General features: G+C 48.2%; 48 protein-coding genes and 1 riboswitch. Of the genes, 39 read left to right on the forward strand and 9 right to left on the reverse strand.

Going from position 1 to position 57,671, the window contains the following annotated elements:
• From rbr to DWX32_RS10665, 16 genes are all read left to right on the forward strand, one after another.
• A partial coding sequence (rbr, locus tag DWX32_RS10590) for a rubrerythrin (RefSeq protein WP_147398486.1) occupies positions 1-480 on the forward strand: 480 nt, incomplete at its 5' end.
• A gap of 13 nt (positions 481-493) precedes the next feature.
• Positions 494-763, forward strand: a complete 270-nt coding sequence (locus DWX32_RS10595) for a hypothetical protein (protein WP_055221876.1) — start codon at positions 494-496, stop codon at positions 761-763.
• 606 nt (positions 764-1,369) lie between these two features.
• Entirely contained in the window at positions 1,370-2,743 is a 1,374-nt protein-coding gene (locus DWX32_RS10600) for an MATE family efflux transporter (protein WP_118659974.1), read from the forward strand.
• 88 nt (positions 2,744-2,831) lie between these two features.
• Positions 2,832-3,866 carry a 2-hydroxyacid dehydrogenase gene (locus DWX32_RS10605; protein WP_118659976.1) on the forward strand — a complete coding sequence of 345 codons (1,035 nt, stop codon included), beginning with the start codon at positions 2,832-2,834 and terminating at the stop codon, positions 3,864-3,866.
• A 249-nt stretch (positions 3,867-4,115) separates the two neighbouring features.
• Positions 4,116-4,454 (forward strand): P-II family nitrogen regulator, encoded by a 339-nt coding sequence (locus tag DWX32_RS10610; RefSeq protein WP_055221847.1) that lies wholly within the window; start codon positions 4,116-4,118, stop codon positions 4,452-4,454.
• 75 nt (positions 4,455-4,529) lie between these two features.
• Positions 4,530-5,744, forward strand: a complete 1,215-nt coding sequence (locus tag DWX32_RS10615; RefSeq protein WP_055227847.1) for an ammonium transporter — start codon at positions 4,530-4,532, stop codon at positions 5,742-5,744.
• A 42-nt stretch (positions 5,745-5,786) separates the two neighbouring features.
• Positions 5,787-6,125, forward strand: a complete 339-nt coding sequence (locus tag DWX32_RS10620; RefSeq protein ID WP_022462439.1) for a P-II family nitrogen regulator — start codon at positions 5,787-5,789, stop codon at positions 6,123-6,125.
• A 96-nt stretch (positions 6,126-6,221) separates the two neighbouring features.
• Positions 6,222-7,136 carry an ABC transporter permease gene (locus DWX32_RS10625; RefSeq protein WP_117801249.1) on the forward strand — a complete coding sequence of 305 codons (915 nt, stop codon included), beginning with the start codon at positions 6,222-6,224 and terminating at the stop codon, positions 7,134-7,136.
• 12 nt (positions 7,137-7,148) lie between these two features.
• On the forward strand, positions 7,149-8,054 hold the full coding sequence (locus DWX32_RS10630) for an ABC transporter permease (RefSeq protein WP_117801251.1): 906 nt from the start codon (positions 7,149-7,151) through the stop codon (positions 8,052-8,054).
• A 5-nt stretch (positions 8,055-8,059) separates the two neighbouring features.
• Positions 8,060-9,103 (forward strand): ABC transporter ATP-binding protein, encoded by a 1,044-nt coding sequence (locus tag DWX32_RS10635; protein WP_118640585.1) that lies wholly within the window; start codon positions 8,060-8,062, stop codon positions 9,101-9,103.
• On the forward strand, positions 9,096-10,121 hold the full coding sequence (locus tag DWX32_RS10640) for an ABC transporter ATP-binding protein (protein ID WP_118659978.1): 1,026 nt from the start codon (positions 9,096-9,098) through the stop codon (positions 10,119-10,121). Before DWX32_RS10635 ends, DWX32_RS10640 begins: the two co-directional genes overlap by 8 nt.
• 92 nt (positions 10,122-10,213) lie before the next feature.
• Positions 10,214-11,878, forward strand: a complete 1,665-nt coding sequence (locus tag DWX32_RS10645; RefSeq protein ID WP_118659980.1) for a peptide ABC transporter substrate-binding protein — start codon at positions 10,214-10,216, stop codon at positions 11,876-11,878.
• Positions 11,879-11,999: 121 nt separating this feature from the next.
• Entirely contained in the window at positions 12,000-13,079 is a 1,080-nt protein-coding gene (gene hisC / locus DWX32_RS10650) for a histidinol-phosphate transaminase (RefSeq protein WP_158579573.1), read from the forward strand.
• Positions 13,080-13,395: 316 nt separating this feature from the next.
• The gene (locus DWX32_RS10655) at positions 13,396-14,001 is read left to right on the forward strand and encodes a type IV toxin-antitoxin system AbiEi family antitoxin domain-containing protein (RefSeq protein WP_022462444.1); all 606 of its coding nucleotides are present in this window, start codon (positions 13,396-13,398) and stop codon (positions 13,999-14,001) included.
• 199 nt (positions 14,002-14,200) lie between these two features.
• A complete protein-coding gene (locus DWX32_RS10660) occupies positions 14,201-16,378 on the forward strand; it encodes a glycoside hydrolase family 3 C-terminal domain-containing protein (RefSeq protein ID WP_416388388.1) in 2,178 nt (725 codons plus the stop codon).
• A 97-nt stretch (positions 16,379-16,475) separates the two neighbouring features.
• A complete protein-coding gene (locus DWX32_RS10665) occupies positions 16,476-17,027 on the forward strand; it encodes a glycoside hydrolase family 95-like protein (RefSeq protein WP_270491997.1) in 552 nt (183 codons plus the stop codon).
• 63 nt (positions 17,028-17,090) lie between these two features.
• Here DWX32_RS10665 and DWX32_RS10670 read toward each other — a convergent pair whose 3' ends face one another.
• From DWX32_RS10670 to DWX32_RS10680, 3 genes are all read right to left on the reverse strand, one after another.
• Positions 17,091-18,212 carry a radical SAM protein gene (locus DWX32_RS10670; RefSeq protein ID WP_118659988.1) on the reverse strand — a complete coding sequence of 374 codons (1,122 nt, stop codon included), beginning with the start codon at positions 18,210-18,212 and terminating at the stop codon, positions 17,091-17,093.
• 120 nt (positions 18,213-18,332) lie between these two features.
• Positions 18,333-18,740, reverse strand: a complete 408-nt coding sequence (locus DWX32_RS10675; protein WP_022462365.1) for a hypothetical protein — start codon at positions 18,738-18,740, stop codon at positions 18,333-18,335.
• Complete coding sequence (locus DWX32_RS10680) at positions 18,737-19,075, reverse strand: PqqD family protein (RefSeq protein ID WP_118659990.1); 339 nt, start codon at positions 19,073-19,075, stop codon at positions 18,737-18,739. The genes DWX32_RS10675 and DWX32_RS10680 overlap by 4 nt, the downstream gene beginning before the upstream one ends.
• Positions 19,076-19,280: 205 nt before the next feature.
• On the opposite strand from DWX32_RS10680, the gene DWX32_RS10685 reads away from it, so the two are divergent.
• The 15 genes from DWX32_RS10685 to DWX32_RS10760 all read left to right on the forward strand — a co-directional run bounded on the left by DWX32_RS10685 (position 19,281) and on the right by DWX32_RS10760 (position 40,004).
• Positions 19,281-19,775, forward strand: a complete 495-nt coding sequence (locus DWX32_RS10685; protein WP_270491988.1) for an AAA family ATPase — start codon at positions 19,281-19,283, stop codon at positions 19,773-19,775.
• A gap of 278 nt (positions 19,776-20,053) precedes the next feature.
• Positions 20,054-20,977, forward strand: a complete 924-nt coding sequence (locus tag DWX32_RS10695; RefSeq protein WP_118659994.1) for a hypothetical protein — start codon at positions 20,054-20,056, stop codon at positions 20,975-20,977.
• A complete protein-coding gene (locus DWX32_RS10700; RefSeq protein ID WP_118659996.1) occupies positions 20,974-21,465 on the forward strand; it encodes a S24/S26 family peptidase in 492 nt (163 codons plus the stop codon). The genes DWX32_RS10695 and DWX32_RS10700 overlap by 4 nt, the downstream gene beginning before the upstream one ends.
• On the forward strand, positions 21,462-22,778 hold the full coding sequence (locus DWX32_RS10705) for a nucleotidyltransferase domain-containing protein (RefSeq protein ID WP_118659998.1): 1,317 nt from the start codon (positions 21,462-21,464) through the stop codon (positions 22,776-22,778). Before DWX32_RS10700 ends, DWX32_RS10705 begins: the two co-directional genes overlap by 4 nt.
• Positions 22,750-24,540 (forward strand): ABC transporter ATP-binding protein, encoded by a 1,791-nt coding sequence (locus tag DWX32_RS10710; protein WP_117761463.1) that lies wholly within the window; start codon positions 22,750-22,752, stop codon positions 24,538-24,540. Before DWX32_RS10705 ends, DWX32_RS10710 begins: the two co-directional genes overlap by 29 nt.
• Positions 24,541-24,682: 142 nt before the next feature.
• Complete coding sequence (locus DWX32_RS10715; protein ID WP_117804656.1) at positions 24,683-26,206, forward strand: ABC transporter substrate-binding protein; 1,524 nt, start codon at positions 24,683-24,685, stop codon at positions 26,204-26,206.
• 150 nt (positions 26,207-26,356) lie between these two features.
• The gene (locus DWX32_RS10720) at positions 26,357-27,295 is read left to right on the forward strand and encodes an ABC transporter permease (protein ID WP_118660000.1); all 939 of its coding nucleotides are present in this window, start codon (positions 26,357-26,359) and stop codon (positions 27,293-27,295) included.
• A gap of 12 nt (positions 27,296-27,307) precedes the next feature.
• A complete protein-coding gene (locus tag DWX32_RS10725) occupies positions 27,308-28,210 on the forward strand; it encodes a carbohydrate ABC transporter permease (RefSeq protein WP_117804654.1) in 903 nt (300 codons plus the stop codon).
• Between the two features lie 191 nt (positions 28,211-28,401).
• Entirely contained in the window at positions 28,402-30,144 is a 1,743-nt protein-coding gene (locus DWX32_RS10730) for a cache domain-containing sensor histidine kinase (RefSeq protein ID WP_118660054.1), read from the forward strand.
• Positions 30,122-31,717, forward strand: coding sequence for a response regulator transcription factor (locus tag DWX32_RS10735; RefSeq protein ID WP_118660002.1), 1,596 nt, complete (start codon positions 30,122-30,124; stop codon positions 31,715-31,717). The genes DWX32_RS10730 and DWX32_RS10735 overlap by 23 nt, the downstream gene beginning before the upstream one ends.
• A gap of 247 nt (positions 31,718-31,964) precedes the next feature.
• Positions 31,965-34,184, forward strand: coding sequence for a beta-glucosidase BglX (gene bglX / locus DWX32_RS10740; RefSeq protein WP_118660004.1), 2,220 nt, complete (start codon positions 31,965-31,967; stop codon positions 34,182-34,184).
• Between the two features lie 200 nt (positions 34,185-34,384).
• On the forward strand, positions 34,385-35,755 hold the full coding sequence (locus DWX32_RS10745) for an MATE family efflux transporter (RefSeq protein ID WP_117804651.1): 1,371 nt from the start codon (positions 34,385-34,387) through the stop codon (positions 35,753-35,755).
• A gap of 121 nt (positions 35,756-35,876) precedes the next feature.
• Positions 35,877-37,184: an alpha-L-fucosidase gene (locus DWX32_RS10750; protein ID WP_117801282.1), complete on the forward strand. Its 1,308-nt coding sequence runs from the start codon at positions 35,877-35,879 to the stop codon at positions 37,182-37,184.
• A 380-nt stretch (positions 37,185-37,564) separates the two neighbouring features.
• The gene (locus tag DWX32_RS10755; protein WP_055221955.1) at positions 37,565-38,290 is read left to right on the forward strand and encodes an ABC transporter ATP-binding protein; all 726 of its coding nucleotides are present in this window, start codon (positions 37,565-37,567) and stop codon (positions 38,288-38,290) included.
• Entirely contained in the window at positions 38,283-40,004 is a 1,722-nt protein-coding gene (locus DWX32_RS10760) for a putative ABC transporter permease subunit (RefSeq protein WP_118660006.1), read from the forward strand. The genes DWX32_RS10755 and DWX32_RS10760 overlap by 8 nt, the downstream gene beginning before the upstream one ends.
• A gap of 288 nt (positions 40,005-40,292) precedes the next feature.
• On the opposite strand, the gene DWX32_RS10770 is transcribed toward DWX32_RS10760, so the two are convergent.
• The 5 genes from DWX32_RS10770 to DWX32_RS10790 all read right to left on the reverse strand — a co-directional run bounded on the left by DWX32_RS10770 (position 40,293) and on the right by DWX32_RS10790 (position 48,147).
• Entirely contained in the window at positions 40,293-40,934 is a 642-nt protein-coding gene (locus tag DWX32_RS10770) for an ECF transporter S component (RefSeq protein WP_022461231.1), read from the reverse strand.
• A 214-nt stretch (positions 40,935-41,148) separates the two neighbouring features.
• Positions 41,149-41,277: riboswitch (FMN riboswitch) on the reverse strand.
• A gap of 78 nt (positions 41,278-41,355) precedes the next feature.
• Complete coding sequence (locus DWX32_RS10775) at positions 41,356-44,319, reverse strand: glycoside hydrolase family 3 C-terminal domain-containing protein (RefSeq protein ID WP_118660008.1); 2,964 nt, start codon at positions 44,317-44,319, stop codon at positions 41,356-41,358.
• Between the two features lie 195 nt (positions 44,320-44,514).
• Positions 44,515-46,233 carry an extracellular solute-binding protein gene (locus tag DWX32_RS10780; RefSeq protein WP_117510367.1) on the reverse strand — a complete coding sequence of 573 codons (1,719 nt, stop codon included), beginning with the start codon at positions 46,231-46,233 and terminating at the stop codon, positions 44,515-44,517.
• Between the two features lie 102 nt (positions 46,234-46,335).
• Positions 46,336-47,199: a carbohydrate ABC transporter permease gene (locus DWX32_RS10785; RefSeq protein WP_117510366.1), complete on the reverse strand. Its 864-nt coding sequence runs from the start codon at positions 47,197-47,199 to the stop codon at positions 46,336-46,338.
• 12 nt (positions 47,200-47,211) lie between these two features.
• Positions 47,212-48,147, reverse strand: coding sequence for an ABC transporter permease (locus DWX32_RS10790; RefSeq protein ID WP_173841824.1), 936 nt, complete (start codon positions 48,145-48,147; stop codon positions 47,212-47,214).
• Between the two features lie 363 nt (positions 48,148-48,510).
• Between DWX32_RS10790 and DWX32_RS10795 the strand changes: the two genes are divergently transcribed.
• The 4 genes from DWX32_RS10795 (at position 48,511) to DWX32_RS10810 (ending at position 55,149) form a co-directional block, all read left to right on the forward strand.
• A complete protein-coding gene (locus tag DWX32_RS10795) occupies positions 48,511-49,224 on the forward strand; it encodes a response regulator transcription factor (protein WP_055266899.1) in 714 nt (237 codons plus the stop codon).
• Positions 49,190-50,950: a sensor histidine kinase gene (locus tag DWX32_RS10800; protein ID WP_118660010.1), complete on the forward strand. Its 1,761-nt coding sequence runs from the start codon at positions 49,190-49,192 to the stop codon at positions 50,948-50,950. Before DWX32_RS10795 ends, DWX32_RS10800 begins: the two co-directional genes overlap by 35 nt.
• A 90-nt stretch (positions 50,951-51,040) precedes the next feature.
• Positions 51,041-52,132, forward strand: coding sequence for a glycosyltransferase family 2 protein (locus DWX32_RS10805; protein WP_070103713.1), 1,092 nt, complete (start codon positions 51,041-51,043; stop codon positions 52,130-52,132).
• Positions 52,129-55,149: a YfhO family protein gene (locus tag DWX32_RS10810; RefSeq protein ID WP_118660012.1), complete on the forward strand. Its 3,021-nt coding sequence runs from the start codon at positions 52,129-52,131 to the stop codon at positions 55,147-55,149. The genes DWX32_RS10805 and DWX32_RS10810 overlap by 4 nt, the downstream gene beginning before the upstream one ends.
• Before the next feature lie 39 nt (positions 55,150-55,188).
• Here the strand turns inward: DWX32_RS10810 and DWX32_RS20735 are convergent, their stop codons facing one another.
• Positions 55,189-55,401, reverse strand: coding sequence for a DUF6783 domain-containing protein (locus tag DWX32_RS20735; RefSeq protein ID WP_334294805.1), 213 nt, complete (start codon positions 55,399-55,401; stop codon positions 55,189-55,191).
• Here DWX32_RS20735 and DWX32_RS20740 point away from each other — a divergent pair.
• From DWX32_RS20740 to DWX32_RS10830, 4 genes are all read left to right on the forward strand, one after another.
• Positions 55,321-55,494 (forward strand): DUF6783 domain-containing protein, encoded by a 174-nt coding sequence (locus DWX32_RS20740; protein WP_334294893.1) that lies wholly within the window; start codon positions 55,321-55,323, stop codon positions 55,492-55,494. The two genes, DWX32_RS20735 and DWX32_RS20740, sit on opposite strands and share 81 nt — an antisense overlap.
• A complete protein-coding gene (locus tag DWX32_RS10820; protein ID WP_055227805.1) occupies positions 55,485-55,877 on the forward strand; it encodes a VOC family protein in 393 nt (130 codons plus the stop codon). Before DWX32_RS20740 ends, DWX32_RS10820 begins: the two co-directional genes overlap by 10 nt.
• A 358-nt stretch (positions 55,878-56,235) precedes the next feature.
• On the forward strand, positions 56,236-56,514 hold the full coding sequence (locus DWX32_RS10825; protein WP_055227803.1) for a helix-turn-helix domain-containing protein: 279 nt from the start codon (positions 56,236-56,238) through the stop codon (positions 56,512-56,514).
• Positions 56,501-57,640 (forward strand): type II toxin-antitoxin system HipA family toxin, encoded by a 1,140-nt coding sequence (locus DWX32_RS10830; RefSeq protein ID WP_055227801.1) that lies wholly within the window; start codon positions 56,501-56,503, stop codon positions 57,638-57,640. Before DWX32_RS10825 ends, DWX32_RS10830 begins: the two co-directional genes overlap by 14 nt.
• The last annotated feature ends 31 nt before the right edge of the window (positions 57,641-57,671 follow it).

A 57,671-nucleotide genomic window follows, 5' to 3' on the forward strand; every position in this document is an offset into this window, starting at 1 on the left:
GAATCACAGGCAAGAAATAAGTATACCTATTTTGCTTCTGTAGCGAAAAAGGAAGGTTACGAGCAGATGTCAGCATTGTTTTTAAAGACTGCAGATAATGAGAAAGAACATGCAAAGATGTGGTTCAAGGAATTAGCAGGAATTGGTGATACAAAGGAAAACCTGGCAGCAGCGGCAGAAGGCGAAAATTATGAGTGGACAGATATGTATGATGGCTTTGCTAAAACAGCTGAGGAAGAAGGATTCCCTGAGCTTGCAGCAAAATTCAGGGCAGTAGGTGAGATTGAGAAGCACCATGAGGAAAGATATCGTGCACTTCTTAAGAATATTGAAACTTCACAGGTATTTGAAAAGAGCGAAATTAAGGTATGGGAATGCCGTAACTGCGGACATATCGTGGTAGGAACAAAGGCTCCTGAGGTATGTCCGGTATGTAATCATCCACAGAGTTATTTTGAAGTACATGAAGAGAATTATTAAGGAGTATGAAAAGATGTATTACGTACCAGACGGAACCAAAACATGTGGTTATTATGAATGCAAGAAATGCGGCAACCGCTTTTTATCCCTTCAGACGATGGAAAAAATCCCATGCCCGGACTGCGAGGCGGAGGTGGATTATGAAATCGGACCTGGCGAATCTTTGGAGGATGTGCTGGACACCGCAGTGCTGCTGCAAAAAATCGAGGGCGAAGAGGAAGTGGAAAAGATGGATGCACTCTTAAGTCTTGCGATTACCGGCGGAGATTTTGACTGGATCTGACATACCAGAGCGTGTTTGAAAAGGCTTTTCGTGAGTTGCGAGTCCCGGTTTTTAGTCCGGTGTTCGCTCTGAATTTTCACAGAATTTTGCCGGAGTTTTTCCGCGATTTTAAAAGAAAACAAAGAAATTTCAAAGGTTCATGAGAAAAATGTTCAGAAACAACCGAAAAAGCATCGGTGAAATTGTGTAAAATTGACAGAACTGATGCAAAAGACAGGAAATCATCGAAAAATTTAAGGATTGACAAAAAGTGGGAATTCCGCTAGAATATGCCTATGTTGAAAAACAGCAGAGAAAAAGAATAGAGTAAAGATAACGCAACGGAGCGGTTCTGGGAATAGAATCGCTCCGTTTGTAATTTTCTCCCTTTCTCCAAGGTTTTATTTCTCCCCAAAAACACTCTCAGAAAACCAGAAAACGCTCTGTCTGTTTTTCAAGATAAACTCCATATAAGTAATGGATTCGCGAAGGCGCGGTACGAAGGGAAAGCTTCGTGCCGCGTTTTTCAATCCAAAGGAGAAACGTCAGTAAAGAGTTCGCAACGGGGCGATCTGGAAGGAAGATTTCCAGGTCGCCTTTTGATTTTACCGGAAAGGAGAAAGTCCGATGGAAAACACAAACGTCTTATTTGACAGAAAGCGTCTGGTCCGGCTGATCGTACCATTGATTGTGGAACAGGTGCTGGCCGTTACCGTCGGCATGGCGGACATGGTGATGGTATCCGGGGCCGGTGAAACGGCTGTTTCCGGAATCTCACTTGTCAATACGATCTGTGTACTGCTGATCGTGATTTTCACATCGATGGCAAGCGGAGGTTCCGTTGTCGGAGCACAGTTCCTCGGAAGCGGGGATAAGAAAACAGCGTGTCACGCAGCCGAACAGCTCGTTATGATCTGCGGACTGATTGCACTTGTTATCTGCGGCATTTCCTTTTTCGGAAACCGTTGGATTCTCCGGGTAGTCTACGGATCGGTGGAAGAGCAGGTTATGGCCTACGCGGTGGAATACTTCTTCATTACATCGCTTTCGTTTCCGTTTCTTGGAATCTACAATGCGGGGGCGGCGCTTTTCCGGGTTATGGGAAACTCAAATATTTCAATGGTTACTTCCATCGTGATGAATGCGCTGAATATCATCGGAAATGCCGTTTTTGTTTTCGGCTTTGACATGGGAGTTGCAGGCGTGGCACTTTCCACTCTGATTTCCAGAGCATTTGCCAGTGTTGTGATTCTTGTACTGCTGCATCAGGAAAAATACGAGATCCACTGTACGAAATGGTTCCTGGTCGAATGGGACAAGGAGATGCTGAAAAAGATCTTTTCCATCGGTGTTCCGCAGGCGTTGGAAAACAGTATGTTCCAGATCGGAAAGCTGTTGACCCAGAGCATGATTGCCGGATTTGGAACAGCATCGATTGCAGCAAATGCCTGTGCAATGACCGTGGAACAGCTCGCTTTTATGCCGGGATCGGCGATGGGACTTGCCATGACAACCGTGGTTGGCCAGTGTGTCGGAGCGGGAGATTATAAGCAGGCGAGAAGCTATACAAAGAAGCTGATCACAGGAGCCTACGCATTCCTTTGGATTCTGAATATCCTGCTTCTGGCAGCAGCACCACTGTTCGCCGGAGCATATAACCTTTCCGATGGCGCTTACCGGATGGCAGTGATCGTGATCCGATACCACAGCATCTGCTGTATGATGATCTGGCCGCTGGCCTTTACCCTTCCAAACACGATGCGTTCTGCCGGCGATGCCAAGTTTACGATGACGGTCAGCATCCTGTCCATGTGGTTCGTTCGAATTGCACTGGCGTATCTGATCGGTGTTTCCCTCCATGTGGGACTCCTTGGTGTCTGGATTGCACAGACCCTCGACTGGGTAGTCCGTGCAGGATTTTACATTGTCCGGTATCTCGGTCATAAATGGGAAAATAAATCCGTTGTAAGGCAACAGGAAAAGGAAATTCTTACAGAATAAAAACCGAAGAATCAACTTGTCGGCATACTGGAAATCCATCTTGAAATCGGAACATAAAAAGACAGAAGTACAACAGGAGGCGAGGCGTATGAAAGAAGAAAACTATGAGGTAGTCGTTTTTCAGGGAGACCCGGGAACCATCGATCTGACGTACGAAGAAATAGAAGCAGAGTGGAACAAAATGCTGCAGAGTGTACCACAGATCGGAAAGTTCCGTATCATCCATCAGGAGAAAAAGAGGTACACCTTCGAAGATTACAGCAGTCAGATCGGGAACGCCGACGCAGCACTTGGTATCTGGGTCCACAAAGGAGTGATCAACGAAAAGCTCTTTGAAGCGCATCCGAATCTGAAATATATCGCAACGCTGGGACATGGATTTGAAGACTTCGATGTGGAAATGACAAGACGCCGGGGCTTGACCATAACGAATACGATTTACGGCGATGTCACGATTGCCCAGTATGCGATGGCACTGCTCATGAACATCTGTCATAACGTGACGGTACAGAGCGATTACACCAAAACAGGGTACTGGAAAGAAAAAGAAACGAATCCGCAGGCAAGCTACAATCAACTGTTCGTGCCGCAGATTGAGCTCTACCAGAAAACGGTGGGAATCATCGGACTTGGCGCAATCGGCCTCTGGACGGCAAGAATGGCAAAGGGCTTTGGCATGAAGGTCATCGCAAACAGCCGTCACAAAAAGACGGGGCCGCAGTATGACAGCATCGAGCAGGTCAGCATGGAAGAAATTTTCGAACGGTCGGATGTGATCTCCATTCACTGTCCGCATACGAAGGAAACAGAAAACCTGCTGAACCGTGAAGCATTTGCCAAAATGAAGGACGGTGTCATCATTATCAACACCGCACGGGGAATCATCATCGATGAGGAGGCGCTTCTTGAGGCGCTGGAATCGAGAAAGGTTTATATGGCAGGACTCGATGTTGTCGCAAATGAGCCGCCGCAGTATCAGATTCCGCTGATGCAGTCGCCGTACATCTTTATTACTTCCCATATCGCCTGGCAGCCGAAGGCAGCAAGACTCCGCGCAGTCGATCTGGCGGTGAAAAACTTCCGGTCTTACCTGGAGGGAATGCCGACGAGTGTGATTAATTAAAAACAGTGGATTGTGAAAACAGCTGCAAAAAAACGACTGTAAAAACAACTGTAAAAACAGCAGAGCTGCGGAACAGTCCAGGCATGAAAGAAGAGGTTAGAAAATCTGTCAGAAAACAGATTTCTATATAGAAGCAGCAGAGCCGGTAAATGAATGGAAGAGAAAACCGGGAAAGCGGATAAAAAAGAAATCCGCAGCCGGAAAAATCAGAAGCTGTACAGGAGCCGGTTCGGAAAGGGAGGGAAAATCATGAAAAAGCTGGAAATTGTAATTCGTCCGGAGAGTCTCGAAAATCTGGAGCTACTCCTCGAGGAACAGAAGGCAAACGGTATGATGATCACGAATATCCTTGGATATGGAAACCAGAAGGGATATCGTCAGATGTACCGCGGAGCGGAAATCGTGGCCAAAATGCTTCCGAAGGTTAAAGTGGAAACCGTTGTGGAGGATGACAAGGTTCCGAAAATCGTTGATTTTGTTGTAAAAAACCTGTCAACCGGAAACTACGGCGATGGAAAAATTTTCGTTTACGATGTCGAAGATGCAGTGCGGATCCGGACGGGTGAGCACGGCGAACAGGCACTTTAAAAAATCTTAAAGTTACCGTTTCAGAAGATCTGCAGACGGGAACAGGTAAGAGATGAGAATGAGGAGGAACTTATTATGGAAAACACACAGGTATTACTCAATATCGTATGGACCATGGTCGGAGCCTTTCTGGTGTATTTTATGCAGGCCGGATTTGCCATGGTGGAGACAGGATTTACAAGAGCGAAAAACTCCGGAAACATTCTGATGAAGAACATGATGGATTTCGTGCTCGGCTCTATTTTCTTCTTTATCATCGGATTTGCGCTGATGTTCGGAGGAAGCAATGCCTTTATCGGAACAGCAGGTTTCTTTCATCCGAAATCGCTGGCAGATGCAGATGGCATGTTCAACGGACTGCCGATCGGCGTATTTATGATTTTCCAGACTGTGTTCTGTGCAACATCGGCCACGATTGTATCAGGTGCTATGGCAGAGAGAACCAAATTCATCTCTTATTTGATTTACTCCGCAGCCATCAGCGTTTTCATTTATCCGATCACCGGACACTGGATCTGGGGCGGCGGCTGGTTAAGCCAGATCGGGTTCCATGATTTTGCAGGATCTACGGCAGTTCATATGGTCGGCGGTCTGTGTGCCCTTGCCGGTGCAAAAATGGTCGGACCTCGTATCGGAAAATACACAAAAGAGGGAAAACCGGTTGCTATTCCTGGTCATAACCTTCCGCTTGGAGCACTTGGCGTCTTTATCCTCTGGTTCTGCTGGTTCGGATTTAACTGTGGATCGACCACAGCAGCAACCTACAATCTTGGCGACATTGCCATGACCACAAACCTCGCAGCAGCAGCAGCAACACTGGTTACCCTGATTGTTACCTGGGTACGTTATGGAAAACCGGATATCAGTATGACAATGAACGGCGCACTGGCCGGACTGGTAGCTATCACAGCAAGCTGTGATGTAGTCAATGATTACGAGGCACTGTTCATTGGAGCAGTTGCAGGTGTTGTCGTTGTATTTGCAGTTGAATTCTTTGATAAAGTCGTAAAAATCGATGACCCGGTTGGTGCAATCAGTGTACACGGTGTCTGTGGAGCACTCGGAACCTTATTTACCGGTATTTTCGGCGAGGGATGCAGCTTTATCACCCAGCTGATCGGTTTTGTAGCAGTTGCGGCATATACCCTGATCCTGGCGTTCATTCTGTTCTTCGTCCTGAAAAAGACCATCGGACTTCGCGTAACCGAGAAGGAAGAGATCGACGGACTGGATATGCACGAGCACGGATGCAGCGCTTATGCAAACTTCCACTTCCACAATGATAAATAAAAAGAATTGATGAAAAAGGATCAATAAAAAGGTGGTGCGGATATGAAAAAGCTGACAGTTATTGTCAAACCCGCGAACCGGGAGGATGTCATCGACATCATGGAATCGTGTGCCGTGTACGGCGTGATGGAAACGGATATCACCGGATATGGAAACCAGAAGGGTTACCGGGTGATGTACCGTGGAACCATGAGCGGGCCGAATGTACTGATGAAATGCAAATTCGAGACCGTGGGTGACGATAAGACAATTGAAGTGCTAAAAGGCTTCCTGGAAAAGAAGCTGTGTACCGGAAATATCGGAGACGGAAAGATTTTTGTCGAGAAAGTGGCAGATGTCATCCGGGTTCGTACCGGCCAGCGTGGCGAGGAAGCATTATAAAAACAAAAGACAGTAAAAAGGTGCAAAGAGGCAGCCAGAACAGATCGTTCAGCTGCCTCTTCTGAGCTAAAAAAGCCGGAACGGGAGGAATGCTGCATGGTAAGATACATCATAAAACGTTTATTCATCGGAGTGGTGACGATCTGGGCACTGATCACCATTACCTTTTTCCTGATTCGGATTATGCCGGGCAGCCCGTTCGAGGCAGACAATCTTTCCCAGAGCGCCATTGAGCAGCTTGAATCGACCTACGGGCTGGATGAACCCATGTGGAAACAGTATATTCTTTACATGGAAAATCTGATGCACGGAGATCTCGGCATTTCCTATAAAAAGAACGTTTCTGTTAATACACTGATTGCAAGAGGATTTCCGTACACGCTAAGCATCGGACTTCTCTCTATCGCAGTATCCGCTTTCATCGGTATTCTGATGGGTATCTGGATGGCGACGAGCAAGCGGCTGGCAGTGAAAAACACCTTGCTTGGAATTGCGACGCTGGGAGTCAGTATCCCGGGATTCGTCACAGCGATCCTGCTGATGATGATTTTCGGTGTCTGGTGGCCGGTGCTCCCGATCGTCGGTCTTGGTTCTCCGGCCAACTACATTCTTCCGGTGGCAGCACAGTCATTCGGACAGATCGCTTCGATTGCCAGACTGACCAAGAGTACGTATTCCGAGGCGATTCAGATGGATTACGTAACGATGGCAAGAGCGAAGGGACTTAGCAATCTGTACATCACCGCGCGTCACGTCCTTAAAAATGCACTGATCCCGGTTGTCACCTATTTCGGACCGGCTATCGCATTTCTGATCACAGGAAGCTTCGTCGTAGAATCTATTTTTTCCATTCCCGGAATCGGACGTGAATTTACGAATGCCATCACAAACCGTGATTACACCGTAGTCCTTGGCTTCAGTGTTTTCATCGGTGTGATTATCACCGTTGCCAACCTGGCGGTGGATATCATTTGTTCCCTCATTGACCCGAGAATCAAACTGACAAACTAGGAGGTGACTGTTATGGACTGGTTTTCACCGATTGATCCATCCAAAAAGAACAGCGAGTTTATTGCCGTGGAGAGCAAAAGCTTCTGGAAAGCGGCATGGGGAAGATTTAAGAAAAATCCAATGGCAGTTCTCGGACTGGTCGTCATCCTCCTTCTGGCGGTGGTTTCCATTTTCGGACCGATGATCAGCCCCTATGCATACGATGCACAGGACGCAGCCAATCAGTACGCGGGCTTTTCGGCACAGCACATTTTCGGAACCGACAAATTCGGCCGTGATGTATTTACAAGACTCTGCTACGGAGGCCGCATCAGCCTGGCGATTGGTTTTGGAGCAGCCGTCATCAACACCGTACTCGGTGTGGTGATCGGTGGACTGTGCGGCTACATTGGTGGAAAATTTGATAACTTTGTGATGCGTATTGTGGATATCATCTACGCAATGCCATCTATGATCTACGTTATTCTGATCATGATGGTTCTCGGATCGAATGTACGAAGCATTCTGATCGGTATCTGCATTCCGGGCTGGATCGGCATGGCTCGTCAGGTAAGAGGCCAGCTGATCGCCTTAAAGGAGCAGGAATTTTCCATGGCAGCACTCGTCATCGGAGCAAGTGATGCGAGAATTCTCTTCCGTCACCTTTTGATCAATGCCATCGGACCAATCATTGTACAGATTACCTTCCTTGTTCCGAATGCCATTTTTACCGAAGCCTTTTTAAGCTTCATCGGAATCGGCATTTCCGCTCCGATGGCAAGCTGGGGTTCCATGGCACAGGATGCCCGTCAGGTGCTTACCATGCACCCGGGACAGCTGCTTTTGCCGACCATCTGCATCTGTATCACCATTTTCTCCCTGAACTTCCTCGGCGAGGGAATCGGCGATGCCTTTAATCCAAAGAAAACCAGGGGGTGAAGCGTATGAGTTTACTCGAAATCAGCCATCTCACAACAAAATTTGAAACGCAGCAGGGAACCGTCAGCGCAGTCCGCGATGTTTCCTACCATCTGGAAGAGGGCGAGGTACTTGGTATCGTCGGCGAGTCCGGTTCCGGAAAAAGTGTCGGCATGCTGACCCTGATGGGGCTTCTGGCATCGAACGGCAGAGTGGAAGAAGGAGAGATCCTTTTCGACGGAGAAAACATTTCTCCGCCGCACACGAAGGACCGGAAAGAAAAACGGGCTTATGAAAAGAAAATGCAGCAGATCCGCGGAAACCGCATCGGCATGATTTTCCAGGATCCGATGACATTTCTGAATCCGATCCTGAAAATCGGAATTCAGATGACAGAGGGAATTCGAAAGCATCAGAATTGCTCCCAAAAAGAGGCGGAAGCGAAAGCCATTGAGCTGATGCGGCAGGTCGGAATTCCAAGTCCGGAAAAACGGCTCGATCAGTATCCATTTGAATTTTCCGGCGGTATGCGGCAGAGAATCATCATTGCGACGGCTCTGGCGTGTGACCCGAAGCTGATTATCGCAGATGAGCCGACAACCGCACTGGATGTGACCGTACAGGCACAGATTCTGGAGCTTTTGAAAAAGCTGACAAAGGAAAAAGGAACCTCCGTTATTATGATTACCCACGACCTCGGCGTTGTCGCTTCTATGTGTGACCGGATTGCCATTATGTACGCAGGACAGATCGTAGAAGAGGGAACCGTCGATGAGATTTTCTACGAACCGCATCATCCGTACACGAAAGGTCTTCTGAACAGTATCAACAATTCGGCAAAGGATAACGACGAACCGCTCGTTCCGATTCCGGGAACACCGCCGGACCTCTTAAAGCTTCCGAAGGGCTGCGCATTTATGAGCCGCTGTCCTTACACTATGAAGATCTGTGAGGTACAGGCCTCTCCGGTGACAACCTACAGTGAGACGCACTGCTGCAGATGCTGGCTGGAATGTATGGATGAAACAAAAATCACAGTTTCCGGGGAGGAGGCGGCTGCCAATGAGTGAAAATGTACTGGAAGTAAAAAACCTGTGTAAATACTTTGATGTGAACAGAGGAATGAAGGGAGCACAGAAGGTCATTGCCGTAGATGGTATTTCCTTCGAGGTAAAAAAAGGGGAAACCTTCGGACTGGTCGGAGAATCCGGCTGTGGAAAAAGTACACTTGGCCGCACGATTTTACGGATCTATGAGCCGACAAAGGGCGAAATCGTTTTCGAGGGAGAAGATATTTCCAGGCTTTCCCGGAAAAAGATGCTTCCCTACCGGCAGAAGCTGCAGATGATCTTCCAGGATCCATATGCATCCTTAAATCCCCGTTTTACCGTCGGTGAGATTATTGAGGAGCCGATGGTGATTCATCACATGTACGATGAAAAAAAGCGAAAAGAACGCGTGCAGGAGCTGCTGGAAACGGTCGGATTAAAACCGGACCACATCCGAAGATATCCGCATGAATTTTCCGGCGGCCAGAGACAGCGAATCGGAATTGCGAGAACGCTGGCACTCAAACCGGACTTTATCGTCTGCGACGAACCGATTTCGGCGCTCGACGTTTCCATCCAGGCACAGGTCATCAACCTTTTGGAGGATATTCAGAAAAAAGAGGGCATCAGCTATCTCTTTATCGCACACGATCTTGGCATGGTAAAGCATATCAGCCACCGGATCGGTGTCATGTATCTGGGACACATGGTAGAGATCGGAGAATCCAATGATGTTTACCGCCGTCCGCTTCACCCATATTCGAAGGCACTGCTTTCTGCAGAGCCGATCCCGGATCCGAAGACCGCAAGAAGCAGAAAACGAATCCTGCTGGAAGGCGAAATTCCAAGTCCGATCCATCCGCCGAAAGGATGCCCGTTCCACACGAGGTGCCCCTACGCTATGGAAGAATGCAGCCAGGCCTGCCCGGCAACGTATGATATTGAGGGCAGGAAAGTGGCTTGCTTCTTATATTCCCCGCGGTATTTGAGACAGAGGGAGGGTCTGGCAATCGAACCGCTGCTGGCCGGAGCAAAATAGAACCATTCCGGTGCGGCAGGTTTGGGAACAGAGGTTCCAGGGACCGGAGCTGTGTTTCAAAAAAGCATCAGCAGCAAAAGGAGGAGAACATTATGAGAAAATTATGGAAAGCAACAGCGACACTGGCAGCGGCTGTTCTTCTGGCAGGATCCCTTGCCGGATGCGGAAGCAGCGGAGGAAGCAGCAGCTCTTCCGGAGGAGGCAAAAGCGGCAGTACTTCCGATATGATTGTGACAACGATGTATACCGAGGCCGGAAGCCTGGACAGTGCAGGAGAGAGTGGTTTATGGTGGTGGTCCTACGATGATGTGTGTATGGCGCCGATCATGGAAATGAAAGAGGACGGTTCCTGGGATTACATTCTGGCAGAAAGCGTTGATGTCAATGAGGATATGACACAGTACACCGTACATCTCCGCAGCGATGCAAAATGGAGCAACGGAGACGATGTGACAAGCGCCGATTTCAAAAACACCATTGTCCGCGCACTGGATCCGAACTGCAAGAGTGGTTATTCCTCAATGCTTTACCCGATTGCGGGAGCTGAGGAAATGTACAACGGAACCGGCGATGAGAGCGGTCTTGGCGTAGACACCAGCGATGACAAGACCATTGTGTTCAACTTAAAGGAGCCGTGCGCTTACTTCGAACAGCTCTTTGTACTTCCGGTTTATATGCCGACGCATCGCGAGCTTCAGACAGAAACCAACGGCGACTGGGCAATGGGAAATGACATGGATGCGCTGGTAAGCTGCGGACCGTACTACCTCGCAGAGTATGTACCGAACCAGTACAGCGTTTATAAGAAAAATGAAAATTACGTTCAGGCAGACCGGATCAAAACCGATACGATCAAAAAGATGGTTATGGACGATACACAGTCCATCATCAATGCGTATAAATCCGGTGAGCTGAACTTTATCTCAGCAGATTATACCGTTATGGACGAGTATAAAGACAGCGATGAGCTGATTACTTCTCCGGCCATGACAAGCTACTACGTATTGTTTAATGTAAATGAAGCACCGTTTGACGATGTCCGCGTCCGCCAGGCGTTCTCTATGGCAGTCAACCGCGATGAGGTAGCTTCCGCGTGCGGTTCCTCTTATGAGGCAAGTGATTTCTTCGTAGCAAAACATCTGAAATCCTCCGCAAGCGGCAAGGACTGGGCAGAGGAAGTAGAGGAAGATCCGATCGGCTTTGATCCGGACAAGGCAAAAGAGCTTCTGGCAGAGGCCGGTTACCCGGATGGAGAAGGCTTCCCGGCCATCACCTACAAATACCCGAGCCTCCAGCTCGACAGCGATATGGCACAGGCCCTGCAGGCACAGTGGAAAACAAACCTTGGCATCGAGGTGGAGCTTCAGGCAGAGGAGCAGCAGGTACAGGTAGCAGAGAGAAGATCCGGTGATTTCCAGCTTGCACGCATGAGATGGACTGCAGACTTTACCGATCCGTTCACCTTCCTTTCCATGTACCGTTCCAACGACAGCTACAACGATAACAAGACCAACTGCCCGGAGTATGACGAACTGATGGCACAGTCGAATGAGGAAAGCGATCCGACCGCCAGATTTGAGCTGCTGCACCAGGCTGAGAGCGTACTGGTAAACGACTACTGCTTCGGCGTACCGGTACTGAACTCTTCCAATATTTATCTGGTAAGCACCGACATCACAAACTTTGAGATTGACCCGTCCAGAAACATGATCCGTACCAAATATCTGGTATTGGGAGACAGCTCTTCTGAGTCTTAAGCAAAAAATCGGAAAACGGGCAGGCTCCGCAGATGGCTTAGCAGCTGTTTCGAGGGGAGCCGTAAAACGGTAATTTTCCGAAAAAAAACAATAGAAGCCGTGAAAACAGGAGGAAATGAATATGGAAGTAAATAAAATCATCAGCCACGCATTACAGAGCATGCCGCCGAGCAAACGTCAGAAGGCATTTGCGAAGGACACCTCAAAACTGATCCATATGGGATTAAACGAAAACAATTACGGAATGTCACCGAAGGCAGTGGCGGCACTGGAGGAATCTATGGCAGGAAGCCATTTTTATCCTGATTTTGCAGCAGTACTGCTGAAACAGAAGGTAGCGGAGCAGTACGGATTAAAAGCAGAAAATGTACTGACAGGCGCCGGATCGAGTGCGATGATCGATATGATCGGACTGACCTTTCTGGACGATGGAGATGAGGTGCTGTTTTCCGCGCCGACCTACGGGGCATTTGCCGACATGGCGTATTTAAATGGCGGTGTGCCGGTCTCCGTACCGGTAACCGAGGAGCAGAAATTTAATCTCCCTGCCATGAAAGAAAAAATCGGTGAAAAAACAAAAATCGTGGTGATCTGCAATCCGAATAACCCGACCGGAACGTATGTGCCGATCGGGGAGCTGGAGGCATTCGCAGATACCCTTCCGGAGGACGTTCTGCTGGTGATGGATGAGGCATACATGGAGTTTGCCACCGAGCCGGACTGCTGCAGTATGGTCGATTATATGAAAGCACACCTGGAAAAACCGATTCTGGTTCTCCGCACCTTTTCCAAATATTATGCGATGGCAGGCCTTCGTGTCGGCTATGCGCTGGGCTCCGAAGAGCTGATTGGAATCATGCGGAAATGTTCCGCTTCCTGGAACCTGAATGTCTGTGCCCAGAAAGCGGCAGTGGCAGGCCTGGCAGACCAGGAATATTATCAGGAGCAGAAAGCCAAAATCGTGGAGGGAAGAGAATATCTGGAAAAAGAGATGGCAGCGCTTGGCTGCAGGGTTTATCCGTCCCAGTCGAATTTCATCTACTTCGATACCGGAAAAGATCCTGCCTGGATTCAGGAACAGCTGATGGAAAAGGGCATCCGTATCGGCGCTTTTGAGATGAGCCGTGTGAGCGTGGGAACGATGGAGGAGTGTAAACTTTATATCAAAGCATTAAAAGAAATTCTGGAAGCGGCAGAGTGAAAAAAGGTTTTACGGTAAACGTTAAAAGATAGAATGAAAGAGAAAAAGACCGGATGAGAAGTAAAAAATCCGGTCTTTTTCTGCTGGTATGAGAACAGAAAAAGCGGATCAGCAGGTTGCATATTTCAGGTAAAAAAGGTATACTTATAAGTGATAAAAAGAGAAATATGTTAGCAGCAGCTAATAAGAAAAAAACAGAGAAAAAACATGGTTTTTGCAAATTAGTGCTTGCCATTCCATGAAAATTGGAATATTATATGTGCAAACGCCTATAGATGAAAAAACATGTATCACATCCTGAAAGGGGAAAGAAAATATGCTTTTTAAAACATACCAGAAGATCACGACGTTATTTAAAGAACATCATGGATATATGAGCTTCGCAGACCTCAGAGATCATCAGGTGACTGTACTGCAGCTGGCAGAAATGGAAGAGGAAGGAAGTCTGGAACGATTTGCACGCGGCTGGTACTGGTGCAAGGACTGTGGTTATGAAAAACCGGAAGACTATCAATATATTGAAATTGCGAAAGTAAACCCACGCGCAGTCATCTGCATGGACAGTGCTGCATGGCTTGCCGGAATGCTGAAAGAAGAGCCGGCTACGATTGCAGTTGCAACAGCACGGACAGACCGAAAAAAAATGGATCTGGAAAATTTTGAAATCAGACGTTTTTATTTCCAGAATGCCGATGTCCCGGGTGAAATCTGTGAGAAAAAGACAGAGTTTGGTTCCTACAAATATTATTCTCCGAAGAGAACCTTCTGTGACTGTCTGCGCATGAACAACAAGATGCCGGAGGAAGTAAAAGAAGAAATCCTCACCTGGTGCCGGAAACAGAAATATTCCAAAGAAGAGATTCTGGAATACGCGAACAAGCTCCGTGCGGTAAAAAATATCGAGGAAGAGTATCAGAAATAAAATTTCACAGGAATAGATAAGGGAAACTCCCGACGGAAGATCTTATACGAGAAATTCTGCCGGGAGTTTCTGCGTGTATATCGGATGGTTACGCATACACGATTTCCTCGTATGTTCCCCTGTGTTGTTCGCAAAAATCGCATAAAATGAGAAGCAAAGAGCAATACTTGACTAGCCGAACGGGAAATGCGGCGATATAATAGAGGCAACAAATTTCGGGAGGATTTTACCTATGAGTAAAGAGACGAGAGAGTATGCAAAACAGCTGGTTTCCCAGATGACGCTGGAAGAAAAAATGAGCCAGATGGTCTATCAGTCACCGGCGATCGAGCGTCTTGGCATTCCGGCATACAACTGGTGGAATGAAGCGCTGCACGGCGTGGCAAGAGCTGGTGTGGCAACGGTATTTCCGCAGGCTATTGGCCTTGCAGCAACGTTTGATAAAGAGCTGCTGCAGGAGATCGGTGATGTTGTTTCTACCGAGGGACGTGCAAAATTCAACGAGTTTTCGAGAAAAGGCGACCGCGGCATCTACAAAGGCCTGACCTTCTGGGCACCGAACGTCAACATTTTCCGTGATCCGAGATGGGGCCGTGGCCATGAGACATATGGTGAGGACCCGTATCTGACTGGTGAGCTCGGATGCGCCTACATCCGCGGATTACAGGGACCGGACCCGGATCACCCGAAGGCAGCGGCGTGTGCCAAACATTTCGCCGTCCACAGCGGCCCAGAGGCGATCCGCCATGAGTTTGACGCAAGAGTCAGCAAACATGATCTGTATGACACCTATCTGTATGCCTTCAAACGCTGTGTCAAGGATGCAAAAGTCGAGGCAGTCATGGGCGCGTATAACCGTGTCAACGGTGAACCGGCATGCGGAAGCAAGACATTGTTAAAGGACATCCTGCGCGATGAGTTCGGCTTTGAAGGCCATGTTGTCTCCGACTGCTGGGCAATCATAGATTTCCATGAGCACCACAGAGTGACCAAAAATGTAGAGGAGTCCGCAGCGCGTGCCGTCAACAACGGCTGTGACCTGAACTGCGGCGTTGCTTTCCTGCATCTGCCGAAAGCATACGAGGATGGCCTGGTATCCGAAGAGGCAATCACCGCGGCAGTTGAGCGCCTGATGGAAATCCGCATCCGCCTCGGTATGATGAAAGACTATCCGTCACCGTACGAAGATCTGTCCTACGATCTAGTCGAGTGCAAAGAGCATGTTGATCTGTCCGTCGAGGCAGCGAGAAGAAGTATGGTTCTGCTGAAAAATGAAAACAATATGCTGCCGCTCGATGTGAAGAAGATCCGCAGTATCGCCGTGATCGGACCGAACGCGAACTCGAGAGCAGCGCTGGTTGGAAACTATCAGGGAACATCGTCCAGATACATCACACCGCTGGAAGGAATTCAGCAGTATGTCGGTGATGATGTGAGAGTGACATACGCAGAGGGCTGCCATCTGTATAAAAATAAAGTCGAAGGACTCGGCGAGGACAAAGACCGTTTCAAAGAGGCTGTCATTGCCGCTGAGCACGCAGACGTTGTCGTTCTGTGCCTTGGACTTGATGCAACTGTTGAGGGCGAGGAAGGCGATGCCGGAAACGAATACGCGAGCGGCGATAAGCTGGGCCTCAATCTGCCGGGCTTACAGGAGGAACTGCTTGAGACAATCACAGCGGTTGGAAAACCGGTAGTCCTCGTTCTCTCGGCAGGAAGTGCCATCGACCTGTCCTGGGCCGAGGAGCATGTACCGGCTATCCTTGACAGCTGGTATCCGGGTGCGCGCGGCGGAAAAGCCGTGGCCGAGGCGCTGTTCGGCGATTATGCACCGAACGGAAAACTGCCGGTGACTTTCTATCAGGGAACAGAAAATCTGCCGGAGTTCACCGATTACAGCATGGCAGGACGAACCTACCGCTATACTGATAAAAATATTCTGTATCCATTTGGATATGGACTGACGTATGGAACAATTTCCTACAGCGGCGCAAAAACGGAGCAGGAGACGAGCGCGGTGCTCAACGATGTGACCGTGTGCACGAAGGTGAAGAATGAGAGTGCATATCCGCTGCATGAGAGCGTGGAGGTTTATGTGAAATACAAAAACGCACAGCCGGGTGAGCCAGGCTTCCAGTTAAAAGGCATCGCGTGCGTGGAACTGCAGGCAGGAGAAGAAAAAGAGGTTTCCGTGACACTGCATGCAAGAGATTTTGCTGTTATCACAGAGGACGGCGGATGTGTCGTACGGCCGGGCGAGTATGAAATCTCCATCGGCGGACAGCAGCCGGGCGAAAGAAGCCGCGCGCTGACAGGACGTGAGACAGAGATTCTGACGGTCAGAAAAGAAGGAAATGAAGAGAACGTCGAGTATTAAGTATTAGATAGAAATTGAAAAACGAAGAGGGAGGTGGAATCGTCTGCCTCCCTCTTTTGGTGACAGAATGGACGGCTTGGTGCGATGATCGCTGGAAATCTGCCGAACCTGCTTCATTTCCAGACCGGCGGACTGTATGGTGCTGCATCTTCGTGCACCGAGGGGAAAAGTGTCGGTTGAGGGGATGCTGAACCGTGCAAAATATTTTAACCGTACAGGAAAGGTCAACGATCACACGATTTATCTGAGCGGAAACCTCGGAAAAAATGCCCTGGAATTTGCCATGTGTCTGTCGGCAAAAGCAACGGGCGGCCGTGTGTATACCATGGGTCATACTCTGGTGATCGAAGAGGCAGAGAAGATTACCGAAAAGCTGGAGCGCGCGATGGTGCAGAGCAGAGAACACAAAATCATTCTCCTTCCGGCGCTGCCGAAGGCGTGGGATCATGGAGAAGTGAAAGGCCTGCGGCTGGTTGGAAATGCATCGATTGCACTTGCGTGGGAGAATGGAAAACTGACACGGTGTGCGGTTACGGCGGATCAGGCGTATGAAGGGGAAGTTGTGTATGGAGAGATGCGTCAAGCGGTAAAACTGGAAAAAGGTGAGACAGTTATGCTGGATGCGGTATTGCAGCTGCTTGAATCATAAACATGAAGATAGAAAATGCCGGGCAGAGAAAAATCTGTCCGGCGTTTTCAGCATATGTAAAGACTATAAGGCGATGGAGGAAAAAGAAGCTTCTTCTGCCAGCAGCAGGTGATAGTAATGCTCGGAATAGCGGCAGAGATAACCAGGCATTCCCCGATAAGAACTGGTTTCTAAAAACGCGGCTGCGACGCAGGTGCGGCATATCGGTTGCAAACGGCATTGACAGCATTGGGAACTTAGGGAAATCTTCTGTGCAGCGGCGGAAACTTTTTCCCAGGCGGAAATAAATCCAAGATCAAAAACAGGGGCGGAGATTTCGGATAACATCACACAGGGGAAAAGAAAGCCCTGCCAGTTGATGAAGAAGGAGCAGTTTCCGGCAAGACAGGAGATATGACCATTGTCCCGTGGAAAAGACGGATTGTTGACGCGGTGGATGGATTCATGAACGTACTGCCGGAAAATATCGCTGGTCAGCTGCAGTTTCAGTGTCTGCAGGGCAAGCGCAGCGGCGTCTTCCGGGTTCAGGCGGACCTGAGCATCAAAAGGAAGGGAGCGTTCCCGGACGGCGGGCATCATATAGTGATCGGCATGAACGGGGACTCCAAGCTTTTCTCCGAGAACAAAGATTTTTGGAAAATCATGCGCGTTCTTTTTAGTGACGCTACAGCTGATTTTGACATCAACGTTTCGTTCGCGGAGCAGACGGATGGCGCGGACGGTCTGATCAAAGCCCTGGGGGTAATGGCAGAGACGGTTATAGGAAGCGGCATCGGCACCGTAGAGCGTGATGTTAATGCGGCGCGGCCTGTACTCAGCAAAAAAATCAGCCCAGGATTCGCCCAGCAGGGTTCCATTGGTGTTGATGGTAAGAATCATGCCCATGTTTCGAAGCTCAAGATATAGTGTTTTGAAATCAGGAAAGAGAAGTGGTTCACCGCCGGTCAGAAGAAGAAAAAGTGTACCGGCTTTTTGCATCTGCTGTGCAAGCAGAATCCATTCATCAACTGTGCGGAGTTGTCCCTGACATTCCATTTCTGAACGGGACAGACGGACATAACACATGTCGCAGTTCATATTGCAGAGTGGCAGAAGTTCAAGCGCGCCGGTAATAGGAATGTGCTGCTGGCGCGCTTTCTGGAGAAAAGAACGCTCGAATGTGGAAGCGTCGTCCATGTAGTTCATAAAGGTTCCTCCGAAAAAAGTGGTTTGATGAACCAATTATTAATAGGTATAGTAAAGGATCGAAACGAGTGGGTTCGATCCTTTTGCTGTGGTTTGAAAAATTATTATTTAGTGGAAAAATCAGGATTTGGCGGTTTCCCAAGTATTGATGTCTAATCTGGTAGTACAATGAACGTTTGTACCATTTTCGGTCCAGATGACAACGGGGGTTGCTTCATCATTGCGGGTAGACTGGTCATCTATAAAACCACTGATAAATCCACTATCAGATTCCGCTTCATGAGTCTTGTTACAAGGATGATATCCAGAAAATTGAGCTTGAGAGCCCCAGCCTCCCCATGAGCCTTCTTTTGCAATATATTTTTTTTGCCCAGATCCATCATAATAATAAACATTATAATTATGACCGTATTGTCCAGCATCGCAGACAAATTTATAAACTTTCCCGCTATCCCCGCAGGCCGCCACATATTCATTTGCAGCAAATTCCTGAACCTCAACAACAGGTTCCATCCACTCTTTCTTCATAACGATATAACCTCCTCTAATAATGCATACCTTAAAGTATCATGCACAAAATTTAAAGCAGAATTTTGAATCGTATCTTCCGCAGCCTCATATTCCTCTAACGCCTGTGCAACGACTTCCGAAATGGTACGTGGCTGCTGAAAAGCATTCCAGAGAAATGCAGCGGTATCGTTTGGAACCATCACTGCATTCGAAATCTGACAGGCAGTCCCAACGGGAATAATCGCATATTCCCCTGCAATTTCACGCAGCAGATAATCGGAATTGACATGATATTTTTTTTCATTTATCTTTTGTAACAAATCCGACCGGGTCGGAGAAGCAATCGGTTCCATCACAAACTCCCCTCTTGCAAAATGCTGTGCCTTTTCAGGCAGAAAGTATTTCTGCAGTCAGCAAGAAAAATATGTAGAATGTTCGCAGAAATAAATTACATTTATCATTACAAAAAGATTATAGAAGAAGAACTAGGAAAAGTCAAGTAAAAACTGGAAAAAGATGGGAATGTAATCTGCTCAAAAACGAAAAACAAATCGCTGTGTGCGGACACTCCAGCGGTATCTGTGCGTGAGCCGTCCGAGACGATTTGGAAAATCTATGGCAGCGGATATGCTGGCGGCTTATTATGACAGAAGCACAGACACCGATGCACTATTTCAGAATTTAAAAATCGGCAGAAGTGAAACATATAAAAAACATCGGAATCAGTATGATGTAATAAAAATCAATATGCAGGAATTTTTAAGTGCAACAAGCGGCATTGACGAAATGCTGCGCATGCTGAACGACTATCTGATTTTTGATCTCAGAGAGCAGTACAGTCAGGTGCGCTTCCGTGATGAAAAGAATCTGGTACAGGTAATGAAAGATCTGACATACGATAACGAAAAAGAAAACGTATCCATTCCAAACCGTGAAGTATCCCAGGAGTATATCAACGCAATCAGCAGATTTCCATTCTGCAATACAACGATGAAGGCTCGCTGTGGAAGAATATTTTTATCATTATTCTCGGTTCCTGCGTGTTCCGTGTGATCTGGGTGTACACGATTTTCGCGTATTTCCATACCATTACGTCACTGTATCTGCTGTATATCTTTTCGTGGAGAATTACCGGTGCGGCGGAGATCCTGTATTTCCGGCATGGCTATAAAACGCTGCAGATCAGTCAAAAATAAAATTACGTATTTAATTACAAAAAAGGATCCGAAGATTGACGGAGTCTCTTTTTTTTGTTATCATAAATGCGGAAAAAGGGATCGTGATACGTTGCGGAGAGAAGGGAAGATCATGGGGAGAAAGAGAAGTTTTTGATGGAAAAAACATTTCAGACAGGGAGTTTTTCCTTCCGGCTGAAGTTTCCGGAAGAGCTGGTACTTCCGGTGGATATGGAAAAATTTTTGGTGGAAACGGATTCTGCGGATTATACATATATCATTACGGCCGTCGACATATTGCCGGAAGCGGAGGGAGAGCTGATTGTGGATCGGGTCGATCTGCAGGTGTTTCATACAAAAGAAGGATTGGAGAGCCGCCGGATCGGTGTGAAAGGAGAAGCGCGTCCTTATGCATTCTACCGTGAGACTGCGCAAAATCGTGCAGAGGTTTTCGTCGGCAGGTGGTATCTGGCAGAAGTTGAAAAGTATGAAGTTGTTTTTCTTTCCCTCCTTGCCCTGGAGCGCCGTCTGGCAGAGCAGCCGTGCCTGATTCTGCACTGTGCATACACGGAGTATCAGGGGAAAGCAATGCTCTTTTCTGCACCATCGGGAACGGGCAAAACCACACAGGCGGGACTCTGGGAACAGTACCGGGGAAGCCGTACCGTAAATGGGGATAAGGCATTGCTGGAATATGACGGCACAGCGTGGACAGCAAACGGCTGGCCGGTCTGCGGAACCTCAGGAGTCTGCGAAAACAAAAAGCTCCCGGTCGGATGCATTGTAATGCTGAGCCAGGCAAAGACGAATCAGGCGTGGCGGCTGCGTCCGGCAGAGGCATTTACGAGTCTGTACGGACAGATCACCATGAACCGCTGGGACAGGGAGGGAATGGTGCACAGTCTCGACCTTCTCGAACAGCTTGCTGGAAAAGTTCCGGTGTATCATCTGGCGTGCGACATTTCAGAAGATGCGGTGAAAACGCTGGAGCAGGAGATCGGGGCCGGTTCGTTCGAAAGTGAAACATATGCAGCTGCACTGCACAAAAACATGATTCAGAAAAGGGAGAAACATGCATGAAAATGATGGATACACGTGCCTATGTCGGAATGCTGAAAGAACTTGTAGAGCAGGGCAGAGAAGTGCGTATGGTGATTTCCGGGAGTAGCATGGCGCCGTTTCTGATTCATGGACGCGACAGTATTTTCTTCCGAGCGCCGGAGCGGGAACTTCGGAGAGGTGATATCGTATTTTATGAGCGGCCGGGCGGACAGTTTGTCGTGCATCGGATCTGCCGCGTTCATGCAGACGGTTATGACATAATCGGGGATGCACAGACGGAAATCGAGCATCATGTGCAACGGAAGCAGATCTTTGCACGGGTGACAAAAGTGGAACGAAAAGGAAAAATACTTGTACCGGGAACGTTCTGGTGGGAGTTTTTTGCACAGGTCTGGATTCGCATTATCCCGCTTCGTCCGATTCTGATGCATGGATATGCCTGGTTATTCGGTGTGGATAAAAAGAAAAATGATGCGTGCAGAGAAAATGAAAGGAAAAAAAGATGATTACAGAAACAGAAACCGCATTCCTTGCGGTGGTTCGTGCGTTTTTGACAGAAGAAAAAGCAGCTTTGGAAGAACTTGCGGCGCTGACAGAAAAACAATGGAATCATCTGTTTGTCATGGCAGCACAGCATTCGCTGCTGTCAGCAGTCTACGATGTTGTGGGTAAAACACCGGAATTTGCGGGACTTCCGGACGAGCTTCGCAGACAGGTAAAAACGCAGGCAATGCAGAGTGTTTTGCAGCAGGTTTCGCGTACAGCGCTGTTTCTTTCCGATGAAAAGGAGCTGGAGCATCTGGGCGTGCAGCCGCTGGTGATGAAAGGAATTGTGTGCAGAAATCTCTATCCGAAGCCAGATCTGCGCCCGTCCGGGGATGAGGATCTTCTGATTCCGGCAAAGGATTTTGCAGCAGTAGATGCCTGTTTTATGCGGAAGGGCTTTGTGCGGGACAAAGAAGCCGCAATGCCGGATGGCATCAAAGACGGTGATATCCCGGAAGAGATGGGCTACATTCATCCGAAAACAGGGGTCTTCTATGAAATACATACCAGGCTGTTCAGCACAGAATCCTCTGCCTATGGTTATCTGAACCGTGCATTTTCCGATGTTTTCGCGCATCCATCCAAAGTGGAAGTGCAGGGGCAGAGCATCTTTACCTTAGAAGAAACGCATCATCTTTTCTATCTTCTCTGTCACAGCTTCAAGCACTTTCTTCACGGCGGCGTTGGGATCCGTCAGATCTGTGACATGGTACAGATGATTCGTGTATATGGAAGAAAAATAGACTGGGAAATGTTCTGGCAGCTGTGCGAAGAGTATCACATGACGTGTTTCTGCATCAATCTGCTGGATATCGGCGAGCGGTATCTGGGCTTTTCCTATGAAGCAAGTGGGGCAGTCCGTGCCGCAAAGAAGCTTCACCCGGATTCCGAAGCGCTTCTGATCGATATTCTCGATGCCGGTTCGTTCGGAAAATCGAGCGCGGGACGGATCCACAGTGCAAACATTACCCTGTATGCGGCAGAAACCGGAACGGAAAAGCATACAGCCGGGGGAATCTGGAAATCGCTGGTTCCGGAAGCTTCCTATATGAAAAACAAGTATCCCTATGCGGCGAGGTATCCGTTTCTGCTTCCGGCTGCATATGTGCAGCGGATCCTGAAATGGCTGGGACAGGGAGAAAAAGAACAGAAATCGAGCATTGAAGTGGGCGCGGGACGTGTCGAGCTGCTGAAAAAATACGATATGATCCGCACCGCAGACTGGAAAAAGAGAGGAGACGCGCATGCAGGAAGAATCCAAAGAGAAAAGTAAAGACGCTTCCTTTGAGTCTCTCCGTATCCTGTCGGAGCGATGGAAAAACGGAACGTTCTCGGAAATCATCGATGACTGGAAATGGATTTTTGGCTACAGCGCGCGCTATAAGGGTGCGATTGTTTTTTATACGATTCTCGGTATCTTAAGCACTTCGCTTGGGCTTGTCGGCAGCGTGGCAGGAAAATACCTGATCGATATCATCACCGGATACCAGATACAGAAGCTCCCGCTGCTGCTTTGTATCATGATCGGAAGCACCGTGTTCAGCCTTGGGTTTGAGAGTGTCATCAACCGCATTTCAACGAAGCTTGGTATCGCCATCAACAACGACATCCAGGCGGATATTTTTGACAAAATCGTTGATGCGGACTGGCTGGAAATCAGCAAATACGCAAACGGTGACGTACTCAACCGTTTCAACGGCGACATTGGAACGGTCAGCGGCAACGCAATCAGCTGGCTCCCGACGATTATCATTGCCGTGTATCGGTTTATTGCCACCTTCTTCGTGATCCTGCATTATGACTGGGTCATGGCGCTGATTGCCTTTTTAAGCGCACCGTTTCTGCTTCTGATGTCCCGTTTTATGATCCGCCGTCAGCGGGAATACAGCAAAAAAGTGCGCGAGATGAGCAGCAACCTGATGAGCTTTGAGGTAGAAGCATTCTACAATTTTGATACCATCAAATCGTTTGGCATTGCGCCGTATTACAGCAAAAAGATGCGCTGGTGGCAGGGACTTTTCAAAGACATCAGCCTGAAATATAATCTGTTTACGATTAAAACCAATATCGTAATGTCTATTCTCGGGAGTGCGGTGGAGTTTACGGCGTTCGGATACTGCCTGTTCCGTCTGTGGACGCACGACATTACCTATGGAACCATGACACTGTTCCTGCAGCAGCGGAGTAACCTTTCCGGCGCATTTGGAAACGTGATTTCGATTATTCCGTCCTTCCTCAACAGCTCCGTCTCGGCGCACCGGATCCGTGAGCTCGTAGAGCTGCCAAAAGAAGTCCATATCCCGGAGAGTGCCGCGCTTGATCCGCTGGCAAAGGATGGTTTCCGGGTACAGATGCACGGGGTAGAATTTTCCTATATAGAAGGAAACAAAGTAATCACCAGATCGGAGTTTCAGGCCGCCCCCGGCGAGATTGTAGCGTTGGTTGGCCCGTCCGGCGAGGGAAAAACAACGATGATTCGCCTGATTCTCGGCCTTATCCGCCCGCAGGAGGGGGAAACCGTGATCATTGCCTCAAACGGAAAAACGGTTCCCATGAACGCCGAAACGCGTCATCTCTTCGCCTATGTTCCACAGGGAAATACGATCCTTTCCGGCACAATCGCCGAAAATATGCGCATGGTAAAAGAGGATGCGACCGACGAGGAGATCATTGAAGCGCTCAAAATCTCCTGCGCCTGGGATTTTGTTCAGCATCTGCCGGACACCATCAACAGCCGCGTCGGGGAACGTGGCCGCGGTTTCTCCGAAGGTCAGTCCCAGCGGCTTGCTATCGCCCGCGCCGTTCTCCGTGATGCTCCGGTGCTGCTTCTAGATGAAGCCACCTCGGCACTGGATGTCACGACGGAACGAAACGTCCTCCGAAACATCATCCGTCAGCGTCCCAACAAAACCTGTATCGTTACGACGCACCGTCCGAGTGTCCTCAGCCTCTGCCAGAGAGTTTACCGTGTCATGAATGGAACCGTGACCGAACTCGATGGGGCAGAAGGGGCAAAGATGGTGGAAGATTTTTGACAGAAAAAAGACACAAAAAAGACACAAAGGTCGGAAGAGTGATACTTCAAAGTCAAATCAGTTATAGAGTTGTAAGTCAAAATCCTGCTATAATACAACCATCAAAGGTCACACAACACGATACGTGAAAAGGAGAAAAAGTATGAAGAAAAAAGTGTTAGCAGGCATTCTTGCAGCAACCATGGCATTTTCCATGGCAGCATGCGGAAGCACAGGATCCAGTTCTGATTCCGGTTCCTCCGCAGCTTCCGGAAGCACAGCAAAGACAGAGGAAAAAGGCGAGCCGTACACTGTAACTATGGTACTGCAGGGCAGCCAGCAGCAGGATGAAGAGAGAATCGAAGAAAAAATCAACGAGATTCTGGAGCCGGAGCTGAATGCAAAGCTCGATATCGTTGTTCTTCCGTGGGCAAGCGCATCTCAGCAGTTACAGCTGATGCTTTCCGGCGATGAGAAAATCGATCTTCTGTACACAAATGCAACAACAGCTGTACAGTATATGCATTCCGGCCAGATCATGGATATGTCTGAACTGATTGACAAATACGGCACAAACCTGAAAGATATCTATGGCGAGGATATTGCAAAAACAAATCAGATTGATGGGTTTGTCTATGGCGTTCCGAACCAGATCGAACGAGGCAGCATTCCAGCCATCTTCATGAGAAAAGACCTGGTAGAAAAGTATAATATCAATACCGATGAAATCAAAGAGCCGAAGGATATGGAGAAAGTATTTGAGACCGTACAGGCAGGCGAGCCTGATATGACAATGCTGTTCTCCAGCAACAACAGTGATACGCCTCTGAGCCGTCTGTCCCGCGCTGATGGACTTGGCGATGCCAACACGGGCGCTCTGATGGATCAGACCAACAGCACAACCGTAGAAAACTACTTTGCAAGCGACTGGTACAAGGAGACTGCAACTATGCTGCATGACTGGTATCAGAAAGGCTACATCAGCAAGGATGCCGGAACAAACACAGAAAACTGGAGAACCGTATGCAAAGCAGGAAATCTCTTCTCCTTGTTCTTTGCTTATCATCCAGGTACCCCGGTTGAGTTCCAGAGCTCCACAGGATATGAGTTTGAAATCGTACCGTTCTATGATCAGCCGATCATCAACTCATCCTCTTACGGCGGAATTATCTTCTCTGTAGCACAGAACTCCGAAAATCCGGAAAAAGCAATGCAGGTTCTCGATTATATCTATGGCAGCCCGGAGGTCATGAACCTTCTGAACTGGGGCGAAGAGGGAACCGACTACGTAGTAGAAGATGAAGAAAACGGAATCATCAACTACCCGGACGGTGTAACAGCAGACAATGCAGGCTACAGCTTTAACTGTGGATGGGAGCTTCCGAACCAGTTCATCGCATACAAATGGGATGGATCTGACCCGCAGCTCTGGGACAAAATGCAGGAGTTCAACGCTTCCGGTATCGAGTCGAAAGCACTGGGATTTGTCTTTGATAACAGCGAATATGCGGATCAGGTATCAGCCCTGAACAACGTAATCAGCCAGTACAACGGCGCACTTAGCAGCGGCTCCGGAGATCCGGAAGAACTGCTTCCACAGTTCCTGGAGGCACTGGACGATGCGGGAATCGATGATGTTATTGCTGCAAAGCAGGAGCAGCTGGATGCATTTCTTGCAGAGAAATAGGCACCATAATTTGTAAAAAGAACACGACCGGGGCGGAAGAAAATCCGGTGTGATACAGTAACCGAAGGCTCCACTCTTACTCGAAAAGATGTGGAGCTTTCTCTGTGAAAGAACCTGAAAAAACAGCCCTCATAAAAGGAGACACGCTTTATGAAAAAAGCAGAGGTTAAAAAAGGAAAAAAGAAAAACGTGCTGAAGGAATACTGGCCGCTTTATCTGATGATGCTTCCGGCACTTCTGTATCTGCTGATCAACAACTATATCCCGATGGCAGGTATGGTGATTGCGTTTAAAAAACTGAATTTTGCGAAAGGTATCTGGGCAAGCCCGTGGGCAGGACTTAAAAACTTCAAGTTCCTGTTTGCTTCCAAGGATGCATGGATCATTACAAGAAACACGTTGCTGTATAACGTTGCATTTATTCTTGTAAACATGGTAGTCGGAATTGCCATTGCGATTCTGATTACGGAGGTAAGAAACACAAAACTCAAAAAAGTGTACCAGAGCGCGATTCTTCTTCCGTTTTTGATGTCCATGGTTATCTTAAGCTACATCGTATATGCGCTTCTGAGTGCAGAAAATGGTCTTGTCAACAACTCGATCCTTCCGTTGTTCCACATTGACCCGATTCAGTGGTACCAGAAACCGAAATACTGGCCGGCGGTCCTGATTATCGCGAACTGCTGGAAGGGCGTAGGATACGGATGCCTGATCTACATCGCATCGCTGATCGGTATCGATCCTTCCTTCTATGAGGCTGCCAGACTGGACGGCGCAAGCAAATGGCAGGAGATCACAAAAATCACACTGCCGAGCCTCGTTCCGACCATCATCACCCTGCTGCTTCTCAGCATCGGAAGAATTTTCTATTCCGATTTCGGTCTGTTCTATCAGGTGCCGATGAACTCCGGTGTTCTGTTCCCGACCACAAACGTTATCGATACCTACGTATACCGTGCCCTGATTGAACAAGGAAATGTCAGTATGTCATCTGCAGCCGGTGTATACCAGTCTCTGGTAGGCTTCTGTGTCGTAATGTTGAGCAACTGGATTGTCCGCAAAGTAGACAAAGACCAGGCATTATTCTAGGAGGATGGAAGTATGACAAATTCAAAAAAAGCAAAACGTTTCCAGTTCTGGATTAATGTAGTACTCATTCTGATTACGTTATCCATTATACTGCCGTTTGTACTCGTATTTATTTCCTCACTGACCGATGAAAACACACTGATCCGCAACGGATATTCGTTCTTCCCGGAGAAATTCAGCTTCTATGCTTACTCCTATATCATCCGCCAGGGCGAGAAAATCCTGAGAGCATACGGAATTACCATTTTTGTAACCATCGTCGGTACCGCTGCAAACCTTGCGATGTCCGCTCTGTTGGCATATCCGCTTTCGATTAAAAAGCTGCCGTACCGCAGAGCAATTACCTTTTTCGTATTCTTCACGATGCTGTTCAACGGCGGACTGGTGCCGACCTACTTGATGTATGTAAAGTATTTTCACATCAAAAACACGATCTGGGCATTGATTGTTCCAGGCTTCCTGTTAAGCGCAAACAACGTGCTGATGATCCGAAGCTACTTTAACACAAGTATCCCGGACGCGCTGTTCGAGGCAGCCAAAATCGATGGCGCCGGACACATGAAGATTTTCACCAGCATCACACTGCCGCTTGGAAAACCGATTCTGGTAACCATGGGACTGTTTTCCGCACTTGGCTATTGGAATGACTGGACAAATGGTTTATACTATTTATCAGGAAATGAAGGCCAGAAGCTTTACAGCATCCAGAACCTGCTGAATCAGATGATCACCGATATTCAGTACCTGGCAAGTGGAAAAGTAACCGGAAATATCGGCGCGGAGGTGGCAAAGCTGCCGACAACCTCCATCCGTATGGCAATCGCATTTATCGCCATGCTGCCGCTGTTTATCATCTATCCGTTCCTTCAGAAATACTTCGCAGAAGGTATCACACTTGGTGCGGTAAAGGGATGATTTTCCATGCAGGAATAAAAAAGAGAAACATTTCGGTGTTTCCGACATAAATCAGAAAAACAGTACAGACTCATGGAAACATGAGGTGTACTGTTTTTCTGCTGTATTATATTCAGAAAAAAAGATCAGTTCGTAAAATCAAACACGGAAAAATTTCGAGCGTACCGGAACAGAAAAAAGGAGGAAACTTCATGCATATTTCAAAACAGACGAAAAAAACAACACTGGCGCAGCAGGGGCGTTATCTTTTGATCTGCCTGCTGAGTATGCTGCTGCTTTTTCTGGCTGGGAGCGTGCTTATTCTGAACCGGACGCAGCGGCAGGTATATGAGCAGCTGGAAGAGATTTCAAAGCTGTATACGGATGAACTGGATAACCGTTTTTTTCGAATCAGCCGAAACCTGTTCTCGACTGTAATGGACAGCTCCAACCCGGATTCTGCGTTCTGGAAATATATGGATCTGATGGAGAAGGATCAGTATGAGGAATATGTCATTACGCAGCTGCGAAGGAATTATGTATCTGCAGCGTGGGATTTTGGAACGGATTACAATGTTTTTCTCTATACGCAGAAGGATGACAGCTTATATCAGCTGAGCATTTCATCCGACGGGCTTTACGCCGTTGATCCCTATTTGCAGGAAGCGCTGAAGCGCAGGATCAAAAGCCTGTCGCAGCAGACGTATGCAGTTAAGAAAAAATGGACCGTGATGTGCCAGGGAGACGATGTTTATATGCTCAAGGTAGCGCAGAGTCAGGGCGTTGGACTCGGCTGCTACGTCAATCTGAAGACAATTCTGGAACCGTTCTCTGAACTGTCTCTTGGAAAGAGCGGCTATGTCAGTCTCGTTGACCAGAACGGGAAAAGCATCGGAACACTGACGGAAAAAGGAATTGTAACGGACAATTCGAAAATTAATACCGACAATTACACCTTCCGGCAGGAACTTTCGCAGGCGCCGTTTGAAATCCGGATTAAAATCTCCTGGACGGGAGTCTTAAATCTGATGACGGGAAGTGTGTTTGCCCTTCTTGGCGTTGCTTTTCTGATGGTGATTGCCGGTTCCGTGCTGCTGTTCCATCTGAAAACAAAAATCTTGAAGCCGGTCGCTATGTTTACGGAAAATCTTCAAAAATATGACAATGGGGATCTCACCTATCAGATGTCGGAAGGAAATCTGGTAGAGCTGGAGCAGATTGACGATAAATTCCGAAACATGATTCATCAGATCCGACGTCTGAAGATCACGCTGTATGAGCAGGAGCTGGAAAAACAGAAAATCGAGATGGATTACCTGAAAATCCAGATTCGTCCGCATTTTTACATGAACTGTCTGAACTTTATTTACAGCATGATTGACTTCGGACAGTACGACCATGCAAAGTCGATGAGCCGTATTACGTCCGATTATCTCGCCTATATTTTCCGCAATACAAGCGAGATGGTGCCGGTGACGGCGGAGACGAATCACTGCGAAAATTACCTCAAAATTCTGCTGCTGCGCTATCCGGAAAAATTCACCTATTATTTTGAAGTCCATGAAGAAGTGAAAGACGCGGTAATCTTCCCGTTTCTGATTCAGGTGTTTGTAGAGAATGCGGCAAAACATGCCCTGACGCTGGAGACGGTTCCGCTGATTTCCGTGACGGTTTACCCGGAGGACCGCGGCGAAGAAAAGTATGTCAACATTTATATTTCGGACACCGGAAACGGCTTCCCGGAGGAGACGCTGCAAAGGCTGAAAGCAGGGGAAGATATTTCCGAGCATGGAAAGCATATCGGGATTGAAAACTGCCTGAAACGATTCCGTTATTATTATGGTGATACAGGAGAGATTCATTTCGATAACAGCCCGCTCGGCGGAGCAATTGTAGATATCCATATTCCATACAGGACAGGGGGAGAAGAACATGAAACTATTGCTCGTGGATGATGAAGAGTACGTGATTGAAAGTATCAAAAGAAATCTCGATCTTACAGAGACCGGGGTGAGCGAGGTGTACACTGCGTTTTCCGTACAGCAGGCGAAGAACATCATGGGAATGGTGGATATTGATATTGTAATCAGCGATATCGTGATGCCGGGCGGAACGGGATTCGATTTTGTGGAGTGGGTCAGGAAAGAGGAGCTGAAGGTCCAGGTCATCTTCCTGACAAGCTATGCGGAGTTTGACTATGCCAGAAGAGCGATACAGCTGAACAGTGTCGATTATCTGCTGAAGCCCATTGATTTTGAAAAGCTGAAGGCGGCCGTGCAGCGTGCGGCGGAATCTGTTGCGAAAGAAAAGAAAATACAGGATCTCAGGCAGGAAAGCATCAAGTGGAATCAGAACAGAAAAATTCTGCAGCAGGATATCTGGAAAAATGTGCTGAAAAGCGGCTTCTCCGAGGAAAAATTCTGCGAAACGGCAGCACAGCGCCAGCTTTCATACGGACCGGGACACTATTTCCGGCTGATTTGTCTGATGCCGGAAATAAAGAGCAATAAGCGGGAAATGTGGGATACGGCGACCATGGAATTTGTGATCGAAAATGTGCTGTCGGAACTGTATGAGGAAACGGACATTGCGGTAGATACTGTTTTTTATCAGGAACCGGGCATCTACTGGATTGTTACGCAGTCAAGGGAAAAAGCATTCCCGCAGGACGGCGGGCGGGACTGTGAAATTCTGCAGCAATTTGTTGCGTGGATGAATGAAAAAATCTATCCGGAGCTGTGGTGCGGCGCCGGGCAGTGGGAATCTGTACTGGGGATGCAAAAGCAGAGCCGGAATCTTCAGAAAATGCGGGAGGGAAGCCTTTCCGTGCGGAACGAGGTGCTGTTTCTGAATGAATTTCAGGCTCCGCAGACCAGCTACGAAAATAAGGAGCTGGATGTGTGGAAAGCTCTGCTTTCGGAGGAAAAACCGGAGGAGCTGCTGGAGCGGCTGCAGAAATACCTTGACCGGACGGAACGGGAAGGAATGATTACCAGAGAATTTCTGGTAGCGCTCCGTACCGATCTGACCCAGGTGGTGTATGCATGGCTTTCGGAACGGGAGATCAAGGCGTACGCGCTGTTTGCAGATGCGGACATGGAAAACCTGCATCGGAATTCCCTTTATGGCAGAGAAGAGATGATGGAATATGCCGGGGTACTGGTTCGGAAAGCAGTTCAGTACAGACAGTACATCAACAAATCAGATTCGGTTACGAGTCAGGTATGCGCTTATATCGATGCACATTACCGGGAGGAGATTCACCGGGAGGAGCTTGGGGAGCTTGTCTTTTTGAATACGGATTATCTGTCCCGGATTTTTAAAAAAGAAAAGGGTATTTCGATCAGTAATTATATCATCCAAAAGCGGGTGGAGGAGGCAAAAAAGCTTCTGACACAGAGCACGCTGCCGATCAATACGGTGTCGCTGTATGTGGGGTACAGCAATTTCTCGTACTTTACGAAGATGTTTAAGGACAATACGGGATACGCACCGCTGGAATACCGAAGAAGCTTTAGTGAAAAATAGCGGAAAGCCACCCTTCACATGTCCGGGAAATAACAGAGGATTTTATCACTTTCTTACGCACCGGAACAGCAGCAAACAGGTCGGAATAGTGAAAGAAAAAGGTCGGATCAGGGGATATTTTTTTCAGGTCAGATGTGGTAAAATTTCAGTATAAGATTCAGAAAAAACGGAAAAGCGATATTTTTCTGACATTTTAGGGGTTTCTGAAGAAGCAGATACAGCAAAAACGAGGTATGGAGGAGAAAAAATGACCGAGCAGAAATTAAAAGAGCTTCTGGCCGACATGACGCTGGAAGAAAAAGTAAACCAGATGAGCCAGGTGGTGGGTGCCTTTTTCAATAAAGATATGGACATCACGGCGATGGGACCGATGGCAGATAAAGGCTTTACGCCGGAAAATGTAGCGCTTTCCGGTTCCATCCTGGGTTCCATGGGCGCAGAAACATTAAAGAAAATCCAGAAGGATTTCGTGGAGCAGCACCCGCATCATATCCCGATGCTGTTCATGCTGGATGTCATCAACGGCTTCAAGACCATTTTCCCGATTCCGCTGGGACAGGGCGCAACGTTTGAACCGGAGCTGTCCGAAAAGTGTGCGGCAGTTGCCGCAAAAGAGGCAGCCGTTTCCGGCCTTCACGTAACCTTCGCACCGATGACCGACCTGGTTCGCGATGCGAGATGGGGCCGTGTCATGGAGTCTACCGGTGAGGATCCGTATCTGAACGGCCTGTTCTGTGCCGGAATGGTGCGCGGATTCCAGGGAGACGATCTGAAGGAGCCGTACAAAATTGCTTCCTGTGTGAAGCATTTCGCAGGCTATGGCGCACCGACAGCAGGAAGAGACTACAATACGGTAGAGCTTTCCGAGCATACCTTCCGTGACTTCTATCTGCCGTCCTACAAAGCCGGCATCGATGCAGGCGCAGCGATGGTAATGACTTCCTTCAACACGGTAAACGGTGTTCCGGCAACCGGAAACAAGAAACTGATGCGCGGCATCCTGCGTGACGAAATGGGATTTGACGGCGTTCTGATTTCCGACTGGGCGGCAATCGAGGAGATTATTTACCACGGCTACTGCGCAGACCGTGAGGAGGCAGCTGTCCGCTCCGCCGAGGCAGGCGTTGACATTGATATGATGACCGGTATTTACTGCGAGAACCTGTGCCGCCTTGTAAGAGAGGGCAAGATTTCCGAGGATCTGATCAATGAGTCCTGTATGCGTATTCTGGAACTGAAAAACAAACTGGGACTGTTTGAAAATCCGTATAAAGACGCAGATGAGACGAAAGAAAAAGAGGTCATTCTCTGCAAAGAGCACCGCGCCCTGGCAAGAGAAGCCGCAAGAAAATCGTTTGTCCTGCTGAAAAACGAAGAGAAAATCCTGCCGCTTGGCAAGGAGAAAAAAATTGCCTGGGTCGGACCGTATGTCCACAGCAGAAACCTGATGGGCGCCTGGTCCTTCATCGGAGATGCAAAGGATGTGACAAATCTGGAAGAGGCCGTAAAAGCGCAGGCAGATACGACAAACATGAGCTTCCATGCAGGTTCCCCGATGCTCGGCTCCGACATCCGTCTGGAGGGCTTCGGTGAAGCGATGGAGCAGTCCCACACACCGGAGGAAGAGGAGGCAATGCTTCTTGAGGCTGTAAACGCAGCAAAGGAGGCCGAGGTTGTCGTTCTTGCGATCGGTGAGGACCGTCTGCAGTCCGGCGAGGCAACCAGTAACGCGAACATTCGCATTCCGGAAATCCAGCAGAGACTGCTTGAGCGCGTTTCGGAGGTCAATGAAAACATTGTCGTTGTTCTCTTCAACGGCCGTCCGCTCGACCTGCGCGATGTCGTATCGAAAGCAAAAGCCGTTCTTGAAGTATGGATGCCGGGTACCGAAGGTGCCAATGCAATCGCAGACGTTGTTTTCGGTGCATACGCTCCAAGCGGCAAGCTGACCATGAGCTTCCCGTATTCTGTAGGCCAGGTGCCGGTTCACTACAACGAGTATTCCACCGGAAGACCGCATGTGCCGGGCAAGGACAAAGACCGTTTCCGTTCCAAATACCTCGATATCCCGAACGCACCACTGTTCCCGTTCGGATATGGCCTTGGCTACACCAGCTTTGCAATTTCAGATGTGAAACTGGACAAGGCAGAGCTTGGCATGGAAGATGAGATTAAAGCCTCCGTAATCGTGAAAAACACCGGCGATACAAAGGGAACCGAGACCGTACAGCTTTACATCCACGACGTAGCCGCATCCGTGGTACGCCCGGTGAAAGAGCTGAAAGATTTCTGCAAGGTAACCCTTCAGCCGGGAGAAGAAACCGAAGTCATCTTCAAAATCACAGAAGAAGAGCTTCGCTTCCTGACAGAAAATGAGCGTGTAGAAAGTGAAAACGGTGCTTTCGAAGTCTTCATCGGAAGCGACAGCACGACAGAGAATAAGGCAGAATTTGTGCTGAAAAAATAAGAAGCAATACTGGGATGTAGCGTAAGCGGAATCAAGATGGGGGTCTGAATCGCTACGGAAAGATAAAAGAAAAGCCAGCCACAAAAAGCGAAAAGAATTTTGCTTTTGCGGCTGGCTTTTTTCTGCCGGTACCGTATTGACCCTTCTGTTAAAACAAAGTAAAATAGAAATTGGTATTGGGACGAAAGAGAGGAAAAGAAATGGGGTACTTAGGAAACAAGTTAAAGGGGAAATACCACAAAGACACATTCCAGACCGCCGTCAACATGGCGTGGCCGGCGATCGTGGAGTCGTTTTTCATTGCATTTGCGGGTCTTGTAGATTCGCTGATGGTAAGTTCGCTTGGCTCCTACGCAGTTGCCGCGGTCGGTCTGACGACACAGCCGAAGCTGCTTGGCCTGGCGTTTTTCTTTGCGCTGAATGTGTCGATTTCCGCCCTTGTTGCGCGGCGGCGAGGGGAACAAAGACAGGGTGCGGCGAATGAGACTCTGGTAACTGCGCTTGTATTTATTATCCTTGCGGCAGCTGCATTCAGTGTTGGATTTGTGGCGTTTGCAAGTCCGATCATCCATCTGTGCGGCTCAACGGCGGAGACGCATAACGGCGCAGTAACATATTTCCGTATCATCATGGGCGGTATGATTTTTAACTGTATCCAGATGGGGATCAACTCGGCACAGCGCGGTGCGGGCAATACAAAAATCACGATGCGCACAAATGTAACATCAAATACGATTAATATTATCCTGAATTATCTTCTGATCAACGGCCATTTCGGGTTCCCGGCACTCGGCATTCAGGGTGCGGCACTGGCAACCGTCACAGGAACGGTTGTCGGATGTGTGATGAGCATCCTTTCCATCACAAAGCAAGACGGATTCCTGAATCTTGGCTATATTCTGAAGAACAAAATTAAACCGACGATTGCAGCGTTCATCAGCCTGGTCAGGGTCGGGTACAGTGTGTTTTTCGAGCAGGTTTTCATGCGGATCGGCTTTATGATGACGGCGATCATGGCGGCCAAGCAGGGAACCGATGCGATGGCGGCACACCAGGTCGGCATGAATATTATGTCGCTTTCGTTTGCGTTCGGCGATGGCCTCCAGTCCGCAGCGGTTGCACTGATCGGCCGGAGCCTCGGCGCAAAAAAGCCGGATCTTGCGAAAGAGTACGGCAGAACGTGCCGTCTGATCGGCGCGGGCATCGCAGTATGCCTCGTTGCGATTTATCTCTTCGGCGGAAGATGGCTGTACAGCCTGTTTTTCGAAGAACAGCATATCATTGAAATCGGTGTCAGCATCATCCATGTCATTATCTTCGTCGTCATTTTCCAGATCTGTCAGGTTATTTACATGGGATGCCTGCGCGGTGCGGGAGATACGCTCTATACGGCAGTTGCATCTATGATCAGCGTTACATTTATTCGTACGATCGTTTCGTATCTTGGCGGTTACACGCTGGGGCTTGGCATCGTCGGAATCTGGTTCGGCGTGCTGGCGGATCAGATGTCACGGTTTATCTTTGCGACGATCCGATTCAAACAGGGAAAATGGGTGAAAATTAAGATTTAACCGAATCAAGCAAGTAGCGAAGCAGATTGCGAATATCCGCTTGACGTAACGATTCAGAGCCATGCGAAATGGTACTCTGAATCATTACCAATATAAAACTAAAACAGGAGGAAGCAAAACGATGTACAAATTTGACAGAGAAGCTTATGACAGGCGGATGGAGTGGTACCGCGACGCCCGTTTCGGCATGTTTATCCACTGGGGACTTTATGCCATCCCGGCGCGCGGAGAATGGGTGCGGAGTACCGAGCAGATTCCAAAAGAAGATTACATGAAATATTTCGAGGAGTTCAACCCCGTTGATTTCGAGCCGCGGAAATGGGCAAAAGCGGCGAAAGAGGCCGGCATGAAATACATGGTTCTGACTGCCAAGCATCACGACGGTTTCTGCCTCTTCGACAGCCAGTATACCGATTTCAAATCCACCAACACGAAATGCGGCCGCGACCTCGTTGCAGAGTACGTTGATGCCGTCCGCGCAGAAGGACTGAAGGTCGGTTTGTATTTCTCCCTGCTCGACTGGTTCCACGACGATTTCCCACATTACGGCGACCGGAACCACCCGATGCGGAACAACCCGGCATACAAAAACGATGACCGCGATTTCGACCGCTACCTGACCTACATGCACAATCAGGTACGCGAGATCTGCACAAACTACGGAAAGCTCGATGTGCTGTGGTTTGACTTTTCCTACGATACGCTGCGCGGCGAAGCATGGAAAGCGACGGAGCTGATCAATATGGTGCGGAAGCTCCAGCCGGATGTCATCATCGACAACCGTCTCGAGGTGAGCGGAGAGGGCTACGGTTCTCTGGCGGCCGGAAATCCGACCCCGTACCACGGCGACTTTGTGAGCCCGGAGCAGATGATTCCGCCGAATGGCATCCAGGATGTAAATGGAAACGATATCGCCTGGGAATCCTGCGTTACGATGAATAATCACTGGGGTTATTGTGCCAACGACCACTTCTTCAAACCGGCACCGATGCTGATCAAAAAGCTGGTCGAGTGCGTATCGAAGGGTGGAAACCTGCTTTTGAACGTTGGCCCGGACGCCAGGGGAAATATCCCGGAGGAGTCGATCGAACGGCTGGCTGAGATTGGAAAGTGGATGAAGAAAAACGGAGAGAGCATTTACGGCTGCGGAAAAGCCGGTATTGAGAAACCGGACTTTGGCCGTGTGACGCGCCACGGAAACCATCTGTATTTTCATGTCTATGAAAATACCGTTGGGCCGCTGCCGCTGCCCGGCGTGAAAAAAGAAGAAATCCAGGCGATCCGCTACGTCGCAACCGGCGCGGAAATCCCGGTTTCCACAAGCTGGGTACACAGCGATTATCCGACCATGGCATTCGCTGATCTCGGCGAAGACCCGGTATTGCCGGATGGAGTCGATACAGTCATCGATGTGATTCTGAAAAAGTAGAGGGTAAAATCGGATTTGATTCTGGAGCGTGTCTGAAAAAGCATTTCCGCAATCTGCAGGCTTCACTTTGCGGTATCTTTTTTTTCAGACACGCTCTAAAAGTCTTACAAGTTCTTACAAAATTCTGTATTTTTCGTTCCGCTGATTGACAGTTCTGGCAGAAGAATGCATACTGAAAAAAACACAAGATCACAGCCCGTGCTTCGAAATTTAACCGAATCAAGCAAGTAGCGAAGCGGATTGCGAAGATCTGCCTGACTCCTTTTCCTGCACAGGGAAGGATAAGAGCTTTCGGAGTGGGAAAAGGGCAGTCTGTTTTTAGAAACAAAGCAAGAGAATCACAGTTTCGTTTTACAAGAAAAAAAGAGGGGGAATAAAACATGATTCGTCTGAACCACGTAAGCAAAATTTACGGCGATGGAAGCAAAAAAGCCGTCGATGATCTTTCCTGGGATATCGAAGATGGAAAGATCACCGGCTTCATCGGTCCTAACGGGGCCGGAAAAACGACAACGTTAAAAATGATCACCGGTATCTTAGCGCCGTCCGAAGGAACGATTGAAATCAATGGAAAAGATATTCAGAAGGATCCGCTCGAAGCCAAGCGCCAGTTCGGCTTTGTGCCCGACGACCCGGATGCGTTTCTTCGCGTCAGGGGAATTGAATATCTGAATTTTATGGCAGATATCTACGGTGTCGGAACGGAAGAGCGTCAGCGTTTTATCGAAGAAACCGCAAAACGCTTTGAGATGGAAGAGAACCTTTCGAGCCGTATCATGAGCTACTCGCATGGCATGCGTCAGAAAATCATGGTGATGGGCGCACTGATCCACAAGCCGCCGGTCTGGATTCTCGATGAGCCGCTGACCGGCCTTGACCCGCGCTCCGCGCACGAGCTCAAACAGATGATGCGTGAACACGCCGATGCCGGAAACGCCGTGCTGTTTTCCACCCATGTGCTGGAAGTAGCGGAAAAACTCTGCGACCGCATCGCCATTATCCATCACGGCCGCCAGGTATACCTGGGTACCCTGGAAGAATTAAAAGCGGCCTATCCGGATCAGACACTTGAAAATATCTTTTTGGAGATCACCGAACATGCGTAACTTATGGATTCTCACCCGTTTCCTTCTGAAAAGCGGACCAGGAAAAAGCAATCAGAAGAGCGGAAAAAAGAAAGCATTTTCGGACGGAGGACGTATCGTTGTATACCTTCTGCTTGGTGTCTGCCTCCTTCCCGTGTCGGTCTTACTGTTTCTTCTGGGATATTCCGGCTATACCTTCCTGCAGCCGCTCGGGCTGGAAACCCTGCTGATCGAGTTCGTCTGTGCCATTGGCATGATGGTCATTTTCTTCTATGGCCTGCCGCTGTTTCTGAGCGAGTATTACATGGACTCTGACCTCGTAAAGCTTTTGCCGCTGCCGTTTACCCCGGCGCAGATTGTCGGTGCGAAAGGCTTCTGCTGTCTGCTGAACGAATACTATCTTATTGTACTGCTGTTCTTTCCGTTTCTGTTAGGGTACGGGATCAGCGCCAAAATGGGCATTTTTTACTGGATCAATATGATCCTCGCCTGCCTTATTTTCCCGGTTGTGCCGCTCGTTTACGCCGCAGTTTTGACGATGCTCGTGATGCGTCTTTTCAAAAATATCCGAAACAAGGATTTCTTAAGCTACCTCGGATTCGCCGCATCCCTGATTTTTGCGATCGGCATCAACGTATTTTCGCGCAGTATCGGAAATTTTGAAATGCAGGATATCATGAACCTGATGGAAAGCCAGAAGGGTACTCTGCGTGCCTTCCGGACCATTTTTCCGAACCTGCCCCTGATGACCGGAAGCCTTGCAGACGCATCCTTTCTCAAAATGATACTCTACATCGCTACAACCGCCGTCATCCTTGCTGTCTTTTTTGCCCTCGCCTGGAAAATCTACCTTCCGGCTGTCCTCGGCATGAGCGAGACCACCAGCGAAAAACGCATCTTATCCAAAGAAGAAGTGACCAGAACGGTCAAAAGCAAAAATCCGATCCGCACCTACGCGATGATCGAATGGAAAAAACTGTACCGAACCCCGGCCTGGTTCATGAATTGTGTTCTGATGCCTCTCATCTGGCCGGTCTTCATGCTTGGCATTGCCCTCGTTTCGGTCATTTCCAGCCTTGGCATGGCTAAAACCACCGGCCTTTGGACCCGGCTTGTCGCCGATGGCACCATATTCCGCCTCCTGAAAGGAGAACTGCCTGTCGCAGTTGCCGTCCTTACCGCCGCCGGAATCGCCGTCATGATGTCCATGTTCTGCGTGATCTCCGCCACAGCGATGTCCCGAAAGGGCAGCGAATACATCTATATGAAATGCATTCCGATGAGCTATCACGACCAGATCCGTGCCATGCTGGTAAGCGGCATCCTGATCAGTCTCCTTGGCACCTTGCCGTACGCTCTGGTCTTCAACATCATCGCGGTCGTTTTCGGTCTGCACCCGGCGACCCTTCTTTACACCACGGCGATCACGGTTTTATTTACCCTGTTCGTAAACTATGAACAGCTCCTTTTTGACCTTGCATTTCCGAAATTAAACTGGGAAAACGAAACCGCCGCCATAAAATCCAACAACCGCTCCCTGATCTCCGTCCTCATCGACCTCACCGTCGGCGCAATCCTGATCGGAGCCGGCTACCTGCTGTACGGAAAACTTCACCTCAACATCCACATCACCACGAGCGTGATGATTCTGCTTACCGCAGTCCTGACCTTTGCCATGCGAACCGCCCTTTTTAAATGGGGCGTTCAAGTGATGGAACATCTGGAAAGCGCTTAACAGTTTCGAGACATAATAACAATATTAAAATGTGATAGAAAAGAGATTTCAGCCAATGTGCGGATCTCTTTTTTTTGCGCTCCTTTCCAATTTCGCTGCGTATTTTCTTTTATCGATTATGCTTCATTGTACTACTAAAAGACCTGTGTGGGCAATCCATTGCCGCCATTCCCCGAAAATTTTAAAAGACGGACAAAAAACAGAGGATTTCTCTCTGCATTTTGTCCGTCTCTCTACAACGTATTTATTGGATTCTCCGTTTACGGAAATGATTTCGGAAATGATGAACTAATTCATCGCCTCACCCTTCAGCAGTCTGCTGATGTGCTTGTACAGAAGCATGGTTACCAGTGATACCACAACACCTTTGATGATATTAAACGGTACAACGGCAAACAGAACAAAGGTCGGAAGGCTTGTAATTGCTTTGTTGACTGCAGATCCCATTCCCACAAGGGCATCCATCGGCATTCCAAAGGCTGCTGCATAAGCCGGAAGCAGTACAAAAGCGTTCAGAAGACCGCCGGCTGCTGCCAGAAATACGGTTCCGACTGCCATACCGATCATGGCATTTTTCTTTGTTTTCTGTGTTTTGTAGATCCATGCGGCCGGCATAACATACGCGCAGCCGATCAGGAAGTTTGCCACTTCGCCAACACCTGCGGTGGTACTTCCTTTCATGACAAGGTTAAGCAGAATCTTAATCAGCTCAATCGCAGCTCCGGCAAGAGGTCCCATCGCAAAGGCTCCGATCAGCACCGGAACTTCGCTTAAATCAATCTTGTAGAAACTCGGGGCAAACGGAAGCGGGATGTCAAAAAACATCAATACGACTGCGGCTGCGCCGAGCATTGCCACCTGTACCATGTAACGGGTTTTTCCGATTTGTGACATCTTTGATGTCTGTTTTGCTGTTGTCTGTGCATTCATAACTGCATTTCTCCTTTTTTTTCTGGAGATCTTGACCGGTTCTGCCGGAAGTAACGAGTCCAAATACGCTCCACGAATTTGAACTCGTTTTCGCGGCAGTCGCCAAGGTCTCGTGCAAGCACGGACTTTGGCTCGTTGCCCGCGAAAAAAAGTGCCCTGAATTCCTTTTCTTGAATTCAGGGCACCAAAAATATTTCCATGCAAATAAACTTTATTTCGTCTTCTTTCATCCAGACTTTAACTGTTGGTCCCGGAGTTGCACCGAGTCAGCCGCTGTTTGATATCGCAGCGGGTCGCGGACTATACCGCCAGTAGGGAATCACACCCTGCCCTGAAGATCTCCGTATTTTGTTTTTACAGGAACATTTTATTCATATTCACACAATTTGTCAATACTTTTTTCAGACAATACATGATCTGGTTAGTTTGCTACGCCCATCTGAATTTTTCCTGTGCTCTTATTTTTCAGCACACGCAGATAGCAGATCCGCATATCTCCCTTCAGGACGAGACGGATCTCAGATGCGCCGTCAGTCTGCGGTCTGTCTGCGAGGGAAATTTCAACATCCTCATAAACCGGCTCGCGGTACCGGTTGCGCTCTTTTACTTCTTCCTCCGCATAGCGGTCCAGTTTCGGGGCGCTGCGGAACTCACAGGTTCTTGTGTCACCGGTAAAGCTTCCCATCGAAACACCATCCACAAAGGCTTCCACACTGCCGCCGCGTTCGCTCTTCACATGAAGCGCCAGAACAGCAGCATCGGAAAGATCACAGTCACGGTAAACGAGAACACCTTCTTTCGTCTCATCCTGCACGCGGACTGCCTTGAAATTGAAGTGGCCTTCCGTCAGATACATGTTCTCGTAATCATCGTAGTGGTCTGCCGCGGTAAATGCACTCAGATCGCGTACTCCCCTTTTTCCGCCCGGAATAAAGATTTCTGCGGAAACGGCTTTATCCTTGCAGGATGCGCCCGCATAGATTTCATACGTTCCTTCTTCTACCATCAGTCTGCGGCTGATGACATCGTAGAAGCGAAGCTCCTCCACCGGGATTTCCAGTGCGATGTGTCTCGTCTCGCCCGGGGCAATGTTTTTCACACGGACAAAATCAAGCAGCTGGCAGATTGGTTTCTTTACGCAGGATTCCAGAGCGGAACCGTAGATCTGGACGACCTCGTCGCTTGCGGTATCGCCCGTATTTCTCACATCGAGAGAGATCTGCAGCAGACGGTCGTCTTTTAAGGAAACCTTATAGTTCTCATACGCAAATGTGGTATACGTCAGGCCATAGCCGAATGGATACAATACCTTCCCGTCGAAATAGCGGTACGTTCTTTTTCCTTTGATGATGTCATAATCGTCAATGTCCGGCAGCTGATCGATACTCTCATACCAGGTCATATTCAGACGGCCGGCCGGTGCATAGATTCCAAGCACAGCCTCTGCCATTGCGCTTCCCATATCCTGGCTTCCCGTTGCAGACATGATGATCGCCGGCAGTTTTTCCATCGCTTTCTGAAGTGTGTACGGATAATTCGTAAACAGCACCAGAACGGTATTCGGATTGACCTCTGTGATCCGGTCAAGCAGCATCTCCTGCTCCTCTGGCAGCTCCAGTGTGTTGCGGTCGATCTCCTCTTTCGCATTGATCACGGAGTTACAGCCGAGCGCAAGTAAAACCTGCTTTTTGCCCCGGACTGCAGCAACTGCTTTTTCAATTCCGTTTTCGACAACCTCCATCGTAATCGGAATTCCCTCCGTCTGCTCAAAGGAGAAAAATCCCTCTGCATCCTTATAAACCGGGTAATGGAAACGGTTGGTCAGCACAACGCTGCCATCCTCCTGTGGCTCCACGTGGAAAATCTCCATCACGAACCAGTCGAAGGCTTCCTCCCGGTCTGCCGCAATCTGTCCCATTTTCGGCTTTTCTCCCTGCGACTCTGAGAGTCTTGCGCTGAGGTATTTTCCGGTACGGACACTCTTGAACGTATAGCTTCCCTCACCCCAGTATTCCTTGATAAACACATCTGGCTCATCTGCCATCTGAAGTGTTCCGTCTTCTGCTACGGCAAGACCTTTTCCATCACAGCGGAAAACAACGCGATCCAGACCATCCGCGAATGTAATGTTCTCCTGCTTCAGTACTTCCATCCCCTGCAGGAAGGTTGTGCGGTATGGTGCCGTTCCGCCGTACCAGTCCTGATACCATGCACCACCAAGCGGTCCGACAATGGCAATATCTTCTGCTTTCAGGGCTTTGTCAAGTGGCAGCGCTCCGTTCTCATTTTTCAGAAGTACGATCGATTCGCGGCTCAGCTCTTTACAGATTTCACGTGCCTTCGGGGAATCGATATCGTCCTCGGTCACACGGTCATACGGATTCAGATTTTCCCGATCATAAACGCCGAGACGAAGCTTCGTCTCCATCATACAGCGAATAGAGCGGTCCATATCCTCTTCTTTCAGAATGCCAAGCTCATATGCCTCGCGTGCCGCCTGCTCTACCATACGCGGATCGTCAGACATGGCATCCACACCGGCTTTCAGCGCCGTTGCGATCGTCTCCGCATGCTGTCCGAAATAGTGATGCAGATTCACGACAAGTCCCATCGCACCGCCGTCGCTGACAACGTGACGGAGACCGTACTGTTTTTTCAGAATATCGGTCACTTCCGGATTCAGGATACCGATCGTTCCGTTGATCTTGTTATATGCCGTCATAATGCCCTCTGCGCCGCCATCCTCAATACATCTGCGGAATGGCTCCAGATACAGCTCATATTTGTTCCGCGGGTCAATGGAAGAATTTTTCCATCCGCGGCCGACCTCCGTGTTGTTTCCATAGAAATGCTTTAAGGTCGCTGCACAGCGCAGATACTTCGGATCATCGCCCTGCATTCCCCGGATATAAGCACCGGCCATTTTTCCGGTCAGCACAGGATCCTCTCCGTAACCTTCTTCGTTTCTTCCCCATCTCGGATCGCGCTCAAGATCAACGGTCGGAGCCCATCTGCTGAGTCCATGGCCCTGATGGCGGTGCCATACGACGCGCGCCTCGGTTCCTGTTATTTCACCGGCCTGTCTGATCAGCTCCGGATCCCAGGATGCACTCATACCGATCGGCTGTGGGAAGGATGTTGTCACATCCGGTTTTCCAAGACCGTTCTGATCGTTTCTGCCCTCAACGCCGTGTGCCGCCTCACCGCCCACAGAGACACCCGGAATGCCAAGGCGCGGCAGATCCGGGGAAGAGCTGGCGAGGTATCCCAGTTTTTCTTCGACCGTCATTTCTTTTAACAGCCAGTCGATTCTTTCCTGATCCGTCAGTGATGCATCCCAGAACGGTGTGTTTTTGTTTACCTGAAACTCCTTCTTTTCTGTCATTTTCCAAAAACCTCCCGATTATTTTGTCTCATGAAATTGTTTGCAGATTTTCCATATACTGTTATCTTTTTACAATGTTTCACATTTCCCATTACTGTCGCTGTATTTAAAAACATGGCCTGACATTTAATAATATCAGACCATGTTTTTGTGCCGCCTTCCGTTCAACGGCAAAACCTTATGTTTTTGCTTTACTTACTCTACATCAACAAGTTTGGTAGCAAGGAACTCTGTCATAGCTTCTTCTGCATCTGCCAGACCATTGTCTGTCAGCTCCTGTACCATGCTCTCCCAGTTTCCATCAAACTCATCTTCGGTACCAGTTACGCATTTAACAAGTCCCGGCCAAGCAATTTCGTCCAGAATTGTCTGTTTCTCAGCAAGTTCCTGTGGCTGCTGATATGCCCACAGTGCAGAGTATGGAAGAAGATCGAACTCTTCCGGCTGTGCAAACATGTCGGTCAGCATCTCAAATCCCATCGCTTCGCATCCTTCTTTTTCTGCTGTATTGTAGTTTGCAATAACAGACTCTTTGGTAGTTGGAGTATATGGGAATCCGTCTTCAGAGTAGGAACCTGTTCCGTAGATCGGGAATCCAGTGTAGTTGTCAATACCGGTATTCTTTGCATAATCCGGATCAGACTGAGCTTTTGCAACTTCTTCATCGGTACGATATGGCTGTCCGTTATCATCGAGGAAGTAGTTCTCGCCTTCAATACCCCAGTGATACAGGATCTGTCCTTCATCGGAGCACAGATAGTCAAGGAATTTGATGGCACGAACCGGATCTTCACAGCTCTTGGTAATTCCAATACCCCAGCCAACGGTAGTTCCCTGATACAGAAGGGCTTTTTCTACCTGATCTTCTCTTAAGGTTACAGGAAGTCCAACATAAGTCTGATCTACTTTTCCGTCTGCTACCAGAGTAGCTTCGCACTGGCTGTAATGCCACTCAGCATCGGTGATGGCAACAACACGGCCGCTGGCAACTTTTGCAATATAGTCATCATCTGTCTGCGTTGCAAAGTTCGGATCCAGGATACCTTCGTTGTACATACGGCACAGCCATTTGAAGTATTCTTTCTCTTCATCTGTTACATGTTTGTAATGTACGTTGTACTCGTCGTCAATGATCCACTGTCCATTATCCGGGGATGCATCAGCGATCAGTCCTGCCGGGTTTCCAAGGGTAATCATCCAGTGCCAGTCAGAAGCACTCATGGTGATACCGATCATATCCAGACCATCTTCTGTTTTTGGATGTGCTGCAAGATAGCTCTTGATCATTTTTTCATACTCATCCAGTGTCTTCGGATATTTATAATCGTTCTCTTTTAATGCAGCCCACTGAATCTGGCAGCTTCCGCCTGTTGTCAGGGTTTTCTGGTTTACACCTGCGTAGGAAAGCTGATAGATTCCAGGATCATCCTGGCTCCATTTCAGTTTTTCCATCTCTGCTCCGTACATTTTTTTGATGTTTGGACCATATTTTTCAATCAGGTCTGTCATATCAATCAGCGCGCCTGCCTGATACAAATCCGTTGCTGAGCCTTTTGCATAAATCATGTCCGGATACTCATCATTTGCGATCATCAGCGCAATATCTTCTTTTGCATCACCCTGGGATGCTACCGGATAGGAAACATCCAGTGTAACGCCTGTTGCCTCTGTGATTGCTTTTGCTACCGGGTTATCCCAGTTGCCGTTTTTACCATCAGCGTTAAAATACTCAAAGGTAATCGGAGATTTGTCATCTGCATCATCTGCTGTCTCGCCTGAAGAACTTGCCTCTGCCGCTGATCCAGTCTCTGTGCTGGAACCTCCCTTGCTGCTGCCACTGTCGGAACCGCATCCTGCGAGCATTCCGGCCACCATAGCAGATACTAACATGAGTGATACTACTTTTCTTTTCATAAAAGCCCTCCTTAAAATGGTTTATGTCATCCTGCACTCTTTCTTTCGCCTGGCAGGAATAAACATCATCTTTTTCTAAAAATTTTTTAATACTGTTTTTTATCAGTCTTTAACAGAACCAAGTGTCATACCGCCGATAAAGTATTTCTGAAGGAACGGATATACAATAACGATCGGCACAGTTGCTACAATCGTTACGGCCATACGTACGGACATTGGTGTTACGGCCGTCTGTACATTGGTTCCTGCATGAACGTCCATTTTCATGGTCGCCTGGTTCATAATCTCATACAGTTTGTACTGCAGAGTCGGGAGTTTTTTCGCATACAGGTAAGTATCCATGAAGGAGTTCCACTGTCCTACTGCATAGTACAGACCTACGGTTGCGATAACCGGTTTACAAAGCGGCATAACGACTTTATACCAGATCTGAAAATCGTTTGCTCCGTCGAGCTTTGCTGCCTCCTGCAGAGCCATCGGCAGTCCGTCGATATAAGAGCGGACCAGAATCATATTATAAACCCACATCAGACCAGGCAGAATGTATACCATGAAGTTATTGCCCAGCTTTAAGGTACGGATAATCAGAAGGTATTCCGGAATCATTCCGCCACCGACATACATGGTAACAACGAACAGAAGCTGGAATGGTTTGCGGAGTACGAAGTCTCTGCGGCTTAATGTGTAAGCAACCATCGAGGTACATACAATACCTACGATTGTTCCGATGATGGTTCTTGTTACAGAAATCACAGCCGGCATTGCAATGCCGCCGTCTTTAAATACATATTTATAGTTGCTTAATGTAAACTTTCTCGGAATGATGAAGTTTACATTCTTAATGGTATCCGTAGAATCGTTGAACGAAATCGCCAGTACGTTCAGGAACGGATAAATGGTGATGATGACGAGGAATACGAAGATTACCGCCAGTACGTAGTCAAATTTTTTTGCTTTCTTGTTCATATTCGCGTCCTCCTACATAAGTTTATCTTCGCCTACCAGACCGGCAATCTTATTGGCGATCAGCAGCAGGGTAACGCTGACTGCAGACTGGAATACACCGATTGCGGTACCAAGACCGTAGTTGCTGTTTCCGATACCTCTCTTATAAGAGAACCAGGAAAGTACCATCGTGTGATCCTCAACCAGCGGGTTACTAAGAAGCATCTGACGCTCCATACCTACGTTCAGGGCGCCACCGATGCTCATAATCAGCAGTACGATGATGGTCGGTCGGATACCCGGCAGAGTGATATGCCAGATCTTCTGCAGACGGCTTGCACCGTCCATATCAGCGGCCTCGTAAAGACCAGGATCAATACCTGCCATGGCGGACAGATAAATAATTGCGTTCCAGCCAACCTCTTTCCAGCAGTTGATCAGGATAATGGTTACCCAGATAAGCGGTGAGTTGGAACTCATCAGGTGCAGGTTCTTGCCGAAGATACTGTCAACAACACCGCCGTCGTTGAAAATATTCTTTGCAATACTTGCAATGATAACCCAGGATACAAAGTGCGGCAGATAAGAAATGGTCTGCGTTACTTTTTTGAACTTCATAAAGAACATCTCGTTCAGAAGAACCGCAAATGCGATTGCTGCGATCGTTCCAACCGCGATGTCAAGGAAGCTTACTCCCAATGTGTTGATTAATGTCTGTGTGAACAGACGGTCTTTAAATGCATCTGTAAAGTTCTTAAATCCAACCCAGGTTCTCTCCCAGATCGGAAGTGCGAACGTTGCCGGTTTTACCTCCTGAAACGCCATCGTCCATCCCCAAAGTGGAATATACTTGAAGATAATCAGCCAGATTACAAATGGTACTGACATTACAAGCAGCCAGCGCTGTTTCCACAAAATTGCAGGTGTGATTTTCTGTCCTCTTTTCTTTTTCACCTTTTCCTTCGCCATGCTCCCCATCCTTTCCGTTGTTTTGTGCGTTTTTATTACGCATTTTCTTTGCTTATTTGTGATATTTACATCATATCAAATAAAATCCCAGTTTGATATTGTGTATTTTGTCCACTTATATTGACTTTTTTTATCTTTTTCCACATTTTCAGGTGCTATGGCAGGCATTTTTACTAATTTATATGCGTTTGTTTTTATTTTTTACACCAGCTTACAATTCTACCAATCAGTGTTTTTTTTGTAAAAAAAGCAGGAAAACGTAATGGGGGATTACATTTTAAGAAAAATGTCAGTTTTTTATCCAAATAATCTCCGTTTTCTCTGCTATGATAAACACCATAGAACCAAGAGGGGAAAAACGAGATGAGCCAATACAACATATTAGTCGTAGACGACGACCGGGAAATCGTAAGATCTCTCGGCAAACTATTAGAACTGGAAGGCTACAGGGTAAAAAAAGCCTACAACGGCATGGAGGCACTCGACATCCTCATGACCGAACAGATCCATCTGATCCTGCTCGATGTCATGATGCCCAAAATGAACGGCCTTTCCGCCCTGATGAAAATAAGAGAAAAAAACAACATCCCGATTATCATGCTTTCCGCGAAAACCGAAGAGAGCGATAAAGTCATCGGACTTTCGATGGGCGCCGATGATTACGTGACAAAGCCGTATAATACCGCCGAACTCATGGCCCGTGTTAAATCCCAGCTCCGCCGTTACTTCTCCTTAGGCGCCGCAAACGGAACCACACAAAGCCAGGATATCCTGAAAAACGGCGGTCTGCTGCTGAACCGAAACACCAAAGAACTCCTGGTGGACGGTGAACCTGTTCGCCTGACCGCAACCGAGTACAAAATTATGGAGCTTCTGATGGAGCATCCCGGCTATGTATTCTCAGCCGAAGAAATCTACAGCCAGGTCTGGCAGGAGGATGCTTACAGCGTAGAAAATACCGTCATGGTTCATATCCGGCGCATTCGTGAGAAAATCGAAATTACGCCGAAAAATCCAAAATATTTAAAGGTGGTGTGGGGAATTGGATACAAAATTGAAAAAATTGACGGAAACTGAAAAACGCATCCTGCTGTGGATGCTTACCGATCTTTCTATGGTACTGATTTTGTGCGGAAAGCTTCTGCGGAAATGGGCCAGTGAATTCGAATGGGGAATGTGGCGCAACATCGAATGGGGTATCGGCATTGGAGTGACGGTAGTCGGCGTTTTGGGCATAGCCGCAGCCTTGTATCTGGTATGGAAATTCCGAAAAAATACCGGGAACTCGAAAATGACTGATTTTGCCGGCAGCGAACCGGAAAAAGCGGGAAAAACAGCAAAAAGCAGCGAAGGGGCAGCCGCAGATAAGTCCGAGACAGATGAAATAGAAAAATCCCGGCAGATGCAGTTTGAGGCAAGAGCCGCTGCGGAAGCAGAGAAAGAGCAGCTGTTTCTGAAAAAATCCGAAAAGGTGCCAAATGAGCTTCTGGTTCTTGTCGGAGGATTTGCTTTTTTCGGATGGCTTCAGCCGCTCCGGCACAGCTATGCCAGATACCGCATTGTTGCCGAATGGGGTACTGTAATAGAGTGTGTGCAGACAGGTCTTCTGTTTTTTGGAATCTGTGGCGTTTTCCTTCTCAGTGCCGGCATTCTTGTCTGTCGCTATGAAAAGAAACAACTGAGAGAAATGTCCTTTTTTTGCAGAGAAAGGAAGCGTTACAGAGATCGGACCAGCCTGGAACGGCAGCTTGCCGGTCAGAGTAAATGGCCGTTCCGTGTGGCACTGATTGCGGAACTTCTAATCGTGATTACCATGATCACCGGACTGATAAACGGAATGGATGGCGAGGTGCTGTTTGTCATTCTTCTTGGGCTGACCACGCTGATTTTAATTCTGTTTGCCTGGAAAACATACCGCAGTCGCCTGAACCGGGAGATGGGCCTTTTGATGGAACAGATCCATACGATGGCAGAAGGCAGCATGGAAAGCCGGATCCATGAAATATCCGAAAAATCCCTGCTGTATCCGGCGTTTGCAGAGCTGGAAAATATTGAGAGCGCTATGCAGAAGAGCGTAGAAAAACAGATGCAGGCGGAGCGTCTCAAAATTGACCTGATTACCAACGTATCGCACGATCTGAAAACCCCGCTCACCTCGATGGTCGGCTATACGGATCTTCTGAAAAAAGAGGATCTGACACCGGCGGCACAGGATTACGTCGAAGTGATTTCTGTGAAACAGGAACAGCTAAAGGAGATGATCCAAAGCCTCTTCGAGCTCTCCAAATCGACAAGCGGAACCGAAAAATTCCAGATGGAAAAAATGGATATGAAACGGTTGATCGAGCAGACCCTCGCCGATATGGACGATGCGATTGCGCAGAGCAATCTGTCGTTCCGCACGGCGCTCGGAGATGAGCCGCTGCCGTTCCTTGGGGATAATGGGAAAATGTACCGCGTGATACAGAATCTCGTGGAAAATATCCTGAAATACAGCCTGGGCGGAACGAGAGTTTACATTGACGCAGGGAAGGAAAAAGGGGAGATTTTCGTGACGATGAAAAACATTTCCGCCTATGAGATGAATTTTGAAGCGGAGGAAATGATGGAACGCTTTGTGCGCGGCGACGAATCACGGACGAGCGAGGGGCACGGCCTTGGCCTTGCGATTGCATCAAGCTACACGGCCAACATGGGCGGCCGCATGGAGCTTGCGGCAGACGGCGATCTGTTTAAAGTCATCCTGCGTTTCCCGGAGGCAGGCGAGGATTCTGCAGCGGGAGAAACAGCCACAAAAACCTGACTTGCATAAGAATGAGACAGAAGCGGGATTGCAGCAGGAAGGATCTGCAGAAGGATTCTGAGAGAGTATGTAATCCCCGGGAGGAAAAAAATGGAGACAATCAGTATTATCATACCATGCTACAACGAAGAGGAAGCAATTCCGGTTTACTACGAGACGATGGTACGTCAGATGGATGAGATGGAAGAACAGCAGAAGGTTCAGTTCGAGCTGATCTTTGTTGACGACGGCTCGAAGGATCACAGTCTGTTTGAGATGCGCCGGCTTGCGCAGAAGGATATGCGCTGCCGTTACCTCTCGTTTTCGAGAAATTTCGGAAAAGAGGCAGCCATGTACGCCGGACTGCAGGCGGCCAAAGGCGATTACGTAACGGTGATGGATGTCGACCTTCAGGATCCGCCGTCCCTTCTTCCGAAAATGTACGCGATGCTGCAGAGCGGCACCTGTGACTGTGTAGCGGCACGCCGCAGTTCACGGGAGGGCGAGGGAAAAATCAAATCCTTCTTATCAAATGCCTTCTACGGTGTGATCAACCGCCTTTCCAGAACAGAGATTGTAAGCGGTGCACGGGACTACCGTCTGATGAGCCGCAAAATGGTGGATGCCGTGCTGGAAATGAGTGAGTACAACCGCTTTTCCAAAGGGATTTTCGGATGGGTCGGTTTTCACACAGAATGGCTGGAATTTGAGCACGAGGACCGCTGCGCCGGGACGTCGAAGTGGCCGCTTCGAAAGCTCCTCGCGTACTCGGTCGACGGCATCACAGGCTTTTCCGTAGCCCCGCTGTCACTTGCATCTGTCATGGGCGTGCTTTTTTTCCTGATTTCTATGATTCTGATCGTGTTCATCATCGGAAGAACGCTGCTGTTTGGCGATCCCGTTGCGGGCTGGCCGTCGATGGCATGCATCCTTTTTCTGGTGAGCGGTGTACAGCTTTTCTGCACGGGCATTGTAGGCATTTATCTTTCCAAGACATATCTTGAAACAAAGCACCGTCCGATCTATCTCTTAAAGGAGACGAGTGAAGAGACGGTCAAGATGCACAGTGTGCAGCCGGTGAAAAAGCAGGAGAGTGCTGCAAAGAGAAGAAAAGATACCCATACGGCAGAAAAGAAAAACGTGTATTTTCCAGAGTATGCCGACAAACGCCATGCGTCTGAAAGAGGAGAAATCCGGGCATGAAAAAGGAAATCTTAAAGGAAATAAGAGAGCCGGGAAAATCACGGAAAAAGAAAGGCCAGCCGAAAGGACGGCGGAACGGCTTCTTGGAAGGTCTTACCGGAAAGGATTTTACGGCGGCTGGTCTGTTTTTCTTTTCTTTGCTTTTGTGCCGGCTGTTCGTCCTGCAATACGGCGTATTCGGCTCCTCGATTGACTGGATCAGCCAGCACAGCACCCTTGCCGATTACTTCCGAAAGCGGTTTTACGCGACCGGAAACCTCTTCCCGGATTTCGCATGGAATCTGGGAGGAGGTCAGAATATTTACCATTTTGCCTACTACGGACTGCTGAGTCCGACCATGCTGTTATCCTACCTTTTCCCGTTCATCCCGATGGACCTGTGGGTGATGGGTTCCTCCGCGCTGCTGTATGCGGCGGATGCAGTGCTTTTTTATCAATGGATCAGCAAAAAGGGTCTGCATTACGGCAACTGTCTTTTTACATCACTTTTCTTTACGTGTTCTACCGCACTTCTATATCATTCCTATAATCAGCTTATGTTTGTCAATTATATGCCGTTTCTGCTGCTGGCTCTGCTGGGCGTGGATCGCCATTTTCAGAAGAGAAAGAGCGGTCTTCTGATTCTTTCCGTTCTTGGGATGATTCTGACCAGCTTTTATTTTTCTGTCGGCGGGCTGCTTGCGCTCACGGCGTATGCGGTGACGGAGTATTTGAAATGCGGTACAGAAAATGCTGCGTATGAAGCGGAACAGGAGAATCGAAAAGTGTCGCGGAATCAAAAGGCCGGGGCAGAGAAAAAGCAGATGGCAGGTGAAAAATCTTCAGGAACAGTCGAAGCTTTGGCGGGTTTGCGGAGCTTTTTTGGCGCAGCAATCCGCTTTGCGCTTCCGGTCCTCGCAGGAATCCTTCTTTCCGGTATTCTGCTGATCCCATCGGCTGCCGCCTTGTTCGGCGGCAGCGGCGAGGGCGGACGCGGCACCGCAGCGGGCGGCATTGCAGGACTTTTTACCGATCCGGCGATGTGGAAACCGCAGTTTCTGATCCTGCGTCTCTGCTACACGCCGTATGGCATTGGCCTCTCCGCATTTGCGGGGGTGGCGCTTTTGGGCAGAGTGATCGGAAAGAGCCGGTTGCGTGAGAAACTGTTGTCCTTCCTTTTGCTGGTATTCTTTTGTATTCCCCTGTTCGGCTATCTGCTGAACGGTGGCCTGTACAGCAAAGATAAAGTATTCATCCCGTTTCTTCCGGTCCTCTGTGCAGAAGTCGGGCTTTATGTGGAAAACCAGCTTGTCCGGAAGCGGGAGTGTGGAAAAAATCGAAGCACCGGGAATTTTAAGCGCAAAGTCATGACAGAGCTGCGAGAATTGTTTCCGTACCTCATAGTTCTGATTCTGATGTGGAATGCAAAGCAAGAGACATACTTTGAACCATACTGGCATCTCGGCATACTGGATGTGATCTGTGTGACTGCGTGCTATCTGGCATGGCGGTGGTTTCCGGCAAAAAAACAGCTGCGGGGCAGAGAGCTTCCGTTTCTACCGCTCGTCTTTAGTGCTGTGATTCTTGCATTTGCCGGAAAAGCAATCAATCAGGAAAAGCATGTGATGATCCCGCGCAAAACGTATGAAGCTCTGACGGACAGCAAGATTGCAGCGGCAATCCGCGAGATCCGTGCGGAGGATCCCGGCTGGTACCGTATGGAGCAGTATGGAGACGGCGGACAGAACCTTGCGAACGTCAACCGGATATGGGATATTGGACAGAATGTTTCGACGATTTATTCCTCGGCATACAATGCAGAATATAAGAAATTCCGGGACGAGACGTATGGGATTAATGAAGCCTTCCGCAACCGCATGATGCAGACGGTTTCCGATGATCCGCTGTTCTGGCAGCTCATGGGCGTGAAGTACATTCTGGCAGAAACACGGCCGGAAGGGTATGAACTGTACCGGGATTACGGGGACTTTCAGGTTTATCGTGCCATATCCGCAGCGCCGGTTGCCTACGTGACAGACCAGGTGGTTTCCGAGACGGAATACAAATCGTTACCTTATCCGCAGAACCAGGAAATACTGGAGACGGCAGCCGTGATCCCGGATCAGGAAATGCGGAAGACAACAGCGGCAATCACGGATCAGGAAAAATCGGCGAAATCTGTGGATAATTTCAGAGCCGCTGCAGATTCAGATACAAAGAATGGTTCTGTAGGACCCCTGTTTCACAGTTGTTTTCAGAAAGTAAACCTTGAAATTCCAGAGACCGATCAGGAAGATCTGCGCATTCAGAAGACAGCGGACGGATATGAGATTGAGACGAAAAAATCCGTGACCGTCTCAGCAACGCTGCCGGGTGCCGCAGAGGGAGCAACGCTGCTCGCCGTTTCTTTCGAGGTGGAGAATCAGAAAGCGAGTCATGATATGTTTATCCGCATCAACGGCCAGACCAACCGCCTGACCGGCATCAACCATACGTATGCCAATGGGAATACACAGTTTAACTATCTTGTAACGATGAAAGAAGATGGAACCGTATTCATTCGGATGGGAAAAGGCCATTATATCCTGAAAAATTTTGAGACATGGACTGGTATGGCACAGCCGTTGGAAAAAACGGAGCAGCTGTACAGTCAGGCGGTTACCCTGATTGGCGGAACAACAGCAACATACGGCGGCGACGGCATCACAGGCGTGGTTTCCGCGGAAAGAGACGGATACCTCATCACCAGCATTCCATACGATGAAAATTTTGTGCTGAAAGTGGATGGGAAAGAAACACTGCTGTTCCGCGCAAACACGGCATTTCTCGGCGCAAAAATCCCATCAGGCGAGCACAAAATTGTTCTTGTGTACCATGCGCCCGGACGGACGGCTGGCAGTTGGTGCAGCCTGATGGGAGGAATGCTGGCACTCATCCTTGTGATCTGTGAAAAAAAGAAACAGCAAAACGGCAGCGAACGGGCAGGAGAGAGCAAAATGTTGCAAAAACAGCGGAAATATTATATCATCAGAGTGTAAAAATAGTTGTAGTGACACTTGGTGGAATGGAGCATATCTTTACAGCCGCAGGAAGAACTGGCAGCGTTTGCCCGGTTTGGAAACGCCGTTGCAAGCCTTTGTGTGGAGAAAAAAGGTGCTAGAGCGTGTCTGAAAAATCATTTCCGCAATCTGCAAGCTCCACTTTGCGGTATATTTTACCCTCATTCGGTTGCCGTAGCCCGCTACGCCGCCCTTATTCGGATAAAATCTCCCACGAACTGGGACTCGCAGCTCACGAAAAGGCTTTTTCAGACACGCTCTATTCCGGCCATGCCGGATCTGGCACAGGTAGAAAAAAGACTGGGGGATAAGAAATGGAATTAAGAGAGCAGTTAAATGGAATCCAGCATGTCGGTATTCCGACCAACGATATTGAGATGACGATTGCGTTTTATGAAAAGCTTGGATTTGAAATTGCATTCCGCACCGTAAATGAGGCGGCGGATGAGAAAGTGGCATTCTTAAAGCTTGGAACACTTGTGATCGAAACGTACGAAAACAAAGCTGCAGCACTGAAACCCGGAGCAATCGACCATGTGGCGATTGACGTAAAGAATATTGAAAAGGTTCACGAAATGATTACCGGGGCCGGTCTGAATACGACGCAGGATGAAGTACATTTCCTTCCGTTCTGGGAAAATGGCGTCCGTTTCTTCACGATCGAAGGACCAAATAAAGAAAAAGTGGAATTCAGCCAGTATTTGTAACGATTCCAAGCCATGCGAAATGGAAGAAAAATCGCGAATCATGCTTGCATGAATATCCGTTTGACCAGCAAAGCCTCTGCCGGAAAGCAAAATTTTTGCCCGGCAGAGGCTTTTTTACTTACTCTGAAACAAATACTACCGGATAGTCAAAAAAGCGCAAATTATCCCTATAGAGTAAAGGAGATGCAAAATTTATCTGCAGTTACAAAAACGGGGTGGAGTTTTTATGGAAACAGGGCAGGAAATCATTGTGCTTTCTGCACGTGAGTGGTAAAATAGAATAGATAATATATAATCTGTTTTGAATAAAAACAGGATATTTTAGATAACATATAATCTGTAACAAGAAGGGGAAAAAATGGAACAATTTATATGGGAAACTCCGGAAGAACTGGATCAAAAACTTGCGCAGCGAGTGAGAAAAATCAGAAAGAGACGTTCAATTACGCAGGAAAAATTAGCATCTATAAGCGGAGTGAGTTACGGCTCAATCAAAAGATTCGAAACGACAGGACAAATTTCCCTGTTATCTTTAACGAAAATTGCAATCGCACTGGATCTTGCAGATGAGCTCAGAAATATTTTCACGCAGGTACCGTATAAAGATATTCAGGAGGTTATCAATGAAACAAGATAAAGTACTGCAGGTGTGTTATGAGGATCAAACGGTGGGAACATTAGCTATGACGGCAGACCACAAAGTGGCATTTCAGTACAGTGATGAATGGCTGGAAACCGGATTTTCGATCAACCCATTTTCATTGCCTTTGCAAAAACAGGTATTTGTTCCAGTTAAGGATCATTTTGAAGGATTATTTGGGGTTTTTGCGGACAGTCTTCCAGATCATTGGGGCAGATTACTGTTGGATCGCCTGTTACGGGCACATAAACAAAATCCGGATGAACTGACCGTACTGGATCGTCTGGCGATTGTGGGCACATCGGGGATGGGAGCGTTGACATATCACCCGGAAAAGAATTTTCCAGAGGAGCAGAGCAGTGCAGATCTGGACAAACTGGCGGAAGAGTGTCAAAAGATACTGAATACAGAGTATTCGGATAAACTGGACGAATTGTATCTGCTGGGAGGTACCAGCGGCGGAGCAAGACCTAAAATCATGACAACCATTGATAATGAAGAATGGATTATCAAATTTCCAGCGCATGTGGACGGAAAAGATGCAGGAAAAATGGAATATGACTATTCCTGCTGTGCCAAGGCCTGCGGAATTATGATGAGTGAAACGAGATTGTTTCCATCAGAAAAATGTAAAGGATATTTTGGAACTAAAAGGTTTGACAGGAGAAACTGTTTGAAAGGGAAAAAGAAAGTGCACATGTTGACGACAGCTGCAATTCTGGAATTGGATTTTGAGCAGCCAAGTCTGGACTATCATGGATTAATGAAACTGACAAAAATCATGACACGCAATTGCGATGAAGATGTTGAAAATATGTTCCGCCGAATGTGTTTCAATGTTTTTGCACATAACAGAGATGATCATTCGAAGAACTTCACGTATTTGTACGAAGCAGACGAAGATAAATGGCATTTAAGTCCGGCATATGATCTTACTTACAGTAATACGTATTATGGCGAACATACTACGTCAGTAGATGGAAATGGAAGAAATCCAGGCAGAAAAGAGTTACTGGCGGTAGGAACTGGTGCAGGGATGAAAAAGACAAGGTGTGAAGAGATCATAGACGAAATTGAGAAAAAAGTAAAGGAAATGTTGGAAGAATATCTTTTGGGTAAGTGATTCTCTTTGCATTCAAAAAATTTTAAACAGC

This window comes from Blautia sp. AF19-13LB (assembly GCF_003479105.1).
Taxonomy (GTDB): domain Bacteria; phylum Bacillota; class Clostridia; order Lachnospirales; family Lachnospiraceae; genus Fusicatenibacter; species Fusicatenibacter saccharivorans.

Bases quoted from the DNA above. Each gene is read 5' to 3' on its own strand.
- DWX32_RS10820 (WP_055227805.1), top strand. From the start codon at position 55,485: ATGGAATTAAGAGAGCAGTTAAATGGAATCCAGCATGTCGGTATTCCG.
- DWX32_RS10730 (WP_118660054.1), top strand. From the start codon at position 28,402: ATGCATATTTCAAAACAGACGAAAAAAACAACACTGGCGCAGCAGGGG.
- DWX32_RS10655 (WP_022462444.1), top strand. From the start codon at position 13,396: ATGCTTTTTAAAACATACCAGAAGATCACGACGTTATTTAAAGAACAT.
- DWX32_RS10785 (WP_117510366.1), bottom strand. From the start codon at position 47,199: ATGAACAAGAAAGCAAAAAAATTTGACTACGTACTGGCGGTAATCTTC.
- DWX32_RS10620 (WP_022462439.1), top strand. From the start codon at position 5,787: ATGAAAAAGCTGACAGTTATTGTCAAACCCGCGAACCGGGAGGATGTC.
- DWX32_RS10745 (WP_117804651.1), top strand. From the start codon at position 34,385: ATGGGGTACTTAGGAAACAAGTTAAAGGGGAAATACCACAAAGACACA.
- DWX32_RS10805 (WP_070103713.1), top strand. From the start codon at position 51,041: ATGGAGACAATCAGTATTATCATACCATGCTACAACGAAGAGGAAGCA.
- DWX32_RS10670 (WP_118659988.1), bottom strand. From the start codon at position 18,212: ATGAACTACATGGACGACGCTTCCACATTCGAGCGTTCTTTTCTCCAG.
- DWX32_RS10615 (WP_055227847.1), top strand. From the start codon at position 4,530: ATGGAAAACACACAGGTATTACTCAATATCGTATGGACCATGGTCGGA.
- DWX32_RS10810 (WP_118660012.1), top strand. From the start codon at position 52,129: ATGAAAAAGGAAATCTTAAAGGAAATAAGAGAGCCGGGAAAATCACGG.
- DWX32_RS10635 (WP_118640585.1), top strand. From the start codon at position 8,060: ATGAGTTTACTCGAAATCAGCCATCTCACAACAAAATTTGAAACGCAG.
- DWX32_RS10760 (WP_118660006.1), top strand. From the start codon at position 38,283: ATGCGTAACTTATGGATTCTCACCCGTTTCCTTCTGAAAAGCGGACCA.
- DWX32_RS10735 (WP_118660002.1), top strand. From the start codon at position 30,122: ATGAAACTATTGCTCGTGGATGATGAAGAGTACGTGATTGAAAGTATC.
- DWX32_RS10640 (WP_118659978.1), top strand. From the start codon at position 9,096: ATGAGTGAAAATGTACTGGAAGTAAAAAACCTGTGTAAATACTTTGAT.
- DWX32_RS10605 (WP_118659976.1), top strand. From the start codon at position 2,832: ATGAAAGAAGAAAACTATGAGGTAGTCGTTTTTCAGGGAGACCCGGGA.
- DWX32_RS10795 (WP_055266899.1), top strand. From the start codon at position 48,511: ATGAGCCAATACAACATATTAGTCGTAGACGACGACCGGGAAATCGTA.
- DWX32_RS10700 (WP_118659996.1), top strand. From the start codon at position 20,974: ATGAAAATGATGGATACACGTGCCTATGTCGGAATGCTGAAAGAACTT.
- hisC (WP_158579573.1), top strand. From the start codon at position 12,000: ATGGAAGTAAATAAAATCATCAGCCACGCATTACAGAGCATGCCGCCG.
- DWX32_RS10695 (WP_118659994.1), top strand. From the start codon at position 20,054: ATGGAAAAAACATTTCAGACAGGGAGTTTTTCCTTCCGGCTGAAGTTT.
- DWX32_RS10750 (WP_117801282.1), top strand. From the start codon at position 35,877: ATGTACAAATTTGACAGAGAAGCTTATGACAGGCGGATGGAGTGGTAC.
- DWX32_RS10705 (WP_118659998.1), top strand. From the start codon at position 21,462: ATGATTACAGAAACAGAAACCGCATTCCTTGCGGTGGTTCGTGCGTTT.
- DWX32_RS10770 (WP_022461231.1), bottom strand. From the start codon at position 40,934: ATGAATGCACAGACAACAGCAAAACAGACATCAAAGATGTCACAAATC.
- DWX32_RS10725 (WP_117804654.1), top strand. From the start codon at position 27,308: ATGACAAATTCAAAAAAAGCAAAACGTTTCCAGTTCTGGATTAATGTA.
- DWX32_RS10675 (WP_022462365.1), bottom strand. From the start codon at position 18,740: ATGAAGAAAGAGTGGATGGAACCTGTTGTTGAGGTTCAGGAATTTGCT.
- DWX32_RS10610 (WP_055221847.1), top strand. From the start codon at position 4,116: ATGAAAAAGCTGGAAATTGTAATTCGTCCGGAGAGTCTCGAAAATCTG.
- DWX32_RS10780 (WP_117510367.1), bottom strand. From the start codon at position 46,233: ATGAAAAGAAAAGTAGTATCACTCATGTTAGTATCTGCTATGGTGGCC.
- DWX32_RS10790 (WP_173841824.1), bottom strand. From the start codon at position 48,147: ATGGCGAAGGAAAAGGTGAAAAAGAAAAGAGGACAGAAAATCACACCT.
- DWX32_RS10600 (WP_118659974.1), top strand. From the start codon at position 1,370: ATGGAAAACACAAACGTCTTATTTGACAGAAAGCGTCTGGTCCGGCTG.
- DWX32_RS10830 (WP_055227801.1), top strand. From the start codon at position 56,501: ATGAAACAAGATAAAGTACTGCAGGTGTGTTATGAGGATCAAACGGTG.
- DWX32_RS10595 (WP_055221876.1), top strand. From the start codon at position 494: ATGTATTACGTACCAGACGGAACCAAAACATGTGGTTATTATGAATGC.
- DWX32_RS10755 (WP_055221955.1), top strand. From the start codon at position 37,565: ATGATTCGTCTGAACCACGTAAGCAAAATTTACGGCGATGGAAGCAAA.
- DWX32_RS10825 (WP_055227803.1), top strand. From the start codon at position 56,236: ATGGAACAATTTATATGGGAAACTCCGGAAGAACTGGATCAAAAACTT.
- DWX32_RS10625 (WP_117801249.1), top strand. From the start codon at position 6,222: ATGGTAAGATACATCATAAAACGTTTATTCATCGGAGTGGTGACGATC.
- DWX32_RS10630 (WP_117801251.1), top strand. From the start codon at position 7,149: ATGGACTGGTTTTCACCGATTGATCCATCCAAAAAGAACAGCGAGTTT.
- DWX32_RS10645 (WP_118659980.1), top strand. From the start codon at position 10,214: ATGAGAAAATTATGGAAAGCAACAGCGACACTGGCAGCGGCTGTTCTT.
- DWX32_RS10710 (WP_117761463.1), top strand. From the start codon at position 22,750: ATGCAGGAAGAATCCAAAGAGAAAAGTAAAGACGCTTCCTTTGAGTCT.
- DWX32_RS10775 (WP_118660008.1), bottom strand. From the start codon at position 44,319: ATGACAGAAAAGAAGGAGTTTCAGGTAAACAAAAACACACCGTTCTGG.
- DWX32_RS10715 (WP_117804656.1), top strand. From the start codon at position 24,683: ATGAAGAAAAAAGTGTTAGCAGGCATTCTTGCAGCAACCATGGCATTT.
- DWX32_RS10720 (WP_118660000.1), top strand. From the start codon at position 26,357: ATGAAAAAAGCAGAGGTTAAAAAAGGAAAAAAGAAAAACGTGCTGAAG.
- DWX32_RS10680 (WP_118659990.1), bottom strand. From the start codon at position 19,075: ATGGAACCGATTGCTTCTCCGACCCGGTCGGATTTGTTACAAAAGATA.
- bglX (WP_118660004.1), top strand. From the start codon at position 31,965: ATGACCGAGCAGAAATTAAAAGAGCTTCTGGCCGACATGACGCTGGAA.